Source organism: Demequina sp. NBRC 110056 (assembly GCF_002090155.1).
Lineage (GTDB): Bacteria > Actinomycetota > Actinomycetes > Actinomycetales > Demequinaceae > Demequina.
In genome coordinates this window covers 1-56,801 of sequence record NZ_BBRM01000008.1, presented here as the reverse complement: position 1 = coordinate 56,801, position 56,801 = coordinate 1, and the positions used below count along the sequence as shown (strand labels likewise).

The following is a 56,801-nucleotide window of genomic DNA, read 5'->3' as shown; positions in this document are numbered from 1 at the left end:
TCGGATCCGATGTCGCTGGCGTGGTCGAGGCTCTGGGCCCCGGCACGACGCGGCTCGCCGTGGGCAACCGCGTGTGCGGCTTCGCGGGGTTCGGCGCGGCGGCCGATGCCGTCGCCGTGCCGGAGGACCGGCTCGCCGTGGTGCCGGCGACGGTCGGCGACGAGGAGGCGGCCGCGGTGCCCATCGGCGCGCTCACGGCGTTGCTCGGGCTCGAGCCGCTCGCACCGTCCGGCAAGCGCGTGCTGGTGATCGGCGCGTCAGGCGGCGTGGGCCACATGGCGGTGCAGATCGCGCGCACCCTGGGCGCCGCGCGCGTGGTCGGCGTGTGCTCGGGCCGCAACGCGGCGATGGTGCGCGAGCTGGGCGCGGATCGCGTCATCGACTACACCCGCGAGTCGGTCCTGGACTGCGACGAGACCTTCGACATCGTCTACGACACCGTCGCGACCACGCCGGTCAGGCGCCTGCGACGCATCATGACCGCCGACGCGGTCTACGCGCCGGCCGGCGCGCTCGGCGGCGGACGCCTCCTCGGTCCCGCGTGGGGCATGTACCGCGCCGTGATCGCCGGCCGGACGATCTCGCAGCGCGTCACCGCCGTCGCGGCGCGTGCGGAGGACACCGCCGAAGAAGTGGCCCGGGTGCTCGCGTGGGTCGAGTCCGGCGAGGTGCGCCCCGTCGTCGAGAGGGCCTACCCGCTCGAGGAGCACGCCGCGGCGCTGCTGCGGCTCGAGGGCCAGCACGTCGCTGGCAAGGTCGTGCTGCGCGTCGCCTAGCCTCGGCCGGGAGGGCCGATGCGCTCGGGGGCTTAGGTTGGAACCATGCCCAGCCACTGCATCGGCTCTCCCGCATGAGCCGCACGTTCGCGTCGCTGAGCTTCTTCAACTACCGCCTGTGGTTCGCCGGGGCGCTCGTGTCCAACGTCGGCACGTGGATGCAGCGCATCGCCCAGGACTGGGTGGTGCTCACCGACCTCACCGACGACTCCGGCACCGCCGTCGGCGTGGTCACCGCGCTCCAGTTCTTGCCGTTCCTGTTGCTCGGGCCCGTCGCGGGACTCGCCGCCGATCGCTTCCGCCCCCGGCGCCTGCTCATGGTCACGCAGGGGGCGTCCGCGGTGCTCGGCATCGCGCTCGGCGCGCTCATGCTGCTGGGCCACATCGAGCTGTGGCACATGTACGGCTTCGCGTTCGCCCTCGGGATCGCGAGCGCGTTCGACATGCCCGTCCGTCAGACGTTCGTGTCCTCGCTGGTGCCGCAGGACTCGCTCACCAACGCGGTGAGCCTCAACTCGGCGTCGTTCAACGCGGCCCGGCTCGTGGGCCCCGCGATCGCGGGCTTCGCCGTCGCAGCGATCGGCTCCGGCTGGGTGTTCGTCATCAACGGCTTCACCTTCGTCGCGACCATCGTCGCCCTGTGGCTCATGCGCGCCGACGAGCTGCAGCCCGTCGCCCGCGCGCGCCGAGGCAGAGGCGCCATCCGCGCAGGACTCAGGCACGTGCGCGGCAGACCCGAGGTCGTGGTCATCATGATCTGCGTCTCGGTGGTCGCGATGCTGGGCCTGAACTTCCAGATGACCTCCGCGATGATGTCGCGCGTCGAGTTCGGACGCGGCCCCGCCGACTACGGCGTGGTGGGCTCGGTGCTCGCGATCGGCTCGCTCACGGGCGCTCTGCTCGCAGCGCGGCGCACGCGGGCGCGACTGTCCGTCGTGCTGTCCTCCGCCGCGATGTTCGGCGTCACCAGCTGCGCGATGGCGCTCATGCCGACCTTCGCGCTGTACACGGCGATGGGCGTCTTCGTGGGCTTCAGCGCGCTCACCATGCTGACGAGCGCCAACGCGTTCATCCAGACCACGACCGTGCCGCAGATGCGCGGCCGCGTCATGGCGCTGTACTCCATGGTCCTCATGGGCTCGACTCCCATCGGTAGCCCGATCATCGGCGTGATCGGCGAGCACGCCGGCGCACGCTGGGCGATCATCGTGGGCGGCATCGCCTCGACCCTCGTCGCGGTCGCCGCGGCGCTGTGGTCCCTGCGCCACTGGAACGTCGAGGTGACGTACCACCGCCACCGGCCCCGCCTCGAGTTCACGTTCCCGTCCAACGTCAACGCCCGCGACGACGCCGTGCTGAGGCTGCGGGCGCAGCACATCGAGGACGCCTCGGCCCAGCCCTGACCCAGCATCTGCGCACCCGAGCCCAGCGCGACGAACATCTGCCGACATGCGAGGAGCCGCGCCCCACGACGGGGACGCGGCTCCTGGCGAGCGGCGGCGATGGCCGGTCAGACGGCCGGGCCGGTGTCCTCACGGCGCTCCGTCACCTGGCCGCCCTGCTGCGGCGCGGGAGCCTGCTGCGGGGCGCCGCGGTCGACGCGCTGCTCGGTGACGGTGGTGCGCTTGCGGTTCTGCGCGTTGACCACGAGCGAGATGATGACGGCGAGAACGCCGGCACCCATGAGGATCCACCCGACGAGGTAGAGGTTGATCGCGTCGACGCTCTCGTTGAGCGCGAAGGCGAGGATCGCTCCGACGGCGATGAGAAAGATGCCGGTACCGATGGCCATGACTGGTCTCCTCCCATGAGGCGGCGTTGCCTGGTGCCTGGTGCACCGGGGACTGTCCCCGCGGCGACGCCTGCACCTGTCCCAACCGCCCAGGTGACGCACGCATTCCCAGCCACCGCCCGCATCGGCGCTCTACCAGGGGCGACTCACTCCTCGTCGAACGGCCAGAACTCCCTCAGCTCGATCGCGCCGTGGTAGGCCATGGGATGCTCGGCCGCCACCGCGACCGCCTCCTCCCACGATCCGCACTCGAGCACGTCGAAGCCGCCGATGACCTCGTGCGCCTCCGCGAACGGGCCGTCCGTCACGAGCAGCCCGCCGCGGCGCTGACGCACCACGCGCGCCTGCGGTGCCGGACGCAGCCGCGAGCCCATGAGGTTGACCCCGGAGCCGACGTGCTTGTCGCCCCACTCGTCGATGGGCAGGCCCTCGCCCTCGGGCGCGTCCGTGCCCACGGGCTCCGTGAGCACCAGCATCAGGAACTGCATGATCCCTCCTTCTGGAGCGGCGCACCGTGCGCCCTCCATCGCCTCCACGAACGACGCCCGGCCGTCACGACATCGTGACCGAGCAGCGCCTACTGCCCGCCGATCCCGTCCGAGTCCGAACCCTCCCCGCACGCGTCGAACAGCGCCTGCAGCGCGTCGCGCACCTGGCCCTCCGCGCGGTACTCGACGGAGATCCGCTCGCCGCCCACCTCGTAGGCGGCGAGGAACACGAACGTCTTCTTGGACTCCGCGAAGGCGTGCGCATCGCACCGGGTCGCGGTGACCACGACGGGAACCTCCGCGCTGGCCTGGCCCGCCGAGAGCGTCGCCGGCAGCGCCCCCGCGACCGGGTCGAGCGAGAAGATGACGTTGCCCGTGAGGCCCACGAGCGTCGCCTCCGCCTCCGACGGGCCTCGCGTCAGCACCACGGCCGTCGCGAGCTGCCCATCCGCCGGCTCCGGCCCCACCACGAACGACGGTGCCGCCGCGTCGGTGGCGATGCGCTGACGGCACTCGACGGCGTTGATGTCCGCGAGCACCTCGTCGACCGCCGAGGCGGCACCTGTCTCGGCCAGCGCCGCGAGCTCGTCGCTGTCATGCGCCAGCGGTGGCGCGACCTCGTACTCGACCATCGTGTCCCCCTCGGCGGCCGGGCACACCGCGTCCCCCAGCCCGATCCTCATCCGTGCCGGGAAGCCCGGGGTGACGCGCACCGTGTCCTGCACGCGCATCGGCCCCTCGAAGTACGGCGACGTCACGGACGCTGCCAGGACGAACCCGTCCCCCTGCTCCGAGGCGATCCGCACCTCCACCTTGCGGTCGGCCTGCAGCGTGCGGGGGAAGGCGATCTCCGCGGTGGTCGCGATCGACGGCGCGGGCGCCCCCGGGCCAGCGGAAAGCGACGAGGTGCCGCTGGAGGCGGGCTCGTCGCTGAGCGCAGTGCAGCCCGCGAGCGCCATCGCGACGCCCGCCGCCGTCCCCGCCACCACGCCCCATGCGCGCATGCCACCAGTGTCGGGCACGCGCGTGCGCTCTGGATAGTGCCGGACTGCTCGGCTAGGTTCGAGGCATGAGCGACGCCGCGACCAGCGCCACCGAGCACTACACGATCAAGCAGCGCATCACGATGGGGGTGAACCGCTACGAGATCTCGCGCTCCGGCGCGGACTTCGTGCCCACCGAGCTCATCGCGTTCGCCCAGCAGAAGCGCATGAAGCTCAAGGAGGAGGTCTTCTTCTACGAGGACGACTCCAAGCAGAAGGTGCTGTTCTCCTTCAAGGCGCGCAACGTCATGGACATCAACTCCGTGGTCGACGTCTACGACGAGGCCCACCAGGAGCTCGGCACCTTCCAGAAGGACTTCGGCAAGTCGCTGCTCAACTCCACCTGGTACCTCACGGTCGCGGACCTGCCGAAGCTCACGGCCCGCGAGGCGAGCACGGGCAAGGCGATCGCCCGTCGCTTCGGCGTCCCGCTGGTCTACAACTTCGTGTTCACCAACGAGGAGGGCGTCGAGGTCGCGACCGTGAACCGCAAGTTCGGCGTCCGCGACCTCTACAAGGTCACCGTCGAGGACACCCGGTACGACGAGCGCGTGGTGCTCGCGATGATGGTCGCGCTCGACGCGCTGCAGGACCGGTAGGACCGTACGCAACTGGCCTCGGCACGGCTTTCGTCGAGCCGATGCGCGGGCCGAGTGGACCTAGACCCTCGCCTTGGCTCGGGCGCCGATGCCGAGCCTGTCTACCCCTGCGCCGTTGCCGTGAGCGTCGCTGCGAGGACGTGCTTGCACGGCCCCCGCTCGCCGCGGTGCTTCGCGAACCACGGGCACAGGCAGCGGTCTGCCTCCGGCGCGAGGGTGACGAGATAGCGCGTGCCCGCGGAGTCGACCAACCACTCGCCCTCTCGCGCGCCCGCAGTGACCGCGCCAGTGGCCACCAGGTCCCACGCATCGCGCAGGCGCGGCTGCGCCTCGGACAGCACTGAGCGGTCGTACGGGAGATCGCGATGGAAGTACGCGCCCGTGTGCAGGTCGTAGCCCACCCGGCCGGCCGCGCCAAGCACCGCGAAGGAAGCACGCACCCGCTCCCCCGGCATCCCGATCTCGTCCCCGAGGTCGTCGGCATGCAGTTCCGCTTGGCCCCGAAGAGCCTGCGCGACAAGCACGACATCCGACTCGCCTACGTGTGCCAAGCCCGTCAGCACCGCACCCTCGCCTGAGAAGCCACGCCACTGCTCGGGCGACACGACGAGGGTGTAGCGCGCGCCGTCGAGTTCGAGCACCCACGCCGATCCTTGGCGCGCGAGCGCGCTCTCCGTCGAGCCGGCGTGCGCGAGCCGGTTCCGCGGCGGCGGCGCGTACACCGTGAGCGAGCGAGCCCACCGGGCCAGGCGGCCTAGGGTCGCGAGGCGACGCGGCTCGACAAGACAGGGCGTCGCGTCTCCCGCCATCGAGGTCATGCGCACCGCCCCGGGCCCCAGGCTGACCCAGGGCGTCCTCGCGCCAGAGCGCAGGCGCGGCAGGTCGCGGATCGCGGCGGCCGCTCGCGCACCCCGCAGCTGAGCGACGGGGAGCATCGAAGACTGCGCGATCTGGGCCTCGGCGAACCCGCGCAGCCACCGCTCGGGCAGCGGAACCTTGCGCTCGACCGCGGAACCGCCGAGCGTTGCGACCCCCATGCTGTCCGTTCCCACCGTGAGGCGCAGCGGCTCTCCCGGGCCAACTGTCGCGAGCGCCTCCCTCACACGCTCGTTGAGGTCGACGTTCGTCGTGCCCCAGTCAAGGCGATCCGCATCGAAGCCGTCTGCGTCGATGTCGAGGCGGGCGTAGACGCCGTTGCAGCTCGAGAAGCTCTCGAAGCGCAGCACGGTGAGGTTGGACGTCACCACCGGGTCCTTCATACGCGTCGCCGCTCCCGCGTCGAAGTATCGAGTGCGCGAGACCTCGGCGACGGCGAGCAGGCCGCGGGCCGCCTGGTCCGCCCGCGCGACGAAGCCCTCGAAGAAGTACGGATGAGCCTCACGCCCACCGCTCGTGGCCAGGTCGAGCGAGGCACCATCGAGAGTCGATGGCGCCAAGTACTCAAGCGCGGCTTCCGTCGTCATCGAGTTCCCTCCGTGGCAAGGAGCGCGAGCAGTCGACGCGAGGCGTGGGCGCGTTTGCTCGATCCTGCCGATGCGTCGTCCAGGACCCGGCGCGCCGCCGCGTCGAGGGTGGCCACCGACGAGGCTCCGTCGACATCGCACGCCCGCTCCCAGACCTCGAGGAGCGCGGCCAGTTCGCGGTGACGCGGGTCGGTGGCGCCGATGACGCCGGCGCAGATCGACGCCACCAACGTCGCCCCGGCAGGGCCATCGACGGACGCCTCCAGGACGGCGGCAGCGCGCGCGAGGCCGCCGACCGACGCCGCCAACGCCGCGACCGTCACCCCGAGCCGGTGTCCGTCGACCGATGCCGCGCGTGTCGACAGCACATCGGTGACCGCCGCGCGCGCAGACGAGGATCGACCAACGAGCACCGTCGCGAGGTAGAGCGAGGCGCCGTGGCCGTCGAGGGGTGTGTGGCCGTGTAGCAGGTGAAGCGCCGGCGCGTCGTCGGCGTGCGAGGTGCGATCCGCGAGGCCCAGGCGGACCATCACCGCTGCGGCGGCGGCGAGCACCGCGTCCGCGTCGTGCGGCGCGGCGAGCAGCGCTGACTGCCACGAACGCGCCTCGAAGGGTGAGGCGATCGCGAGCATCGCGCCGTCCCACGATTCGACCCGGCGAATGTCGGACCCGCCCGGTGCGCTCCACCAGGCGATCGACCCGAGCGGGTCCCAGCGCGATGGGCCCGACACGACGGCTCGGTTCCAGTTCACCACGAGCGCCGTCCACTCGTCCTGCGGCCGCCATCCGGAGGTGCGCGAGACGATCTCCGCACCTGTCGGCCGCAGGCCTCGACTGGCGAGCGCGGGACGGAGCCACAGCGGCACCGCGTCGACGGTGCCGGCGCCCCACAGGGCGAGCGCGGCGACCGCGACGGGGTGGCGAGACTCGCGGAGCGCCGCGAGCACGTCGCCATCCGGCGCGCGCGCCGGCAGTCGCAGAATGGCCGCCACCGCGTCATAGCGCCACGGGTCGCCGGCGTTGTGGTGGGCGAGACGACTGACGAGAGACTGGGCGCTGACCGTGCCGTCCGAGGCATCGGGTGTCGCGAGCGCGGGCCGCCTCGGGCCCGACCCGATGACCGTCTCCGCCAGGCGCGCGCACAGCAGGCCCGCCGTGCCCCACCATTCGCAGTCCCGGGCGCCTTCCCAGAGGGGCCGCTCCGGCCCCGTCGTCACCGGCCCCGGGATCGGATGGTCCTCGCGGTAGATCGTGGCAGTGCGCAGCAGGCGTCTGACCTTCCGGACGGGAGCCTCATCGCGCGGGACGACGTCGCCATTCCAGATCCAGACGGCCTCGGCGACGTGAAAGCACGGCAGTGCGAGAGGTTGCATGCTGGTCCGCGCGGCCCGCGCGCGGTGCGCGATCGCCCCGCGTGCATGCTCGCCGATATCGGTCGGCGAGTACCGCGCCATGCCATCGAGGAGCAGTTCAGCGTCGAGCGCGTCGAGGCCTCCGGTGGCAGCGGCCACGGCGAGGCCGCCGAGCTCCTCCGCCGTCACGGGAACCAGGGGCGCCGGCAGTGTGGGGGCCGCGGCGGGAACGAGCTGGGGGGAGGCGGCCTCACCCGTCTTTCGCTCGCCGTCGACGCCGAGCGCGACGGCGCCCACCCCCGCCCAGGCTCGGACCCGGTCGCGCTCCGCTGGCCCAGCCGCTGTCGCAGCATCCAGGATCCGTTCGCTGGCGTCTGCCCTCACGTCGCCGATGGGCACGGTGGCGAGAGCATCCAGCGCGAGGCCGCGCTGCGACGAACGCGCGTGCGTCAGTGCAGCCGCGATGACCTCCAGGCGCAGATCGAGAGACCGTCCCGCGGCGTAGCGCAGGGCCGCTCGGGTCGTGGCAACCGAAGCCGTCGCGACCACGTCCGTGACCACGGTGTCCGCGATCTCTTGGGCTCGCGCGTCCCGCGGCGCGAGCGCCAGGAGATGCGCGAGCGCCCAGGTCCGGTCAGCCGGCGCGCCGTGCGCGGCAGCCGCGCCGAGACTCGGGACCAGGGCGGATCCGTACTCGGACATGTCGACCACCTCGTCGACCAGCCACCGATGCAGGGCGTTGCGGTCGCGGTGGGGTTCACCCGACAGGACGTTGACCGCGACCGCGACGACGTCGTCGACGCGCAGCACACCCGTCGTGACGAGCATCCGGACGCGCTCCTTGAGGTACGTGGTCTCGTTCTGGCGCGCCGCGTGCGACCGGTAGCCGCTGCGCGCGAGCTCCACGATCGCTGGATCGGCAGCGATCCAGTGCGACACGCGGGCGGCGCGCTCGGCACCGTCTTCGGGACCGTTGCCCCACAGGAGGGCCCGATACGCCCCGAGCTCGAAGGGGCCCTCCTTGGGCTCGACCTCGCCCGCCCGCACCAGGTGGCGCCACACGTCCCAGAGCTGGATGGCCCCCTCGTCGCCCTCATGCCACCACCACCGCTCCATGGCAGCGCGCACGCGCGCAGGCCGAGCACGAAACAGCGCGGTGGCCTCCTCGGGCACGGTGTCGGCATCCATCGCGATGAAGCGTGCGAGGGCGTCGTTCCTGGTGCGCGTGGGGGTCTTGGTACCGAGGTCCACGACCCGCATCACGCGAGCCCAGTGCGTCGGGGAGAACCGAGATCGGTCGGTGCGATGCTCGAGCATGACGACCTGGTGCAGCGTCGCGCCGGCGTCCACGCGATCGGCCTCCGCCATGGACAGGAGGGCAGCGGCCAGCGCCGACTCGTCGAGCACGTCGATCGCGTCCAGCGATCGCGCGCGGCGCAGATCGTGACGTCCCGCCGCGAGCTTCTTCCGCGTCCACGCCTCGTGGTCGATGCTCATGCCGATCCCTCCGCGCCGGCGTGCGCGAGCAGCCGCCGCGCGGCCTTGGCGCGCTTGCTGGAGCCGGCCGATGCGTCGGCGAGCACCGTACGCACGTCACCATCGGCCAGCGTTGCGCTCGCGGCGGCGCCGCCACGGTCGAGGGCGATCTCCCACGCTTCGAGCAGCGCACAGAGCTCGCGGTGCGCGGGGCCGGCCGCGACGACGGCACCGGCGCACCACGCTGCCGCGCCCGGTGCAGCCCCCGCCTGCGCGAGCTGCGTGACGACGGCGGCCATGCGCGCGAGCCCGGGCGCGCCGAGCGCGACGAGCCGCCCTGCAAGCTCTCCCACCTCGCGCCCGCCGAGCAGGTCCAGCGCGGCCGCGCCCACGTCGACGAGCGCCGCGCGCGGATCGGGCAGCGCGCTGAGCGCCACGGCCGCGACCAGCAGCCGGGCTCCGTCTCCGGCGGCAGCGTCTGACCAGCCGAGCGAGAGCACCGCCGCCGCCTCGTCGCGCTCGCGACGCGGCGAGTCCGGGTCCGCCACGACGTCGCACGCGACGCCTCCGAGCACAGCGTCCCGCCGGCGGGGTGCGACGGTCAGCGCCCACGATTCGAGGCTGCCGTCCCAGAAGTCGCCTCCGTGCAGGGGGTGGATCGGCGGCCGAAACAGGCCGTGAGCCGCCCGACCCAGCATCGAGCCCACCGCGAGCGAGGCAGGATCCACCACGTCCACCGTCGCGCGGTCCCGCTCAGGGGCCAGGCGCGGTGCGGAAACCTCGAGCACGCGCCCCCAAGGAGTGTCCTTCGAGGTGAGAGACCAGCCCTCGATCCGGTCGTGCTCGGCCGAGAGCTGCGACGCGAGAACGGCATCGTCGACGGCGACGTCCTCGCCGGCCAGCGCGCGGGCACTCCGGGCGACCGGGTGGTCGATCGACGCGAGCCTCGCGAGCGCATCTGCTGTCATCGCCGCGACATCGAGGCGCGCGAGCGCGTGCGCGGCCTCGTGGCGGCCCACCGCCGCGCCAAGCGCCACCACCGTCTCGAGACGCGCGGCGAGCTCACGGGGTGCGAGCCAGCCATGGGTGTCCGTGGGCAACGCAAGCGACGGGCGCGGGTGGGCGGACGCCGCGACGGCCTCCCACCAGCGCGCGAGCACGGCATTGCGTCCGCCGGGGTGCGTCCCCCAGCCGCCGGGCCACGGGTCCGCCACCCGCCACGTCGCCGCGGTGAGAGCGTCGAGCCACCGGCTCGACGCTCTCACCAGACCGTGCTGCTCCGGCGGATCAGCACCCTCGATCCACGCCAGCACCAGCGCGTCCTCGGGGTACTGGTACACGGTGACGACCGCGCCGTCGTCGGCGACCCCGCGGACGCGACGGCGGCTGATCACCGCCACCACAGGGTCGAGCAGCGCCGGCTCGAGGCCGCTCGCGTTGTGGCGCGTCAGCCCGTCGAGCACGCGTTCCAGCAGGATCGGATCCTGACGTGGCTCGGCGAGGCCGACGATGAGCGCGGTCAGCTCGGCCGCGAGCGCGGCTGGATCCGCGACGGGCTCGAGCGGGGACGCCGCTTCACGCGCCGGCACCGCAGCCGCGATCGCGGCGGCCTCGACAGGAGCGGCCCCGTCCGTCCCGATCCCCGGCGGCGACGCGGCTGCGCCGCATTCCGCCGACCCACCCGCCGGTGCAGCCTGCACGCCCCACGCGGCGAGCGCATCGTCCACCAGGCCGCGCACCGCGGGGGTGACGTGGTCACGAGACTCGGCGAGCGCATCGGCGCTCCCTGAGGCGACAGCCCTCGCGACGCCCTTGCGCTGCACGTCGGCATGACCGTGAGCCAGCAGGGCGCGCGCGATGACCACGTCGCCCGCTCCGGGAGCCAACGCGTCGGCCGCGCGCAGCACCGCGAGTGCACTCGACTTCGTGCCGGCCTCGATGGCCGCGGCCGCGGCACCGACGAGGCGATCGGGCTCGAGATCGGCGCCGCCTCCGACCGCGCGAGCGAGCCACGCACACGCCTGCGCGTGCTCGGCGGGCCGGCCCTGCTCGAGCACGGCGAGCAGCTGCGGCACGTGCGCGCCGAGCTCCGCCTCCGTCGGCTCGAGCCTCATCACGAGCCGGCGCAGCCCTCCGGCAGCGCCCGGCCGTTGGTCGAGCGCGAGGCCGCGCAACGCCGCGTCGACGAGCGTGCCACGCTCCAGCGCTCCGGAGCGCACGAGCGGCAGCAGCACCGCCTCGAACTCCTCCTCGGAGAACGCCGCGAGATGATCGGCCACGCCGGGGATCGCGAACGATCGCGCGAGTCCCTCGGCAAGCTCGGCGTCGTCCTCGAGCCGGGATGTCGCGGTCGCGACCGCGCCCTCGTCTCGCCACGACCACCGATCCGCGACGGCCGCCCACGCCGCGCGCCAGTACGCCGCGTCGCGGTCCGGGAGTCCGTCCACTCCGCCCGCGCGCTCCAGGGCGCGGATGACCCACCACCCCGGCGACCACTCGCGGTACCGACCGCTCTCGCGGATCCACGCGGCACGCACGCGTGCGGGCCGCGACGCGAGCACCTCGGCCAGCCGAGCGTGCACCGCAGGGCCGATGCGCGTGGTCGGGAGCCCGATCATCTCGCGGTTCGCCGCGCTCACCGTCCCTGCGCCCAGCAGCGCCAGCTGGCCCACGTGCGCCGCGGCGGGATCGCCGCGGGTGCCCTCGGGGTCGGCGGACCTCAAGGCTTGCGAGGCCTCGAACAGCGGCACCATCGCCGCGGCCCGCTCCTGCTCGGTCAGGGCGAGGATCGCGTCCGCGACGGCATCGGGGTCCCCGACATCCACGTGCGCTCCGAGGGCTGCGCGTGCTGCGCTTGCCAGCGCGGCCCGGTGGGCACGGGGGGGCCGGTCACTGCCAGCCCGACCGTTGAGCACCGTGCTCACGGCCCACTGAAAGAACTCGCTCATGCTCACCCCCTGCGGCCTGGCGCACACGCTAGCGACCAGGGCTGACGCGGACAAGGGAGGTGTGGCGCATCCGCTCGCACGCGCCCCTGCGCAACAATGGCCGCATGACTGAGACGGTGACGATCGAGAACGACCACTGGCGTGTGGGGCTGCTGCCGAGCCTCGGAGGGTCGGTCGGCTTCGGCCAGGTGCAGGTCGACGGCCAGTGGGCCGACGTGCTGCGTCCGGCGCCCGAGGACATCTCCGCGCCTCGCCTCGCGGCCTCGTACCCACTGGTGCCGTGGTCGAACCGCATCCGCGACGGCAAGCTACGGTGGGCCGGCAGGACGTACCAGCTGCGCGCGAACTGGCCCGACGGGGCCGCCATCCACGGCGCCGGCTGGGACTATCCGTGGGCCGTCGTGGAGCACACCGACACCCGCGTGGTGCTCGAGTTCACCTCGCGGGACGTCTACGGCGTGAACTGGCCGTGGACCTTCACGGCGCGCTACGCGTACGAGCTCGACGGCGCCGACTTTCGCTGGACCTACGGCCTCACCAACACCGACCACGAGACCTTCCCGGCGGGCTACGGGCATCACCCGTACTACCGCCGCTCGGTCGCCGGGTCTCCCGATGCCGTGATCCGGGTCGACGTCGACAAGGCCTACGACCTCGTGGGCGGCGTGCCCACGGGCGCGGCGGGCGAGATCCGGCCCGCGGCGGACTTCCGCGAGGCGCGATCGCTGGGCTCCGAGCCGGTCGATGACGTCCTCACGGGCCGGCGCGGCGAGCACCTCGCGACGCTGTCGTGGCCGGGCGCGGTGACGCTCGACGTCTCCGCCGACGCCGAGCTCGAGCACGCCGTGCTGTACATCCCGCAGGGCCGTGACTACTGGGCGTTCGAGCCCGTGTCGAACGTCTCCGACGCATTCAACCTCGACGAGGCTCACGTGCCCGGCACCGGCCTGTTCCTGGTGCAGCCCGGCGAGTCGCGCTCCTCGTCGTTCACGCTGACGGCACGCGCCGCCTGAGCGGGTCGCGGATGGCCCCGTCGCACGCATCGCCCGAGGGCAGCCGCCCGCCGAGCGTCCTCGCGCTCGTCGTCCTCACCGCCCTCGCGGGCGCCGTGGTGCTGGCGTTCGGGGTCCTCGCGATCGTCGCCGCGGCCCTGGCGGAGGGGGTCAGCGACGTCGAGAGGGCCGATGCGCTCGTCGTGGGCATCGTGTTCTCCCTCCTGGGTGCGGCGCAAGTGGGCATCGCCGTCGCGCTCGCGCGCCGCCGCAACGGCGCACGCGTGCTGCTCACGGTCGTGCTCGCCTTCAACGCGCTCTCCGCGATCTATGACGGCCTCAGCGGCGTCGACCCCGACCCCGTGGTCGCGGTGGTGCTGGTCGCCATGTCCCTCGGACTGGTCGCGCTCGCGTGGACGCCCGCCGCCCGCCGGTACTTCCAACCCGAACGCGACCGGCGCATCGGCCGCTCGGTGGCGCGGTCCACGCGCAGTCCATGGCGCCGCGCAGCCGAGATCGCCGCGCAGGTCGCGGTGCTCGCGATCACCATCGGCATCACGCCTGGCATCACCGCCGATGCCTGGTACTCGATCGTGCTCGCCGCGGCGGCGGTCGCCGTGGTGACCTGGGCGCTGCAGCCCCTCACCCTGTCCGTCGCGGGACGGTTCGGGTGGGGCGGCGCGCTGGCCATGGCGCTGTTCGCCCAGGCCATCACGCTCGGCGTCGCGCTCGCGCTGTCGCCCGGCATCGAGGTCGCGTCGGCCTGGTGGGCGCTCGTCGCCTCGTGGGTGTTCGCGATCCTCACCGCCGTGCTGGCGTGGGCGTTCTCCGTGGGCACCGACGACTACCTGCTGGTGCACGCGTCCCGCATGGCGCTCGACCCGGCGTCGCGCCCGGACGACGGCCAGCGCGGCGTCGTGTTCGTGCAGCTCGACGGCGTCCCGGCGCCGCTGCTCGAGGAGCAGATGCGCGCCGGCAACCTGCCCACGATCTCGCGGTGGATCCGCGGCGGCTCGCACGCCTGGGCCGAGTGGACCGCTCGGGTGCCGTCGACCACGCCGGTGTCGCAGGCCGGCATCCTGCACGGCTCCAACGACAACATCCCGGCCTTCCGCTGGTGGGACCGCTCGCTCGGGCGGCTCCTGGTCGCCAACAAGCCGGCCGACGCCGCCGTCATCGAGAAGCGCGTCTCGGACGGCCGCGGTCTGCTCGCCGACGGCGGCGTCGCGATCTCGAACCTGTTCTCCGGCGACGCGCCGACCGCCCACCTGACGATGTCCTCCGAGGGCGGCGCGGGAGCAGCGCTGGGCGACTCCCGCTCCTATGCGACCTTCTTCGCGCACCCCGCCGGGTTCTCCCGGGCACTCGTCCTCACCATCGGCGAGATGGTCAAGGAGCTCGCGCAGGCCCGCCGCCAAGAGCGTCGCGACGTGCAGCCTCGCGTGCACCGGGGCGGGCCGTATGTGCTGCTGCGCGGCGTCACCAACGTCATGCTGCGCGACCTCAATACCTCGCTCGTGGTGGGCGCCATGGCTCAGGGCGCCAAGTCCATCTACGTGGACTACGTCGACTACGACGAGATCGCGCACCACGCGGGCGTGACTCGGCCCGAGTCGCTCGCGTCGCTCTACGGGCTCGACGCCGTCGTCGGCACGCTCGAGCGGTTCGCGGCTTCGGGGATCGCCGCGCGCGAGTACGACATCGTGCTGGTGTCGGATCACGGCCAGAGCCAGGGGTCGACGTTCCTGCAGCGCGCCGGGGTCTCGCTCGAGGACTTCGTGGCCGCGCACACGGGCGGACGGGCCGTCGAGGTGGGCCACGACCGCGAGGGCGCGGGCGCGCCGGCGGAGCTGCTCGTCAAGGAGCTCGCGGGCGCCGGGTCGCGAACCGCGCGCGCCGCGCAGCGAGCGATCGCGCGCGCGGACGAGGGAGAGGGTCGCGTTGAGCCCGGCGCCGACCGCACGCTCGGGGCACCGTCGCTCGCCGTCGTCGGCTCGGGGAACCTGGGCGGCATCTGGTTCACCGACCACGACCACGGTCTGGACCTCGCCGAGCTCGAGGACCTGCACCCGGGCCTGGTCGGGGCGCTCGCGGCGCACCCGGCCGTGGGCTTCGCGGTCGTGCGCACCGCCGAAGGCCCCGTCGCCATCGGCGAGCGCGGCACGCGCGACCTCCACACGGGCGTCATCACCGGCGACGACCCCCTCGCCGGCTACCCCGAGCAGACGGCGCCCGACTTCGCGCGCGCATCGGCCTTCCCCGATGCCCCCGACATCTACGTCAACTCCCTGTACGACGCGAGCCTGGACGAGGTCGCCGCGTTCGAGGAGCTCGTGGGCTGCCACGGTGGCGTGGGCGGTTGGCAGACGCGACCGCTGCTCGTCTACCCGGCCACGTGGCGCATCGGCCGCGATCTCGTCGACGCGACCGGCCGCCTGTACGGCGCGGACGCCGTGCATCGGCAGCTCGTGCGCTGGCTCGAGGAGCTCGGTCACCGTGACGCGCTGAGGGCCGATGCGGGTTCGGGGGGCGCGGTCGAGCCGGGCTAGTATGGTGGCCTGCACCGCTGGTGGGCTCACCACCTCGGGCGGTGCTCGCGGGTGTAGTTCAATGGTAGAACTTCAGCTTCCCAAGCTGATAGCGCGGGTTCGATTCCCGTCACCCGCTCCAACGGAAAGGCCCTCCCGCAGGAGGGCCTTTCGTCGTTCAGGAGCGCTTGCGCGTGAGCGGCTTGCCGCGATCCTTCTCGAGCAGCGGTGCGAACGCCCACCACATGATCGCCACGAAGGACGCGCCCGCGACGAGGCCGGCGATGGTGTCCGACAGGTAGTGCGCGTTGATGAGGGTGCGCTGCCACGCCATCCCGACGGCGAGCAGCACGCCCGCCACCCACCACAGGCGCCGGTGCGCCGCGGGGATGAGGGCGGCGACCGCGACGATGAACGCGCCCATGGTCACCGAGTGACCCGACGGGAAGGACCCGTGGTCCGTGTGGAACAGCGGCCCGAACAGGCCAGCGGCCTCATCAGCGGCGGGGCGCTCGCGGTCGACGGTGTGCTTGACCAGCTGCGACGCGACCAACGCCGAGCCCATGATCGAGGCGAGCCAGAAGAGAGCGGTGCGCCAGCGACGGACGATGAACAGCGCGATGGGCGACAGGAGCATGATGAAGATCGCACCCACGCCCTCTCCGAAGTACTGGAAGAACATCGGCAGCGGGCCGTCGACCTCGTCGACGCTCGAGGCGCCGATCGCCGCGCGCCAGGCGTCGTCCATCGCCTGGGTGAAGGGGGAGTCGCCGCCGGCGATCATGAGTGCGGCCACGGCGAGGAACGCCGTGAGACCCGCGAGCCCGAGCCACAGGGCGAGGCGGGGACGCGGCGAGGCCTGGGTGGCCGATGCGGTCGTGTCGGGAGCAGTCATCGTTGACCTTTCGTGGGGGTGGGTGGGGTGGGGTGGCGACAGCCAGTCACCATCGAGAGACGCGCGCCGCCGGAAAACGACGCTGAGCCACCATCTCCGCGCCAAGGCGGGGAAAGGGGTGGCTGAGTGAGGGGTGGTGGGGGAGGTGCTGGCCGGGGTGCGGGTGGCGCCTCGCGCCACCCGCACCCACGGCTCAGCTCATCGCGTGCGAGCCGGCGACCGTGTAGAGGATGTTGTGGACGCGGTCGCGCAGCGCGGCGCCCATGCCCACGGGGTCCTCGTCCACGGCGGACTTCATCGTGTCGACGGTGCCAGGGAACACCGCGAGCATGAGGTCGTTGCCGTAGCGGGCAGCGAGCTCGGGGTCCATCCAGCCGCCGAGGACGGCGTCGGTCGAGACGAAGCCTTCGAAGCCCCACTCGCCTCGCAGGACCTCCTCGAGCAGGTCCTCGTTGCCGCCAGCCCACGAGCCGCCGAGGTTGATGAACGAGCTCATGGCGCCCGCCGCATCGGCCTCCTTGACCGCGATCTCGAACGGCGAGAGGTACAGCTCGCGGAACGCCTGCTCGGACACGAACACATTGATGCCGGTGCGAGCGTTGACCTCCTGGTCGTTGAGCACGAAGTGCTTGATGGTGGTCGGCACGCCCTGATCCTGCGCGCCCGAGACCATCCCGGCAGCCATCTTGCCGCTGATGAGCGGGTCCTCCGAGAAGTACTCGAAGTCGCGCCCGCCCATCGCCGTGCGGTGGAGGTTCATGCCGGGGGCGTACCAGACGTCCACGCCGTAGGCGATGGCCTCGTGACCCACCGACTCGCCCACCGCGTAAGCGAGCTCGTCGTTCCAGGTGGAGGCGATGACGATCTCGGTCGGGTAGGCCGCGGCGTCGAGCGGCGAGAACAGCGAGTTCAGGCCCGCGGGGCTGTCGAGCATGATCATGGACGGGATGCCCAGGCGCTCGATCTCCGCGGTCTTGTACGCGCCGTACGAGAACAGCTCGATCTGCTCGTCCACCGACAGCTGGTCGATGAACGTCTCCCACTGCGGGTCGTCGTACTCGAGCCCGGTCATGTCAGCCAGCATGAGCCCGTTGTCGGCCTCGTACGTGGGCACGTCGCCCTCGGCCGGCGCGATCTCCGGGTCCATCAGGGCCAGCACGGCGTCCGATGCGGTCTCGGTGCCGTCGGGCGCGGTCGGGTAGGTGCCCTCCCAGTCGGCACGCGACAGGTAGGTGAGGTCGCCCTCGACGTAGTCGAAGCGGTTCTCGTACGCGACCCCGGTGTCCGGGTCCGCGTCGTACACGACGTCGGCGTCCACCGTGAGCGTCGAGGACGCGACCGGCGTGTGGACGTCCGTGCTCACCGCGATCTCGTAGTCGCCGGCGTCGAGCACATAGTGCCCGCCCGCTGCGGTGTCCCACGAGGCCATGTCCTGCATGGCGAACTCGACCGTGACGGTCTCGGACTGGCCCGGCTCGAGCAGCGAGGTCTTCGCGTAGCCGGCGAGCTCGATGCTCGACTTCTCGAGGCCGCCCTCGGTGTACGGGGCGGAGAAGTAGACCTGGACGACGTCCTTGCCAGCGACGTCACCGTCGTTGGTCACCGTGACGTCGACGGAGACGCTGTCCTCCGTCGTGACGGGCTCGGCCGTCTCCCACGTGAAGTCGGTGTAGCTGAGGCCGTAGCCGAACGGGTACTGCACGACCTCCTGGTAGGCGGCCTCGTCACCCTCGTAGCGGGTCTCGTAGTAGCGGTAGCCCACGTAGATGCCCTCCTCATAGTCGAGGAAGGAGCGCCCCACGTTGGCGTAGTCGTAGTCGCCGAAGTTGACCGTCGACGGCGCGCTCAGCACGTCGTACGCGTAGGTGTCGGTGAGGCGACCCGAGGGGTTGACCTCGCCGGACAGGATCTTCGCGAGCGACACGGCGCCCTGCGGGCCGGGGGTGCCGATCCAGATCGCGCCCGTGATCTGCGGGTACTCGTCGAGGAAGCCCAGCTCAAGCTGGTTGCCCGAGTTCACGATGACGATGACGTTGTCCTGGACCGCGGTCACCTCATCGAGGAGGGAGCGCTGCTCGTCGGTCAGGCGCAGCTGGTCGTGCGTGAAGTCGGAGCCCTCGACGCCGGAGTTGCCGACGACCACGATGGCCGTGTCCGAGAACTCCTGGGCCTGAGCAAGGACCTCGTCGGTCAGGTAGTCGGGCGCGGGCTCGCTGTCGCCGCCGCCGAGGAAGGCGCCGGCGATCTGGACGAACGCGTTGCTCGAGCCCTCGGAGTGCTTCGCACCGGCCTCCTCCATGGAGGCGTACAGCTCGGTGTTGTACTCGATGCCCTGCGCCTCGAGCGCCTCGTAGAGCGTGGGGGCACCCGCGGTGTTGGAGCCGCCGGAGCCGCCGCCCGCGAGGCTGAGGTTGAACGAGGCGAACGAGAACACGTTGACGCCACGCGCGAGCGGGAGGACGTCGCCCTCGTTCTTGAGCAGCACCATGCCCTCGTCGGACACGGCCTCGGCGACCACGAGCGCAGAGTCGCGCGCCTCCTGCGCCTCGGGGGTGTCGTCGGTGAAGCTCAGCGACGCGACGCGGGCGATCGCGCTGCCGTACGGCGCGGCGAGCGCGACGACGCCGACGACGGCCGCGGCGGTGATGCCCCAGCCGATCGCGCGGCGACGGCGGTGCGCCACCTTGCGCGTCACGCGTGCCCGGCGCCGGTCCTCGCGCCGCTCGGCGCGCGACATCGAGGCGCGCGCCTCCTTGCGGTCGGCCTTCGCCTGCGCGGCGGATGCCTTCTCGGCGTCGCGGTCGGCGGCCTTCGCCGCCTTGCGCTCGGCCGGCTCCATCGCGGCGAGCTCGGCCTTGCGCGCGCGCTTGGCCTCACGGTCCGCGCGCACGGACGCGACCGCGTCCTGCTTGATCTCCTTGCGAGTTGCCATGGTGCTCTCAGCCCTCCTTTGGTGCTGGGGACAGTGGTGTGGTGGTGATCGGGGTGGCCTCGGCCGGCGAGGCGCCGCCCGTACGCCGGGATCCGCGCGCCGCGCGACGGTGCGCGCGCCAGGCGGTGAAGGTGTGACGCGCTCCGCGCCAGAAGCGACCGTTGACCATGGTCAACAGGCCGTCGAGCATCGCGTCGTCGACGCGGCCCCCGCTCATGCGCGCGATGGACCGGAACGGCAGGTCGAGCGCGAAGCGGACGTTGTTCGAGGCGTGGGGCCGCCCCAGCGCCATCAGCGCGGCGCTCGTGGTCGTGATGAGGCCGTGCAGGAGGCTCGCGAAGCCCCCGCGCCCCTGGGTCTGCGCCACGATGTCGTCGCGGGTCAGCGGAGCGGAACGGTCCCACGTGGACGGCGGCACCTCGCGCCCGAGGAGCTCCTCGAAGTCCGCGGTGACCACCCGCTCGACGTGACCGTCGAGGTAGTGCTGCACGCGCATCGGCTCTCCGCCGACGCCGGTCTCGCCGGCGACGGTGACCGTCGCCCGGTCGCGGATGTCACGCGAGGATGCCCCCACGAGGACGCCGTAGTCGCCCGCGACGGTACGCCAGGCTCCCGCGACCGGGTCGTAGACGCCGAAGGCGTGCTCGGCGTAGGCGATGGCGACCTCGGCGCTCTCGCCCGGCGCGAGGGTCACCTGGGCGAAGCCGCGCAGCTCGCGCGCCGCGCGGAACTCGCCGCGTGCCTCGCCGGGGTTCTCGATGTAGACCTGCACGGTCTCGGTGCCCTCGCGGTCGCCGGTGTTGGTGACGGTCACGCGCACCCCGGCGTCGGTCGCGACGAGGTCGCGGTGCTCGAACGTGGTGTACGACAGGCCGTGACCGAAGGGGTAGCGCACGGGAGCGCCGACCTTGTCGTAGTAGCGATATCCCAGGTAGATCGACTCACGGTGCTCGGACGTGGCCTCGGTGCGCCCGAAGTCCTCGGACGAGGGCACGTCGGCGTACGTCAGCGGGAGCGTCTCTGCCAGGCGGCCCGCCGGGTTCGCGACGCCCGTGAGGAGCTCGGCGATCGCCGCGCCGCCGCCCTGTCCGCCCAGGTAGCCGTGCAGGATCGCGTCGACGTCCTCGGCGAAGGGCAGCTCGACGGGCGCGCCGCCGGCGAGCACCACGACGATGCGGGCGTCGAGCGCGACGAGGTCACGTACGAGCTCGAGCTGGTTGTGCGCGAGGCGCAGGTGCGCGCGGTCCACGGCCTCCGCCTCGGCGGACTCGTCGAGGCCGAGGAAGAGCACCACGGTCTGGGCGCGCCGGGCCAGGTCGACCGCCCGGCGCCGCAGCCGCGCGCTGGGCTTGTCGCGGCGGTGGAACCCCGGCTCGTAGCCGACGACGTCGAGGGCCGATGCGCGCAGGGCGCCGAGCGCATCGTCCACCCGGGTGGGGTTGACGAGCGAGCTGCCCGCACCCTGGTACCGGGGGGTGGCGGCGAAGTCGCCGATGACGGCGACGGGCCCGTGGTCGGGAGTCAGCGGCAGGGTCGCGCCCTCGTTGCGCAGCAGCACCGCGGAGCGGCGCGCGGCGTCAGTGGCGAGCGCGTGGTGCGCGTTGAGGTCGGCGGTGGCTCCCGGCTCGCGGGCGCTTCGCGTGCGCTCGATGAGCGTCAGCAGCTCCCCGACGCGCGCGTCGAGGACCGCCTCGTCGAGCTCGCCCGACTCGACAGCGGCGACGATCTCGGCGTCGGTGACGCCGTCGGTGGACGGCATCTCGAGCGCGTTGCCGGCGCGCAGGCCCGCGACGCGGTCGTTGTTGCCGCCCCAGTCGGTGACGACGAGCCCGTCGAAGCCCCAGTTCTCGAGCAGGATCGTGGTGAGCAGCGCGTGGTTCTCGTTCGCGTAGGTGCCGTTGACCTTGTTGTACGAGGACATGACCGTCCAGGGCTGTCCCTGCGTCACCGCGATGCGAAAGCCCTCGAGGTAGGTCTCGTGGAGGGCGCGCTCGTCGACCACCTCGTCGATCGACATGCGGTGCGTCTCCTGGCTGTTCACCGCGAAGTGCTTGGCGCTGGCGGCCACTCCCTGTGACTGGATGCCGCGGATCATCGCAGCGGCCATCGAGCCCGACAGCAGGGGGTCCTCGGAGAAGTACTCGAAGCTGCGGCCGCCCAGCGGATTGCGCTTGATGTTGAGCCCCGGCCCGAGCAGGACGCTGACGTCCGCTGCCGCGGCCTCGGCGCCGAGCGCGGTGCCGACCCGCTCCACGAGGGCCGGGCTCCAGCTCGACGCAAGCGTCGCGGCGGGCGGGAAGCACGTGGCGGGAAGGCTCGCGTGGAGGCCGAGGTGGTCGGCGGCGCCTCCCTGCTTGCGCAGTCCGTGCGGGCCGTCCGTGAGCATGATCGCGGGGACGCCGAGACGATCGAGCGACTTCGTGTTCCAGAAGTTCTCGCCCGACATGAGCGACGCCTTCTCGGCGAGGGTCATCTCGCTGATCAAGCGTCGTTGATTGTCTGCGTCGTGCATGGATCGGTACCCTGGTCTCAAGTTCCACCACGTGGTGGAGTGAGAAAGACGGTAACAGAAGTCCACCATGTGGTGGAAATCCGGTGACGTACGTCACGGGAAGGAGCCCGCGTGCCAGAGTCGGACGCGACCCCCCGGTCCGAGGGGTACGCCAGCGGCCGCGCCACCAAGGAGTCCATCGTCAGGAGCGCCGCGGAGGCGTTCGCGCAGCGCGGCTTCCACGGCACGTCGGTGCGGTCCATCGCGCGCGAGGCGGGCGTCGACCACTCCACGCTCATCCACCACTTCGGCAACAAGACCGCGCTCCTGCTCGCCGTGATCGAGTGGCACGACGCCCAGGCGATGCCGGCGGAGCTGCCCGAGGAGATCACCGCGCAGTTCATCGCGGACGGCATCGTGAAGACCGCGGAGATCAACCTGTCCTCACCGGGGCTGGTGCAGCTCCTCAACGTGCTCAACGCGGAGGCCGGCGCGGCGGATCACCCCGCCCGCGAGGCGCTCCAGCATCGGCACGACCTGCTCGGAGCGCTCATCGCGTGGACCATTCGACGACAGCGCACCGAGCTCGGCATCGACACGGATCCCCTGTCGCCGGAGGACCGCGCGGCGATGATCATCGCCACCTGGGACGGGATGCAGCTCTACGACGGGCTCCACCCCGGCACGCTCGACATTCCAGGGGCGCTGCGCGCGATGTTGCACGAGGCCTTCGGGCTGCCGCCTGCGTAGTCAGGCCCGCAGCAGCGGGACCATCACCTCGTCCACGAGGGCGGGGATGTCCCCGTCCTGACCGGCGCCCAAGGTGAAGAGCACCTCGTTGCGCACGAGGCCGATGATGGCGCGTACGACCACGGGCGACACCGGCCGGTCGGGGATCTCGCCCGCCACTCGCGCGCGCTCCAGGATCTCGTCGAGCCACCCGGAGAACTGCACGGTCACGAGACCCGCGACCCGGGCGACGGTGCCGTCGTCGACCTCGCCGATGACGCCGCGGAAGATCTGGACCCCCTCGGGCCCGACGCGATTCAGCACGCCGCTCACGAGCGCGATGAGGTCTTCACGCAAGGGTCCGGCGAAGTTCGCCGGAGGAGAGCCGATGCGGGAGGTGAGGAACGCGTCGATGGCCATGTCGGCGCGGCTCGAGTAGCGCCGGTACAGCACCGGCTTGCTCGTGCCGACTCTGCGCGCCACCCCCTCGTAGGTGAGGCCTTGGTACCCGCGCTCGGCCATCTCCTCGAGCACGGCCGCCTTGATCGCATCGTCCAGCTCGTGGGAGCGGCGGCGGCGCTGCTGCGGCTGAGGCGTCATGGTCGCCATCCTTCCTCATGCCGGCGCGCACTTGACAAGGCCCGCCGTGCTGAGCATACGATACGTACCGTATCTTATTAGTCGCCCGCCCCGAGGAACTGCCATGACCGAGACCCCCTCCACCACCGGCCCCGGCGCCGCACAATCCTGGCGCCCCGTCTTCGGGCTCGCGCTCGGGCTGGCGCTGCTCGTGTCCACGATGCTCGTCGCGTTCGGGCTCCCGGCCGTGAGCTCCAGCCCACATGACATCCCGCTCGCCGTGGTCGCCCCCGAGGAGGTCGCTGGCCAGATCGGCGGCGCGCTCGATGAGGCGCAGCCGGGCGCCTTCGAGGTCACCGCCGCACCCTCCGAAGAGGACGCCGTGGCCATGATCGAGGGCCGCGAGGTCTACGGCGCCTTCGTCGTCGGGCCCATGGGCCTGACGGTCGACGTCGCCTCGGCAGCCAGCCCGACGGTCGCTCAGCTCATCACCCAGGTGGGTCAGGCCGCCGGCGCGCAGCTCGGCGTGGACGTGACGGTCAACGATGTCGTGCCGACCTCTGAGGACGACCCGCGCGGCATCGGCCTGTCCGCGGGCGCGCTTCCGATCGCGCTCGGCGGCTTCATCGCCGGTGTCGCGACGACGCTCCTCATCCGCGGGACGGGACGACGCCTCGCCGCGATGGGCACATTCGCCGTCGTGGCCGGCCTGCTCATGGTGTCGATCCTCGAGTTCTGGTTCGGCACGCTGACGGGCAACTTCTGGGCCGCCTCGGCCGCCGCGATCCTGGGCATCCTCGCCACCGGCATGACAGTGCTCGGCGTCGAGAGCCTGCTCGGCAGGCCTGGCATCGCGATCGCGGCGATCCTCATCGTGTTCCTCGGCAACCCGCTGTCGGGCCTGACGTCCGCGCCGGAGATGCTCCCGGAGCCGTGGGGCGCCATCGGCCAGCTGCTGCCGCCCGGCGCGACCGGCACCCTGCTGCGCAACGTCGGCTTCTTCGACGGCGCGGCGATCGGTCAGCCGCTCCTCGTGCTCGGCGCGTGGCTCGCGCTCGGCGTGGCCCTGCTGGTGGTCGCCGGCGCCCGCTCCCGGCACGCCGTGGCGCGCGCGACCATCGCGTCGGCGTAGCGACAGCCAGCCACCATCGTGTGACACCCGACGCGGCAGACTGACGCTCACGCACCATCAGGACGCTAAGGCGGCGGAGGGGGTCGGGCGGAGAGGGTCCGGCGCGGAGGGAGTCCAGCGCGGAGGCAATCGAACCGGCGCGGGGGTCTGGCGCGGTACGGCGGGCGGGTCGGCGCCTTGGCGGACACCTGAAGTTCACGCCTGTGACCGGTCACAGTCCCGGGTCGAGCCCCCTACAGTAGAGACATGAGCGCAGAAGGACTTGCCCAGGCACAGCAGAAGATGCGCGACGGCGGAGTCTCGCCGGCCGCGATCGACGTGTTCAGCCACTACTACGCGGCCCTCGAGGCCGGCGCGACGGGGCTGATCCCCGAGGAGACCATCGAGCCGCTGCTCGACCCGGACCGCCTCGAGGACGTCGAGATCGACGACGCCGCGGCCGCTGAGGCGCTGTCGAAGACCGTCATCATCAAGCTCAACGGCGGGCTCGGCACCTCGATGGGCATGGACCGCGCGAAGTCGCTGCTGCCGGTGCGCGACGGCCAGAGCTTCCTCGACCTCATCGCAGGCCAGGTGCGCAAGGCGCGCGAGGCGACCGGCGCTCGCCTGCCGCTGGTGCTCATGAACTCGTTCCGCACGCAGGATGACTCGCTGGCGGCACTCGCGCAGCACCCCGACATCGAGGTCGACGGGCTGCCGCTGGACTTCCTCCAGAACCGCGAGCCGAAGATCCGCATCGACGACATGACGCCCGTGGACTGGCCCGCGGACCCCACGCTCGAGTGGTGCCCCCCTGGACACGGCGACATCTACACGGCGCTGCTGTCGTCGGGAGTCCTGGAGCGGCTCCTCGAAGCCGGCTTCAAGTACGCGAGCGCCTCGAACTCGGACAACCTGGGCGCAGTCCCGAACGCACGCATCGCCGGCTGGTTCGCGGCCTCAGGCGCGCCCTATGCGGCCGAGCTGTGCCGCCGCACGGCAGCCGACCGCAAGGGCGGTCACCTGGCGATCCGATCGTCCGACGGCCAGCTGATCCTGCGCGACACCGCCCAGACGCCGCCGGACCAGATGGACTACTTCACGGACGAGCACCGCCACCCGTACTTCCACACCAACAACCTGTGGTGGGACCTCGAGAAGCTGCACGCGGCGCTCACCGAGCGCGGCGCCGTCCTGGGCCTTCCCCTCATCCGCAACGAGAAGACGGTCGACCCCACCGACTCGAGCTCGCCCAAGGTGTTCCAGATCGAGACGGCTATGGGCGCCGCGATCGAGGTCTTCGAGGGTGCGACGTCCATCGTCGTGGGCCGCGACCGGTTCCTGCCCGTCAAGACCACCAACGACCTGCTGCTGCTGCGCTCGGACGCCTACCGCCTCGACGCGGACGGCGCTCTGCGCCTGGACGTCGAGTCCGCGCCTCTCGTGGACCTCGACTCGCGCTTCTACAAGACGGTGGGCGACTTCGACGCGCGGTTCCCCGCAGGGGCGCCGTCGTTGCGCGGCGCCACCTCGCTGACCGTGTCCGGCGACTGGACCTTTGGCGCCGATGTGGTGGTCACGGGCGACGCAGTGCTCAAGGACGGCGACGCCCCGGGCACCGTCGCGGACGGCGTGGCGCTCGAGGGCTGAGTCACCAACCGAGGAAGCGGCCGAGCGCGACGAAGGCTGCCAGCGCTCCGAGGACCACGTTGACCGGCAGCGACTGTCGCTCACCATGGCGGGCGTGGTCGACGAACGCGCCGACCATGATGACGACGAGCCCTGTGGCGGCGATCGGCGTGAGGACCGGTGCGATGTCGAGCGCCCACGGCAAGACCAGGCCGAGGGCAGCGGCCACCTCGGCGGCGCCGACTGCCTTGTACAGCCACACGGGCATGCGCGTCGCGTAGCTCGTCATGGGAGGACGTTGCGCCGCGTAGACCTCGCGACTGTCCTTGAGCTTGGTGAAACCGGCGCCGAAGAACGCGAGCGCCAGCAGCCCTTGCGCCACCCACAGGACGATGTCCATGGTCACTGCTCCTTGTCTCTCGCGCCGCTTGCCGCGTCCGCGAACTCGTCGAGGTCGTGTGCGAATCGGTGGATCCGTTCCGGCGTCCAGTCCGCAAGCATGGCGGCCAGCCGGTCGACGCGGAATCGCAGCGCGCGCAGATCGAGCTCGGCTCCCGCGTCCGTGACGCGGATCTTGACGCCACGGCCGTCCGTGGTCGACCGCTCGCGCTCCACCATCCCCGCGGCCACGGCACGATCCACCAGTCGCGTGGTGGTGGACGCCGTGATCCCCAGCTCTGCAGCGATCGCGCCGATGCTCACCGCGTCCTCGCCTGAGCGAACGACGACGTCGACCACACGCACGGTGGACATGTCGACGGACTCACCCGGCAGAGCACCGGACGGGGCCGGGCTGCCGATGACGAGCGCGCGCAGACGCAGCAGGCCAGCGTCGATCCGTTCGAGGTTCGGCGCGACGTCACGCGCGGCGCCGGAGCCCGTCGACGTGCCCGCGAGCACCGCCGCGCGCTCGCCAGCCTCTGGAGAGGACAGGGGGGGTCGCTCGTCGCGCGCACTCATATTTGTATGCTACAACTAAATGAACAGGCTGTCGAGAACTGCCACCCCCGCGCGCCCGGAGAGCGCCGACCTGAAGGAGATGCGCGATCGTGGACACCCCCATCCTGGTCACCGGAGCAACCGGAAACATCGGCCGCGCGATCGTAGGCTTCTTGCGAGCCGAGGGCGCGCCCGTGCGAGCGGCAGCGCGGTCCCCTCGCGATGTGACGACCGCGCTCGGCGACGAGGTCGAAGCCGTCGCGCTCGACTTCACCGACCCCACGACGTGGGACGGTGCCTTCCGAGGCGTCGAGCGCATGTTCCTCATGCGGCCGCCCCAGCTGTCGAACATCGCGCGCGACATGGTGCCCGCCCTCGAGGCAGCCAAGAGCGCGGGAGTGCGCCACATGGTGCTGCTGTCGCTGCAAGGCGCGGAGAGCAACACCGTGGTTCCGCACGCAAGGATCGAAGCCTGGCTGCGCGACTCGGGCCTCGAGTGGACCTTCGTGCGCCCAAGCTTCTTCATGGAGAACCTCACCACGACCCACCTCACCGACATCCGCGATCGGGACAGCCTCATGGTTCCGGCGGGCACAGGCGCGACGAGCTTCGTCGCGGCGAGCGACGTCGCCGCGGTGGCGTCTGCCGCACTGCTCGACCCGAGCGCACACCGGAACACTGCATGGACCCCAACGGGTACATCGGCCCTTACCTATGCCGAGGTGGCCGACACGCTGTCCCACCTGCTGGGCCGCCCGATCCGCTACGCCAAGCCGGGAGTCATCGCGTACGCGCGCCACGCACGCCGCACCCTGGGGATGCCCTGGGGCATGGTGGCCGTGACGACGGCGATCTACTCGGTGGCGCGCGCCGGCAAGGCGGACGGGATCACCGACGACGTGCTGGCCGTGACCGGACAGCCGCCGCAGTCCTTCGAGCAATGGGCCACGCAGCATGCGGGCGAGTGGTCTCGCCCGTGACGCCCGATCACTCGAGGGTCAGGCACGCCCCCTCGGCCATGCCCTCGGTCGCGGTGTAGCTGAACGCGCCGACGGTCCCGCCGTCGAAGGAGACGTCGAGGCACCAGTCGGAGGCCGTCGACCCGGTGAAGCTGAGCGTGTGCTCGGTGGTGAGCTCGGAGGCGATGGCCTCCCCTGACACGGTGTACCCGTCGCCAGCTTGCGCGACCTCCGGCACCATGCCGGTCTCGACGGCGGCCGTCGCCGCGGCGGCTCCCAGGGCGCTCACGTCCTGCTGCGCTTGGATGTCGATCTCCTCGGGCGAGGTGCGCTCGGCCAGCAGGAAGTAGGCGGAGACGCCCAGCGCGATGAGGCCGATCCAGCCGAGGATCACGCCCGCTAGCGCGAACGAGCGATGGCGCGCGCGTCCCTTCTTGGCAGCCGAGAGTCCCAGGTGGCCGAAGATGATGGCGATCGGGCTGATCAGCAGGGCTCCGGTGACGAACGCGAGGACGCCCATCCAGTCGCGGTCAGCCTCGACGGGCGCGGACGGCTCGTCGACGCTGTCCTCCGCCCCCTGGTCCCCCAGGAGAACGACAGGCGGGAGGACCTGGGTGGCCTGCTCGTCCTCGCCAGCCTCGGGCTCGGGCTCGGGCTCGGGCTCGGGCTCGGGCTCGGGCTCGGGCTCGGAGTCACCCTCCGCCCCGGTGCGCTCATCGTCGCCGCGCATGGGATCCGTCGCAGCGGTGCCGGCGAGCACCGCGGCTCCGCCGGTGACCGGGTCGAGCACGGGCGCCGGGTCGCCACCGGGCTCATCGGCGGACTGCGGCTCCTCCGAGGCGAGCGGCTCGTCGACATCCGCCGCGTCACGAGGCGTTCCCTCGGCGCTGGCCGTCTCCTGGGCACTGCTCGACTCAGGCGCCGAGGTCTCCTCGCGCACGGCGTCGGGCGTCCACGGCCGGAGGCCCGCGGCGGGCGCCGGCTCGGGCGCAGAGGCGGGGCTGACCGGAGACTCGCCCGAGAGGATCGAGGCCCAGGGCGAGTCGGCCGACGCATCCGCGGCCGGGCCGTCGGGCGCCGCGTCAGCGGTCTCGTCCTCGACGGCCGATGGCGCGGAGGCTGGCTCCTCCGGGGTGCGCGCGGAGGCAGCGCTCGCGCCGCTCACCACCCCCGCCCACGGGACGCCTCGCGGGGCGCTGTCGGGCGCGCCCTCGGGTCGGTCCTCGGTGGGCTCCTGCGGCTCGGTCATCGCACCTCCTGTCGAGGGCCTCGCCCTCGGTACTCAACGTACAGCGCGCAGCGTCGGCGCCCCTGGAGGCCGAGGGGAGTGGCCCGAAAGGGGTGTTCCCGGCCGACGGCGCGTGTCGGTGCGGCGTCGCGCTGTCCCCAGATCGTAGGTTGGGGACAACGGCCCCCCAGCGGTGGCCGGGCAAGGCGAAGGCCCCCCGCAATAGGAGTGCGGGGGGCCTTGCCATGACCGAGAAGTTCTCGCGATCTGGGGATAACTCCCTCGACCGCGACGGCCGCGATTGACGATGCGGCTACACCCCCCGAAGGGTGGTGTCCTCCTGGTCGACGCTCCGGGCCGCCAAGCCCCTGTGCCGTCACCCACAGTTCGCCGCAACCCACCCGTGAGCGGATTCCGACGACGTGGACCGACGTTGTCCGAAGCGTCCGGTTCTCCTTCCCCACCAGCCGATGTACCAGGCATGTCGGCTCGGATGACCCGAGTCGCGCAGCTGGCCCGCCGGCCCCCGATCGAGGTCTTGCGACCCCTCCGGAGCGGTGGAACCGAAGTTCCGATGGGACTAGTCGTACTCGGGTCCAGGGGGGCGCGCAACCCCGGCGAGGGACTTTTTTTCATCCACTTTTTCCCCACAGCGTTTTCCACCGGAATTGCTCCTGGTTTACCCAAACTTCACAACCCTGTGGATGAAATCTGTGGAGAGAGCGCCGCTGTGGAAAGGGCTGGGGATCACGGCTCGCGGTCGCGCTCGGCGACCTGCGCGAGCATCGCGTTGTACGCGCGCAGCTCCGCGTCGTCATCGCGCTCGGCCTGGCGGTCCTTGCGCCGAGACTCCTTCTCGTCGGCGCGCCGCCACGCGATGATGACGCCGATCGCGAGCAGCACCACAGGCAGCTCGCCGATGCCCCATGCGAGAGAACCGCCGTACTGCTGATCGGTGATGGCGTCGGGCCCCCAGTCGCGACCCATGAGGCCGAACCACCGCGGGGCGAGCAGCACCTCGGAGGACATGAGCGAGACGCCGAAGAACGCGTGGAAGGCCATGGTCGCGAAGATCATGACGATCCGCAGCGCGTAGCGCGGCCGGTTGGGCCCGGGGTCGATGCCCACGAGGGCATTGGCGAAGAAGTACCCGGCAAGCGTGAAGTGGACCAGCATCCACAGGTGGCCGACGTGGTTGGTCAGCGCGAACTCGAACAGCGGCGAGTAGTAGAACACCACCAGGGAGCCGGCGAAGTTCACGGCGGCGACGATCGGGTTCGACAGGAAGCGCAACAGGCGCGAGTCGATGACGCCGCGGAGGTACTCGCGGGGCCCACGCGACCCGTCCGTGCGCGCCGGCAGCGCGCGCAGCGCGAGCGTCACCGGAGCACCGAGCGCGAGCGGCAAGGGAGCGACCATCACGAGCAGCATGTGCTCGACCATGTGACCGGAGAAGGTCACCATGCCGTAGATCATGGGCGCGCCCTGGGTGATCCACAGCATCGTCGCGATGCCCAGCAGGAACCACGCGGTGCGGTACCAGGGCCACCGGTCGCCGCGGCGGTGCAGGCGCGCGGCCCACACCACGTACATCAGGCCACCGGAGATGATCGCGAACGCGGACAGGATCTCGAGCCTCCAGAGCGCGACCCAGTTCAGCAGAGAGGGCTCGGGTGGGAGCTCGTAGCCCGTGAGGAAGTAGGCGGGCGACGGGGCGTCCACCGCCTCGATCGGCACCGGCGGCGCGGTGCCCGACAGCACGACGGCGACGAGGACCACGGCGACCAGCGCACCGACGTCGACCATCATCACGCGCCAGAACCGGTCGCGCACCTGGGCATCGGACAGGCGCGGCAGCGACACCCGCCGGTGCCACGCCGCGAGCGCGATGGCGAGGGACATGAGCAGCACCTTGAGGACGAGGAGGCGCCCGTAGGAGGTGGTCCATAGGTCGGAGACGTGCGCGAGGCGGATCCACGCGTTCGCGATGCCGGACACGACGATGCCGGCGGCTGCCCACAGCGCGATGCGCGACCCGCGCCGGACGACGGCCTTCGCGTCGGTGCCGAGCGGGCCTCGCATGAGCAGCAGGGCCGCGATGACGCCCAGCCACAGGGCCGACGCGGCGATGTGGATGAACATCGCCGATGTCGCGAGGTGGTGGTCGGCGGCGCCTGCGGCGTGTCCCGTCTGGGCCTGCCAGCCGAGCGCCCATACGACGGGCACGAGCGACCACGCGGCGGCTACCGGGGTCCTCACCAGGGCGGCGAGGACGGAGACCACGATCGCGCCGAGGGCCATCTGTGCGTAGGCCTGCCCCAGGTCGATGGTCGTGACGAACGACCAGACCTCCTCCACGAACCGCTCGGGCGCGACCGGAGAGTTGCGGATGTAGGCGTAGGACACGAAGACGTACGCGACCGCCGACACGGCCCACGCGACCGAGGACCAGCGCGCGACAGCCGCGGCGCGCGCGACGGCGCGGTGTCCAGGGGGAAGCAGGGTCGCGATGGCGATCAGACCCCCGACCGTGAGCGCCAGCGCGACGTCGCGGACCCCGCCCGCCATCGTGACGAGGGTCTCGGCTGGCATGGGGTCAAGCGTACGCGCGAGCCGAGCACGCCCCTGCCGCTCGCCAGGGCGACGACGGCGCCTCTCCCGGCCCCCGCATCGGCGCTCCCGCTGTGCCAGAGTGGGCACATGAGAACTGCTCCGCGCCTTGCCGCGCTCACGCTCGTGTGCGCCGCCGTCCTGACCGGCTGCCTGAAGGTCGAGATGTCGGTCACCCTCAACGAGGACGACACCGCCAGCGGCGAGTACGTCATGGCCGTCAGCAGGGAGGTCGCGGACCTCATGGGCGAGGACGAGCTCGAGTCCGCGTTCGAGACCGACGACATCGAGGGCGCGACCTCGGAGCCCTACGAGGACGAGGAGTTCGTCGGCACCCGCACCACGTTCGACAGCGTCGACATCGCGGAGTTCGGCGACGAGACGATGAGCATCACCCGCGACGGCGACGACTACGTCGTCACCGGCACGCCCGCGAGCCTCGACGACCAGCTGGGAGGCACGGAGATCCCCGACGGCGCGACCGCGACGCTCGCGGTCTCCTTCCCCGGCGAGGTCAGCGAGCACAACGGCACGCTCGACGGCACCACCGTCACGTGGGACCTGCTCGACCCGCCGGCCGAGATCTCCGCTCGTGGCGCCGCGAGCGAGGGCGGCGGCGGCATCCCCCTGGTGATCATCCTGATCGTCCTGGGCGTGATGGGCATCGGCATCGGCATCGCGATCGTCCTGATCACCTCGACCAAGCGCAAGGACCCGCCCTCGGAGACCTCGCTCGAGGCCGAGCGGGAGGCCGGCATCCTCACCCACGCGGACGCGGCTGAGTCGACCGACGCCCTCGGGGACGAGTCTGACCCCTCCAGCGAGAGCGCCGATGCGGTCGTCGAGTCCGACGACTCCGTCGCCGAGGCCGCGGTCGACACGGACGTCGCACCCGAGGTGGAAGCCGATGCGGTCACCGAGCCCGAGCCCGACGCCACGGAGGACGACGCGGTCGCCACGCCGGAGGCGTCCGTCGACGACGTCGCCCCGTCCGAGGACCCGCTCCCGGACGGCGTCGCGGTCGAGGCCGAGGCCGAGTTCGCGGGCGACGCCCCCACCGACTCGCCTGTCACCGAGGCGCAGGCGGCAGACGCCGCCGAGCACGCCCACAGCCCCGCCGAGGGCGTCTCCCCCGAGTCCGAGGACGTCGCCGGCGAGCCAGCCGCTGACGAGGACCCGGCAGACGACGGGGACACCAAGAGCCCGTGAGACGGCCGCTGCGCTGGGTCGCGGCGGCCGCCTTCGCCGCCGCCGCGCTGACGGGGTGCGTGCGCGTCACGTCGGACACGGCGTTCAGCTCCGACCTGACGTTCTCGCAGCACGCCGTCATCGCCTTCGACGAGTCCGCCGCCTCCCAGTTCGCCCAGCAACAAGGTCTCGACGTCGACCTTGACGGGCTCGTGAGTCAGGCGCAGGAGTCCGGCGAGCTCGCCGACCTGCAGGACCGCTACCCCGGACAGATCGAGGTCGCCGACTACGACGACGGCGAGCTCACCGGCGTCGAGATCACCATCTCCGACCTCCCCGTCGACGAGCTGGCGACGGCCGCGCAGGAGGCCGCTGGCTTGGGGGCCGAGGCCAGCGTCGAGGTGGTCGACGGCTCCTACGTCCTGGCGCTGAGCCGGCCCGACGAGCTCGACCTGTCGGGCATGGGTGTCAGCGCCTCGAGCCTCGAGCTCGCGGCCACGGCCGTCGACGTCGAGGTGACGTACACCTTCCCCGGGCGCGTGTCCGAGGCGACCGCCGGAGAGGTGCCGGGCAACACCGTCACGCTGTCGCTGGTCGACCTGGCGACCGCAGCGGAGATCCGCATCGTCGCGGCCGCGGACGACCAGATCGACTGGGGCCCGTGGCTGACGTGGGGCGGGTTCGGGCTCGGTGCCGCTCTCGTCATCGGCGGCGCCGCCGCGCTCGTGATCCAGGACCGGCGCAAGCGCCGCGAGACTCCGCTTCCGCCGCCCGTCGTCGGCACCGACGCCACCGGCCCTGGAGTGCTGTCGCCCGAGGCGAACCCCCAGGAAGCGACCCCACCCGAGGGCGACGAGGACTCGGAGCCCGAGCCACCGCATCGGCTCTCCTGACCGGTTGGAAAGTGAGAGCATGAGGGGGTGCTCGCCCCCTACCGCTCGATCCTGACCCACCCCGGCGCGAAGGCCTTCGCCTTCGCCGGGCTGCTGTCGCGCCTGCCCATGTCGATGTTCAACATCTCCTTCATCCTCATGGTGCAGATCCAGTACGACAGCTACGAGATGGCCGGCCGCGTCGCGGCGATCGGCATCGTGGTGTGGGCGCTGCAGACCGTCCCCACCTCGCGGCTCGTCGACCGCATCGGCCAGCGACGCGCCATGCTCCCGCTGCTCGCTCTCCACGTCACCGGCGCGACCGTCGGCATCCTCGTCGCCGTGAACCAGGGCGCGGAGTGGCTGCTGTGGATCGCCGTGGCGGTGGCGTCCCTGTCGGGACCGCTCGGGTCCCTCACCCGTGCCCGGTGGTCGAACATCCTGGACTCCGACGAGGACATCCACACCGCGTTCGCCCTCGAGGGCGTGCTCGACGAGGTGCTGTTCATCGGCGGACCCGCGCTCGCGACGATCCTCGCGACCGCGGTGTGGGCTCCGGCGGGCCTCGTCGTGTCGACGGTCGGCACGGTGATCGGCCTGCTGATCCTGCTCTCGCTCACCGCGACCGAGCCGCCCGCACGCGGCAGCGCCGGCGGTGCCGGGCTGGGCCTCAAGATCCCTCCCGCGGTCATCGGCGCGACGTTCATCGCGCTGGGCCTGGGCACCATGTTCGGCGCCTTCGACATCTCCGTCGTGGGCTTCGCCGAGGAGCAGGGGCACAAGACCCTCTCCGGCGTGCTGCTCGGCATCGTCTCCGCAGGCTCGTTCGCGGGCGGTCTCCTGTACGGCGCACGCCACTGGCGGATGGAGCTGTGGAAGCGCACGGTGATCGGCACCGTCGTGCTCGCCTTGGGCTTCGGCATCCTCACGCTCGCCGAAGGGATGATCGTGTTCGCGATCATCGGGTTCTTCGCCGGCGCCGCGATCGCCCCGACCCTCACGAACGCCGACACGATCGTCCAGCGCGTGGTCAAGCGCGACCAGATCACTGAGGGCATGTCGTGGCTGCGCATCGGCATGGGCGTGGGCGTGGCGCTCGGCGCGTGGATCGCGGGCTACCTCGTCGACAACGTGGGCGCGCACGCGGGGCTCTACACCTCGGCGGGCGCCGCCGTCGCGATGGTGGGCATGGCGCTCATCGCCGCGCCCGTGATCCGGCGCGGCACGTCACGCCCCGACGCCGCGGAGGCGGACGACGTCCACCCGCCGTCGCAGCGTGATGCCGACGAGTGGGTCGAGCAGCCGTACACCCCGCCGAACGTCTGAGCGCAGCCCGCTCACCAGTCGTGCATGGTCCCGTCGGCGAGGCGGTTGACCGGGAGGTAGGCCGGGTCGTAGGAGAAGCGCCGCACCGCCTCGCGGTCGAGCTCGACGCCCAGGCCGATGCGCTCGCCGGGGTGGAGGAGCCCGTCCTCGAACCGGTACGAGGTGCGGAAGACCTCGAGCGTGTCGTCCGAGTGGCGCATGAACTCCTGGATGCCGAAGTTGTGCAGCGCGAGGTCGAGGTGCAGGTGCGCGGCCTGGCCCACCGGCGACACGTCCGTGGGCCCGTGGAAGCCGGTGCGGATCCCGTAGATCGAGGCGAAGTCGGCGAGCTTCTTGAGGTGCGTGATGCCGCCCGTGTGCGTCACCGCCGAGCGCACGTAGTCCACCAGCCGCTCGGTGATGAGCGTCTGGTAGTCGTGCACCGAGTTGAACACCTCGCCGATCGCGAGCGGCGTCGTGGTGTGCTCGCGCACGTACCGCAGCGCCGCCTGGTCCTCGGCGGGCGTGCAGTCCTCGAGCCAGAACAGGTCGTAGGGCTCGAGCGAGCGGCCCAGCTGCGCGGCCTCGCGCGGCGTCATGCGGTGGTGGCCGTCGTGGAGCAGGGGCAGCTCGACGCCGAACTCGTGGCGGACCTCCTCGAAGACGGTGGGCACGTGGCGCAGGTAGGCGCGGGTGTCCCAGGTCTCCTCGACCGGCAGCGCGCGGGCGCCGGCGCCTCGCCGGGCGGGCTCGTAGTCGTAGCGGTCGCCGTCGCCGCCGGCGGACGCCGCGACGCCGTACACGGAGTCGAGTCCGGGGATGCCGGTCTGGACTCGGATCGCCTTGTAGCCCAGCTCCAGGTGCGCGCGGATCGAGTCCTTGAGCTCCTCGACGTCGCGGCCGCTCGCGTGGCCGTAGGCGAGGGCGCCCGTGCGGGACTGGCCGCCCAGGAGCTGGTAGAGCGGCAGCTCGGCGACCTTGGCCTTGATGTCCCACAGCGCCATGTCGACCGCGGCGATCGCGGCCATCGTGACGGGCCCGCGCCGCCAGTACGCGCCGCGGTAGAGGTACTGCCACGTGTCCTCGACGTTCATCGCGTCGCGTCCCTTGAGCAGCGGGATGACGTGGTCCGCGAGGTAGACCGCGACCGCGAGCTCGCGGCCGTTGAGCGTCGCATCGCCCAGCCCGATCGTGCCGTCCTCCGTCGTGATCTGAAGCGTGACGAAGTTGCGGCCCGGCGAGGTGACGATGACCTCAGCGCTCTTGATGGTGGTCATGGACGGAACTCTAGGCCGCGAGCGCGGCCCGCTCCCAGCGCTCGGGCGCCGGATGCGAGCAACGCCACACGACGGGCCGATGCGCGCGCTGGGTTGGGTGCGTCCGCGTCAGCAGCCGCACATCTCGAAGCCAGCCGAGCGGTCGGTCGCCTCGCCGAAGTACACCGGCAGGCCGAGCTCGAGCCAGTCGGGTACGAACACGTCCGCGTCAGCGAGTTCAGTGACCGCACCCGAGCCGTCGAGCGCGAACAGCGCCGGGTAGCTGGTGTACACGTTGTCGTCCGAGTCCGGGTTCTCAGGGAACTCGACCCACGCCTGTACCAGTGACCGTTCGAGCAGGTACGGGTCCGTCAGCCGCGCCTCCTCGGGCAGCCCCAAGAAGGGGTACTGCGCCACGGAATCGGAGCTGAGGTCGTACGTCACGAGGGTCAGCATCGTCGTGGCCGGTTCGCTCGACAGCGGACGGCGCAGCAGGACGCGGTCGCCATCGTCGGTGACGGTCGGCCCGTCGATGCCGATGCTGTAGCCCGCGGCGTCCGCATCAGGCACCTCGTCGACAAGCGCTGAGCCGACCCAGCCGTCCTCGTCCGCTCCCTCGCTCCACCGGTAGTACTTGAAGCCCGCCTCGGACTGAGCTCGCCAGAGCTCGTCGCCCGCGGCATTCGCCATGATGAACCGGTAGTCCGTGGCCGTCTCGCCGTACACCGCCATCCTGAGGTCGCTCACCTCGCCGGTCCGGAGGTTGACCGCGGCGGCTTGGCCGTCGTCGCGGTCCTCCGAGTGGTCGGCCCACCAGATGGTCGCGATGCCCTGGTCCTCGCGCCAGCTGGTGACGCGCGTGCTCGCCCAGGCGCGCTCGGGCAGCTCGTAGAGCTCGAAGCGCACGTCCTCGGGACTCACCAGGTAGAGCACCGCCGCGGGGAGCACCGCATTGTCGATGTAGTTGATCGTCCACTGCACCGACGCGATGTCGAGCGCCCAGCCCGCGCCTACGGCGTCCCAGACCCAGTCCTCCATCACGTGCGCCTGCGGATACGGCGTTCCGTCGGAGAAGTCGTCAGCGGGATCGAGGAAGCCGCGATCGGCCGCGAGCGCCGGCAGTGAGTCCTCGGCGATGCCGTCGAGGCTGTCGTCGAATCGAGGGTCCGCGGGATCCGCCGTCGGCTCCGCAGTAGGCGTCGGCTCCGGCGACGGATCGCCGCTCGCGGTCGGGCTGCCATCGGGCAGCGCAGGCTCCTGGGCGCGGGTGTCGCCCATGAGGCCCCACGCCCCTACGCCGACCACTCCCACCGCGACGACGGCGACCGACGCGGTGAGCATCGCCCTCACCGTGCGCCGGCGCTTGGCCCCGGCGCGGACCGCTCCGTAGACCGCGGGCCCCGACCGCGGGGCCGCGTCACGCATCGCCTCGTGCTCGCCGCGCAGACGGCGCTCGAGCTCATCCATCAGTGCCTCCCCGCATCCACGGCGACGCCTTCGACGTCATCCGTCACCGCCTCGGTCCCCAACGCGGCGTTGAGCTTGCCGATCCCGTCGTGCACGTAGCGCTTGACCGAGCCTTCCTTGAGCCCGAGCCGGTCCGCGGTCTCCGCGACGCTCAGGTGCTCGAGGTACCGCAGCACCACGCACGCGCGCTCGCGGGCCGACAGCAGGTCCAGGGCACGCGACACGTCGGTGCGGTGCTCGACGAGGACGGCCGGGCCGGCCGCAGGATCGGCATCGGTGGCGCCCACCTTGGCCAGGGCCCTGCGCTCGGCCGATCGCCGGCGCGTGCCGTCGATGAACCGCGAGCTGATGACCCGGCGCGTGTACGCCTCGGCCGCCGCCACGTGGCCGAAGCGGCGCCGCCCGCCGAACGTCTCGATGAGCGCGTCCTGGACCAGGTCCTCCGCCTGGGCGGAGTCTCCCGTCAGCATCCGCGCGTACGCCACGAGGTCCCGGTGACGTGTCGCCACCAGCTCCTCCAGCATCGGCTCCCAAGCCGCCATGTCCACCCCTCACATCACGTGCGCTGACCCTATAGCGAGCGAGCGTCCCAGAAAGTTGGGGCGGCGCCGGGACCAACGTCCCGTCGGCGCGCTCTCGGCGCCCCATACCTTGGAGGAGTCGTCAGGTGACAGAGCGGTCGCCGCCAAAGACGTGGCGCAGGCGGCCATCCGGGGACTAGGTCGCCTGCGCCGCTACCTCTTCCGGCATCGGCGCCTCATCCCTCCCCCCTCCCCCCGAGGCGCCGAGGCCGGACACTCGTGCGACGGGGCCCGCCCGCCTCTCTCCTCCCCCTGAGCGGGGGCCCCGTCGCATCATCTTCGTAGGCTGGCCCCATGGGCGTGTACCAGCTCGACGCGGTCCTCGCGGTGGCGTTCACCGTGATGCTTCTCCCTGTCGCGCTCACGCCCACCCTCGGCATCCTGGTGCGCCGTCACGGCCGGGTGCGGGCGGTGCCGCTGCTGGTCGTCGCCGGCCTCCTGGGTTCCGCGTGCTCGCTGGCCGCGTTCACCGTGTTCCCGCTGCCCGAGCCCGAGACCCTTGAGTGCTCGGGTCGCGCGCTCGAGGACTACTGGCAGCTGGATCCCAGCGCCTCGCTCGTGGACGCGGGCCGGGCCCTCGCGTCGTCTGGTCCCCTTGCCGGGCCGGTGCTGCAGGTGGTCCTCAACGTTGCGCTGTTCATGCCCTTCGGGTTCTTCGCGCTGCTGGCGAGCCAGTGGAGCTGGGCTCGTGTCACGCTCGCGTCGGCGGCCATGTCGCTGCTCATCGAGGTGACGCAGGGCACCGGGGTCTACGGGCTGTACCCGTGTCCGTACCGGCTCTTCGACACCTCCGACCTGATCGTGAACACGGCCGGCGGCGCACTGGGCGCGGCGCTGGCGGCGCTCGCGATGCGCCGGTGGCCGCGGGCGATCGACCCGCCGCGGGACGTCGAGGAGCGGCCGGGTACGCTCCGCCGCACGCTCGCGGTGGCGTTCGACCTGCTGTTCGTGCTCGTCGCGACGACGGCGGTACAGCTGGTCGTCACCCTTGCCCGAGCTGGCGCGGTGGGCATCGAGACCGCGGTCGACGAGCTCGGCTCCGGCTGGTTCCCTGCGGTCGTGGCGCTCGCGACGGCCACGATGCTGACCCTAGGAATTCCGCTGCTCCGCGGGGATCGCGCGACGCTCGGCCAATGGCTCCTCGCCGTCGCGCCGGCCCGCACGGGCATGCCGGCGTCGCGAGCCCGCCTCACCGTCCGCTTCCTCGTGCGCTGGGCGGCGTTCGCCGCCTCCCTGCCTGCGCTCGGCTTCCTCGTGATGGCCGCCGATGCGGTCGTCGCGATGATCCGGCGCGACCGGGGGACGCTGACCGGGCTGGCGTCGGGCACAACGACGGCGACCACGCTCGCGCCCGGCGAGCCCGCTGACTCCGCTTCGTAGGCTGTCCCCATGCCACAGGAGACGCCGCTGGCAGGCGGCAACATGGGGGCCGTCGTGCGCATCGGCGACCGGGTCCACCGCGCTGCCGGGCCCCAGGCCGCCACCGTGCACCGCCTCCTCGCGCACGTCCGGTCGCAGGGCGTCACGTGGGTGCCGCGGGTCCACGGCTTCGACGTTCAAGGACGCGAGGTGCTCGACTACATCCCCGGGGACGTGCACCACGACACCCCCGAGTGGATGCGGGCGGACGCGAACCTCCGCGAGGTGGGTGCGCGCCTGCGGGAGTGGCACGACGCGACCACCACCTTCGAGCGCAGCGCGGACGACGTGTGGTGGTGGCAGCCGGGGAAGCAGCCGCAGGAGGTCATCTGCCATGTCGACTTCGCGCCTTACAACCACGTCTACGACGGCCATCGCTGGGTGGGGGCGATCGACTTCGACCTCGCCTACCCGGGGCCGCGGGTGTGGGACCTCGCGTACACGGCCTACCGGTACGTGCCGCTCACCCCGCACAGGGCCGATGCGGTCGCGGACGGGGACGGCGTCGACGGCTACGTCGCGGACCGGTCCGACGCGCCCCACGAGGAGCAGCGGCGCCGCCTCGCGGTGCTGCTCGACGGCTACGGACAGCTGACGATCGGCGGCGAGGAGCGGGTCTACTCGCCTGCCGAGGTCCTCGCCCGCCTGCCCGAGCGCCTCGTCGCGATGGCCGACTGGTGCGACGACCACATCCGCACCGACCTGCGCCGGCACGGCGTCATGTACCGCGCCCACGCCGCGTGGATCGCGGGCGGCGGACTGCTCGATACGCTCGAGCCATGACCGCTCGCATCGCCATCGTCACCACCGTCGAGATGCCCGTCCCTGACGCGGACGAGGAGCTCCTCCTGCCCCACCTGCCCGAGGCCGAGCTGGTCTCGTGGGACGACCCGGCCGTGGAGTGGTCCGCCTACGAGGTGGTGATCCTGCGCAGCACCTGGAACTACACCGAGCACCTCGCGGACTTCCTCGCGTGGGCCGAGCGCGTGAGCGCCGTGACGCGCCTCGTGAACCCCCTCGAGACCGTGCGCTGGAACACGGACAAGCGCTACCTCCTCGACCTGGCCGGCCGCGGCGTGCCCACGGTGCCGACGACGTTCGTGGCTCCGGGCGAGACCGCACCGCCGGAGTCCCTCGAGGGGCACATCGTCGTCAAGCCCTCCGTCGGCGCCGGCTCCTGGGGGGCCAAGATGCTCAAGGACGACCCGGCGGGCGCATCGGCGCACGTGGCCGAGCTCCACGCCGGCGGGCGCACAGCCATGATCCAGCCGTACCTCTCGGCCGTCGACACGGCCGGCGAGACGGCGCTCATCTACCTCAATGGCGAGTTCTCGCACGCCGCGCGCAAGGCCGCGATCCTGTCCCAGGGCATGTCCTGGTCGACCGGGCTGTACGCGGACGAGAAGGTCATGGGCACCGAGGCCACACCCGCCGAGCGAGAGCTCGCGGACTTCGTCGTCGCCGGCCTCGAGGGCCTGGCCTACATCCGGGTCGACCTCCTGCCGAGCGACGACGGCCCGGTCCTCCTCGAGCTCGAGCTGACGGAGCCGAGTCTGTTCCTCGGCGTCTCCGACGGCGCTCCCGAGCGCGCCGCGGCGGCGTTCCGCGCGCTGCTGGACTGATCGCCCGGAATAGCGGTCCACGCGGACGGGTTGAGCGAGCATGCCTCGACTGACGGAGCTCGCCGGCGTCTACGACGCGGACGGCGGCGTGCGCGGCGAGGTCGCCTACGTCATCGGCCACATGCTGGGACGGGCCCACTGCGCGCTGTGCGACATCACGCACTCGCCCGTGCGCCGCAAGCCGGAGTGGGACCGGATGGCGTCCACGTTGCCGGCGCCCATGCGACTGCTGCACCGCAACGAGATCGACAGCGAGCTCGCGGCGGCGATCGCCGGGGAAGACCTCGCGCTGGTCGCGGCGCGCATCGACGGCTCGTGGGACATCGTCGTGGGGCCCGACGCGCTCGACGCGGTCGCGGGCGACGTCGAGCGGTTCCGCGCCACGCTGCTCGAGGCTCTCGCCGAGCGCGGCGCCGTCGACTAGCGCTCGACGGCCGCGCCCCCTGCGTAGGGATCGAGCAGGTACTCGGTGCCGCCGCACACGGCGACGATGCGGTCGCCGTCGAACTCGCCGCCGTGCCCACCGCCCAGCGGGTTGCAGTTCGCACCCGGCACGTCGACGACCGCCTCGGTGACCGTGTCCGTCAGCAGGTCGTGCACGAGCCACACGTGCTCCGTCACGGTGCCCAGATCCGGGTCGACGTACTGCCCGTGGTACACCGCTCGACCCGTCGACGCGTCGATCCACGCCGGCATGCCGCGATCCTCCGAGAAGCCCTGGCGCACCTGCCGGCCGATCTCGCTGTCGACGAGGCTGCCGATCCACTCCTCGCCGTCGCGCCACAGCACCCCGGTCGCGTCGCCGTTCGCGTCGAACGACACCCACAGCTCGTAGTCGTCCGGCTGGACGCCCACGACGTCGAGGTTCGCGATGCCGTTCTCCACGCGGTTCGCGGTGCTGAGCGCCGAGGCCGCGAAGTCGTACGTGTTCTTCTGGTCGCGCAGGTCGAACTCGATGACCTGCTCATAGGCTGCGCCATCGCTGCGCTTGATCCACGACGTCAGCAGCTCGGGATCCCAGTGCACGACGTCACGGTTGATGGTGGTGTCGAACTCCGCGACCTTGAAGAGATCCTCCGACGGGGACACCAGGTACAGCTCCTGGACGTCGGAGAACCACGTGTACTGGTCTCCCTCGCCCACGCGGATGACGGTCAGGCCCCAGTCCTCGTCGACCTCGTCCCACACCCACGGCTCGAGGTTGCGCGACTGCGGCATGCGGTCGTCCTCCGGAACGACGATGGCCGGCACCTGATGGTCGGTGTCCTGCAGCCACTCCGGCCGGGGGTCCTCCTCGTCCTGGCCCGCGGCTTCGACGTCCTGGGATGCCTCGGCCTCCGGCTCGCCGAGGAAGCCGTTCTCGCCCAGGAACCAGTACGCGCCGTAGCCGACGGCCGCGACGACGAGCACGGCGAGCAGCGCTCCCACCGGGAAGCGACCCTCGTCGGAGCGCCAGTCGACGCCGCTCCAGACCCCTCGTGACCGCCGCATGTCCGCCAGGCTATGCCAGCGCATCGGCCCCGCGCTCGCTCCGCGCCGATGCGCGCTCAGGGGGCCGCACTTGCGTCGCCGGGGCGCGGTTGCCACAGTGTGACGATGGCCCTTCCTGCCCCCGAACCGCTGCACCCCAATCCTCTGACCCAGCTGACGCTCGCGGACCTGCGCCGCCGCACCAGCGCGAAGTGGCGCAAGTACGACCCCGACGTGCTGCCGCTGTGGGTCGCCGAGATGGACGTGCCGCTCGCAGCGCCGATCCGCGCCGAGCTCGAGCGCGCGGTCACGGACGGGGACATGGGGTACGCCGCAGGCGACGCGTACACCGACGCGCTCGCCGAGTTCGCCGACCGCCGCTGGGGATGGTCCGTGTCCCCGGGTCAGATGACCACGGTGGCGGACGTCATCACCGGCTACACCGACGTGCTGTGCCTGCTCACCGAGCCGGGCGACCAGGTGATCGTCAACTCGCCCGTGTACCCGCCCTTCTACTCGTACCTGCGCGCGGCCGGCCGCGAGATCACCGAGGCGCCGCTCGGGGAGGACCTGCGCCTCGACTTCGCGTCGCTGGAGGAGGCGTTCGCGTCAGCCACGGCGGGCGGGCGCTCCGCTGGCTACCTGCTGTGCAGCCCCCACAACCCGACGGGAATCGCACACACCCGCGCCGAGCTGGAACGCGTCGCGGCGCTGGCCGACCAGTACGGCGTGCGCGTCGTGGTCGACGAGATCCACGCGCCGCTCGTGTACGCCGATCACGGGTTCGTCCCCTACCTCAGCGTCGACGGCGGCGAGCGTGGGTTCGCGCTGCACGCCGCGTCGAAGACCTGGAACCTCGCGGGCATCCCGGCGGCGATCGTGGTGGGCGGCGCCGCGGTGCAGACCGAGCTGGCGCGCTACGCGGGCTCGCCTCACCACGGTCCCACGCACTTCGGGGTGCTCGCGCAGACGGTCGCCTACCGGGACGGCGAGCCATGGCTCGATGCCCTGCTCGCGGGCCTCGACGAGAACCGCCGCCTGCTCGCGACGCTGGTCGACGAGCACCTCGCCGGCGCCGTCTACCGGATGCCCGAGGCGACATACCTCACGTGGCTCGACTGCCGCGGGCTCGACATCGAGGGTGACCCGTCCTCACACTTCCTGCAGCACGCGAGGGTCGCGCTCAACTCGGGGCCGACCTTCGGGACCGGCGGTGCGGGCCACGTGCGGCTCAACATCGCGACCCATCCGGACGTCATCACGGAGGCCGTGCGGCGGATGGGGGCGTCGACGCACCAGGGTTGAGCCGGCGGACGCGTCAGATGGCGCGTGGGAGAATCGCCGCGTGTCCCGGAGCCTCCGCATCGCGCGTGCAGCGCTCGCTGCCGCCGTCGCGACGTTCATCGCTCTGGGCTCCCACGTGCTCGGCGGTGGGCAGGCGCCCGCAGGCGCCGGTGTGCTGGTGCCGCTGGGGCTGTCCTTCGCGGTGTGCCTGCAGCTCGCGGGCCAGGCGCTGTCGCTCTGGCGGCTCGGCACCGCGGTCGCGGTGAGCCAGGCGCTGTTCCACACCCTCTTCGTGCTCGGCTCGGGCGGCGCGACCATGACGGTCTCCGGGCACGCGCACCACGCCGGAGCCATCACCGTCGCCGAGGGTACCGTCTCCCACGGCGCGCACGGTGGCGGAGTCATGACCTTCGCGCACGTGCTCGCCGCGATCCTCACCACCGCCGCGCTCCACCGGGCCGAGTGGCTCCTCGAGCGCGCGCGTCGCGGCCTTGCCTGGCTCGGCGGCCGACTCCTGCCTCTCGCCCCCGGACCCGTCGTCGCCCGCGAGGCGACGCCGGTACGGCACCCTGCCCGCGCATCGGCCCCGCGTCACCTCCGCGACGTCGTTCGTGGTGTCCGCCCGCTGCGCGGCCCACCCGCGCTGTCTGCCTGACCTCGAGCCCGGCCGTCCCCCTGGACGGTGGCGGGCGCATCGGCGCGTGCCGATGCCTTCCCCGGTTCGGGGCGCCTCGCGCCCCAGCAGACAGAGAGAGACACCCATGCTTCGCACCACCCTGCACTCACGCACCACGCTGCACTCACGCACCAACCTCACCTCGCGCGCGTCCGTGCGCGCCGCCGCCCTCGCCGCGCTGACCGTCGCCGCCCTCGCCGGCTGCGCCTCGGGCTCCGACGACGCGTCGGGCGAGATCACCATCACCGACCCGTGGGTCAAGTCTGTCGACGCGGGCATGACCGCCGCGTTCGGCGAGCTCACCAACGGCACGGACGAGGCCATCGTGCTGGTCTCCGCGTCGACGGCGGCGTCGCCGATGATCGAGCTGCACGAGACCGTGACCGGCAACGACGGCGCGGCCATGATGCAGCAGAAGGAGGCCGGCTTCACCATCGAGCCCGGTGAGTCGCTGGTCATGGAGCCCGGCGGCAACCACATCATGCTCATGGGCGTCGAGTCGCCCATCGAGGTGGGCGCGGACGTCGACTTCACGCTCACGTTCGAGGACGGCTCGACCTTCGAGTTCACGGCCACGGCCAAGGAGTTCTCGGGCGCGAACGAAGACTACGGCGCCGATGACGAACACGGCGATCACCAGGGCATGGATCACGACTCGATGGACATGGAGTCCGAGGACGCCGAGGGTCACGACCACGGCGACGAGGACCACGACCACTGAACCCCATGACAGACGATCAGCCCCAGGCTGGCCACTCCGGCTTCAGCCGGCGGTCGCTCCTCTTCGGAGGGGTGGCCGCCGGCGCCGGCGCGGCGGTCGCGCTCGCCGCGGACCGGACGGGCGTGCTCCCCGCGGCCCGCCAAGCTGAGCTCGACGCCGCCGGACTGAACGGCGCCCGCACCGTGCCGTTCCACGGCGCGCACCAGGCAGGCATCGACACCCCGATCACGGCGCAGGCCTCGTTCGTGGCGCTCGACCTGCTGCCGGACACCGATGCCGATGCGCTCGGACGGATGATGCGCCTGCTCACGGACGACGCGGCGCGGCTCTCGGCGGGTCACGGCGCGCTCGCGGACACGGAGCCGGAGCTCGCGGTCGCCCCCGCGGCGCTGACGGTGACGTTCGGGTTCGGCCCAGAGCTCGTGCGCCGGGCGGGCGGCGCCGCCGCGGTGCCCGCGTGGCTCGCGCCGCTGCCGGAGTTCACGATCGACGGGCTCGAGGAGCGTTGGAACGGCGGCGACCTGCTGCTCGTGGTGTCCTCGGACGATGCCGTGACGGTGGCGCATGCCGTGCGCATGCTGCTCAAGGACGCCCGTGCGTTCGCGACCGTGCGCTGGCGCCAGGACGGCTTCCGCCGCGCGTACGGCTCGGAGGCCTCCGGCACCACGATGCGCAACCTCTTCGGCCAGGTCGACGGCACCACCAACCCCGAGCCCGGCACCGCCGAGTTCGACCGGGTGGTGTGGAGCAGCGACCGCTGGCTCGCGGGCGGCACCTCGCTGGTGATCCGGCGCACGCGCCTCGACCTCGACACGTGGGACGAGGTGGATCCCGTGGCCCGCGGCTTCTCCGTGGGCCGTCGCTTCCACGACGGTGCGCCGCTGACAGGGTCCCGGGAGGCCGACGAGCCCGACTTCGAGGCGGTCAACGCCGCGGGTCTGTCGGTGATCTCGCCCGTGTCGCACATCGCTAGGGCGCGTCCGGTCGAGGACCACGAGGTCATCTTCCGTCGCTCCTACAACTACGACGCGGCTCCCACCGGGGATTCCGTGTCCGAGTCGGGCCTGGTGTTCGCGTCCTATCAGGCGGACGTCACGCGGCAGTTCGTGCCCATCCAGACCCGGCTCGCGGAGGCGGACCTGCTCAACACGTGGACGACGCCCATCGGCTCCGCGGTGTTCGCGATCCCGCCGGGGTGCGAGCCCGGGGGGTTCATCGGGGACACGCTGCTCGCGTGACCTCGGGTCTGCGCTCCAGCAGGCACTGAGTGCCGGAAAACGGCTCGATTCCGGCACTCAGTGCCTCCCAGCGCGCTGAGGTTGCTCAGCCCGCGCGGTCGTAGGCGGCCGCGAGCCAGCCAGCGACCGCATCGTCCACATCCTCGACCCCGCCGAGGTCGGCCGCGTGCGAGCACATGCCGCCCACCTTGCGCACCCGGTCGCCCGGCGGCGTGTACTCGAGGTTGAGCCCGAGCTCGACGCGCTTCGCCGATGCCGCCTTGATGACGGCGAACTGCTTCGCGCGGCGCAGGCTCACGGCGGTCTTCTGCGTCACGACGGTGACGTCCTCACCGAGCGCCGTCGCCTGCGCGACGAGCGCGTCGTGCACCGCGCGCAGATGAGCCTTGCCGCCCGCGTACTGAGCCTCGAGCAGCGCGTCTCCCGACGCGGGCCCACCCTCGAGGTGCTCCCGGATCGCATGCGCGAGCGCGTTCGCATTGCCGTGCGTGAGGCCGTGGGCCTCCTTGAGGTGCGCGAGGATCTGGCCGTGCTTGGCCAGACCCGTGGCCTGGATCTCCTGCGCGAACTGAGCGACCGTCCGGCCGGTCGCCGCCTCGATGTTGGCCAGCTGGGTGGCCTTCTGTGCCTCGGGATCCGTGATGGTGACCTCCTCGTCGATGCCCTCGCTCCACTGTCGCGCGCCACCGCCCACCGCGTCTTGCACGGATTCAACGTCGCCGGGCGTCAGCGCGGCTGCGTGAGGTCCGGCGAGAAGCCCGGCCCGGGGTTGCCGGCCTCGGCGAAGGCGCGCTGCGTCTCGAGGTAGCGGCTTGGGCTCAGCCCGGTGTGGCGCTTGAAGTCGCGCGAGAGGTGAGCCTGGTCGGACCATCCCCCCGCCGCGGCGACATCGGCCCAGGACACTTGCCCGAGCGGATCGAGACACTCGATGAGCTCCCTCAGGTGCAGGAGGCGGGCGAGCTCACGGGGCCGCAGGCCGACCACGCGCGCGAACTCGCGGTCGAGGTGCGCGTGGCTCACGCCCAGCTCGCCGGCGACGTCGCTGATGGGCCGGCGCGGCTCGGCGACCAGGGCCGCCACGGCGCGCTCGACGCGGGCGAGGCCCGGCACTCCGAGGTCCACCGACGCGGTGACGAAGCGATCGACGACATCGAGGAGCTCGCCCGCGGACGCGCCGCGGTGGGCCAACCCGCCCACCTCGTCGCGCAGCGCCGCGAGCGCGGTCCCGGCGGCCTCGAGCGGCTCGACGCGCCCTCGCAGCCCCGCTGGCCGGCACCCGAGCACGGCCTCGCATCCCACCGCGGTGGTCACGATGCCCACCGCGTACGTCTCACCCTCCGGGGCGTTCTCCACGGGCGCCGTGTGCGGGCCGATGACGAATCCCCGGTCCGTCGTCAGCGACGCTCCCGTCGACGCCGTCTCGGTGATCGGGTCCCCGAGCACGAGCACCACGACCGTCGAGCCCGTCGGCGCGATCCGCTCGCTGCGGTACGGCACGGTGCCGCGCGCGCACCACACCTGCTCGACCGCGCGCGCTGCCTCGCCGCGCATCGGCCTGCTGACGTAGTCGAAGTCGAACCCCAGCTCCACACGGCCAGGCTAGCCACCGCGGGCCCGTCGAGGCCTAGCCTGAGAGCGTGACGACGATGCGCACGCCGGAGGCGGAGGTCCACCTGGACGCCGCGCTCGTGGCCGCGCTCATCGCCGAGCAGCACCCCGACCTCGCCGAGCACGCCGTCGGCGCGCGCGTGGACGGCTGGGACAACGCAACCTTCCGGTTGGGCGAGCAGTTCGCGGTGCGACTCCCGCGCCGGGCCATCGGCGCGGACATCTCCGCGGTCGAGCTCGACTGGCTTCCCCAGATGCGCCGCGACTGGACGTTCCCGGCGCCGGTGCCGGTGCGCATCGGCCAGCCGGGCTGCGGCTACCCGTGGCGGTGGTCGGTGGTGCCGTGGCTGAACGGCGCCCGGGCCTTCGACGAGCGACTCACCGACGCCGGGGCCCGCGATCTGGGCGCGGCGCTCGCGCAGGTGCACCGGCTCGCCCCCACCGGCGCGCCGCTCAACGTCTACCGCAGCGGGACTCTCCCCGAGGTCGCCGAGGTCTTCGATGCCCGCGTGACGGCGCTCGTCGACGCCGGCACCTTCGCGGCCCGGGACGCCGATGCGCTGCGCGGCCTGTTCGAGGCCGGTGCGGCCACCGAAGACACACCACTCACCTGGACGCACCTCGACCTGCACGGCGGCAACGTCCTCACCATCAACGGCCGCCTCGCGGGCATCCTCGACTGGGGCGACGCTGCGGCGGGAGACCCGGCGACCGACCTCGGCCAGGCCTGGACCCTCGTGGGCGCCGATCACGCCGACGCGCTGCTCGAGGCCTATGGCACCGCCGAGGGAACGCTGCGGGTCGGGGCGGGCAGCCCGGGCCGGATGCGCGTCCTCGCGCGCGCGGCCGCCTACGCCGTCACGCTCGCGTCCATCGAGGACGAGCCGTACCGCACCGAGGGGCTGCGCGCGGTGGGCGAGCTGGTGGTCGCGGCCCAGGCCTGAGCGGGGGCGCTTGGTAGAGCGCCGTCCCCAAGAGGCACGTGGCCAGCCGCTCCGGCACGCGAGTGACACCGACGAGCGACGCCCCGGAGGATCTACGCGGCCGCGGCGATGCGCTTGGCTCGCCTCGCCTCGCGCCTCAGCTGGGCGTCGAGCGCCACGGGCGAGGTGGTGAGCAGCTCGATGACGGCGGTCTCGATCGCGGCCTGGATCGCGGCGTCGCGGGCTCCTGGGGCGAGGTCCTCGCCGTGCTCGCCGAGCGCGTCGATGACCGGCGCGATCGAGTAGCCGTCCTCCCACAGGTCGATGACCCTTGGGTCCACGTAGGACGCCCGGGCGACGGCCGGCGTGTTGCCCAGCTGCGCCGCGACGTCGCGCATCGCACCCGCCACGGCTCGGCGCCGGGCGGTCACGCTCATCTCCGAGGCGTCGCCCACGGTCGCGAGCGCGTGGGCGGCGATGACGGTGCCGTGCCACGTGCGGAAGTCCTTGGCGGTGGCGTCGGGCTGGACCACCATCTGGATGTACTCGTTGATGTCGTCGCTGGCGATGTCGTGCCACACCGCGGGGGTGCCCTTCTCTCGCCAGGCGAGCAGCTCCGGGTGATCGCCCGAGCGGCGCTTGAGGGTCGTGACCGCCGCCTCCACGGCGTCCTCGCGCACGACGACGTGCTGCTCCTTGCCCGACTTGCCCACGTAGTCGAACACCACGCCCTCGGCGGTGACACGCGCATGGTCGCGTCGCAGGGTCGCCAGACCGTACGAGCCGTTCTCGGCCGCGTAGGAGTCGCCCCCCACGCGGAACAGCCCGCGGTCCAGCAGCCGGAAGGCGATCCCGAGGACGTGCTCGCGGGACATGTCGTCGCGTGCCGCGTCCGCGTCGGCGACGATCCTGGCCGCCTGGAGACCGGACGCGACCTCGAGCACCCGTTCGTGCTTGGCACGGTCGCGGCGCTCCCGCCACGCCGGGTGGTAGAGGTACTGACGCCGCCCCGCCTCGTCGGTGCCGAGCGCCTGCAGGTGCCCGGAGGGCCACGGGCAGATCCACACGTCGGTCCACGCGGGAGGGATCGCGAGCGACCGGATGCGCTCGATCACCTCGGGATCGCCGATGCGCTCGCCGGCCTGGTCTCGATAGGTCCAGCCCTTGCCGGCGCGGCGGCGGGTGAGGCCAGGCTCGGAGGGGCGCGATCGGCGCAGACGCGGCATAGCGCGAGCGTACGTCGGCGCGGCCAGCGGCGACACCCGGCGCGGCCGCCATGGCCGGGCTAGGGTCGAGACATGGAGACGTCGTTCGAGCCGCTGGTCACCGAGCGCCTGGTGCTCCGGGCGATGACCGTGGATGACGCCGAGGACCTCGCGGAGCGCCGCTCCGACACCACGACCGCCCAGTACCAGGCATGGCGCGCGCCGTACCCCGTGGAACGGGCGCGCGAGCTGATCGAGGACATCACGAGCCGCCCGGGTCCGCAGGCGGGCCACTGGTACCAGATGGCGGTGGTGCGGCGCCGCGACGAGAAGGTGCTGGGCGACGTCGCGCTGTGGCTGTCCGAGAACGGCCGCACCGCCGAGGTGGGCTTCACGCTCCACCCGTGGGCGCGCGGTCACTACTACGCGACCGAGGCCACCGCCCGGCTCGTCGACTACGCCGTGTTCGACCTCGAGGTGCACCGCGTCGAGGCCTCGACGCACCCCCACAACGTGAGCTCGATCAAGGTGCTCGAGCGCATCGGCTTCATCCCCGAGGGGATCCGCCGCGAGCGCTACTGGGTCGAGGACGAGGTCTCCGACGACGCGATGTACGGCCTGCTCGCGCGCGAGTGGAGGGCGCGGCGCGCACAGGACTGAGCCTGCGTCCGCCGCGCCCGCGCCCTCCCACGGGGGCGGCGCTCACGTCAGCGCGATCATGACCCCGCCGACCACCGCGTACGCCGCGCTTGCGAGCACGATCGCGGTCAGTGGCCGCCACCCTTCGCGGCCCGCGCGGGCCAGCCACGCGCCGAGGGCCAGGAGGCCGCCGAGGTAGACCAGGCTGAAGACATCGTCCTCGAGAGGGCTCTCGAAGACGCCTCCGCTGGCGCGCCAGAGAGCCGCCGCGAGCGCCGCGGCGGCGGCGCAGCCCACCGTGACCGCGAGCGCGGTGCGGACCCATCCGCCAGGGCGGGTGCCCGCCGCATCGGGAGCCCCGCCCCGTGCGATCGCTCGCCCTTCGGGGTGCAGCACGAGGAAGACGAGGGCGATGATCGCGACCCACGCCGCGGAGAACACCGCCTGGCCGCCCACGCCGTCGTGACCCTGGATGAGGGCTGACAGCCACGAGAATCCGCCCGAGACCGCGAGCGCCGCTCCGGTCCACGCGGCGAGCGCTGACCGTCCGCGCGGACGCACCGCGAGGATCAGCGCCCCTGCGGACAGGGCCACCATGAAGGTGCCTGCCGCACCATCGGCGAGGCGGTGGAGCTCCGCGGTGCGCTCCCATCCGTGGTCGATGTCGTCGGGGAAGGTGACCCACGGGGCGAGCAGGCCCTTCCACGCACCGAACGCGACGAGGTACATGAGCGCGACGAGGACCATCACGACGCGAAAGGTCGCCGCGCGGGTGCGCGGCGCCCGTGGCGCACGGCGGCCACGGGCTGCGGGCTCGGCGACGGTGACTGCGGGAGCGGGTGCGCTTGCACTTTCGGGAGCGGGAGTGGTGTCGGTCATGGCAACTGCCCTTCTGATCTCACGTAGCACCTGCGGTGGTGCACACGACCGAGCCTTCGCCGCCCGGCGCGCCCGCCGCCAGGGGCGGCGGGCCCCCGTCGCGGGCTGTGGCGCCCAGCGGCTCGGGCGATCCGCCCGACGACCCGGGCCACGAGACTCTGGCGCGCCGTGAGTGCCGGCGAGCATGATGGGCCCATGACCATCCGCGTGTGGGGGGTGGCGCTCAGTGGCGCCGTGGTCCTGGCTCTGGCAGCCGTCGCCGTTGCCGGCGAGGTCGTGGTGCACACGCGCGATGGCGCGGGCATCGTCGCCACGGGTGTCGCCGTCGTGCTTGGGGTCGTCGCCACCTCCTGGTTCGCCGTGGGCGCCTACCTCGCGATCCAGCGCCCACACCATCCCCTCGGATGGCTCTTCATCGCGGTTGGCGGCACCACCCAGGTCGGCGTCACAGGCGAGGTCGCCGAGCGCGCAGGGTGGCTCTCGTGGACCTCGTCGCCAGCAGGCGTCGCCGTCGACGGCATCGCAGCGACCGGTATGTTCCTGCTGTTCGGTCTGCTGCCGCTGCTCTACCCGCATGGCACCCTCGCGTCCCGCGCATCGCGCATCGTCGCCGCCGTGACCGTCGCCGGGGCGCTCGCATCTCAGGCACAGGTCGTCCGCGCGATGATCGATCCCGCTCACACCTGGCCTTTCGGACCGCCGCCCGCGGACGGCGAGGCCACCTGGACGCTCTGGCTCCCGTGGGCCGTGTACCTCACGGGCGCCGTCGCGGGATGGGTGCTGTGCGTCGCGCGCCTCACGGGCGCGACACACCCTTTGCGCCAGCAGCTCGCCTGGCTGCTTCTCGCCGTGATCGCGGTGATGGTCACCGCGGCGCTCGGCGACTCTCTCGTGGCCATGGCGCTCCAGGCGGTGGCGCTGCTGAGCCTGCCCGCGGCGATAGCCGTCGGGATCGTCCAGTACCGCCTTCTCGACATCGACACCGCTGTCCCGCGCGCTGTGACAGCGGGGATCATGGCCACGGCGATCGCCGGCGTGTACGTCGCTGTTGCTGCCGCGACCGGCGCACGCCTCACAGGCACGACGCTGCCGTCGGTGCTCGCCGCAGCTGGAGTCGCGGTGCTGCTGCTGCCACTGCACACACGGGTGAGCCGGATCGTCGATCGCGCCATCTACGGCAAGCGCGCCGACCCGCTGCGCACTGTCGCGGACCTCAGTTCGACCGTCGAGACCGACGGCGAGGACCTCTTGGAAGCACTGTTGCGCGAGATCACGACGACATTCGGAGCGGGGCGCGCGGTGATCCGCGACCCCGACGGCGGCGTCGTCGCGAGCGCCGGGCAGCGGCCGGGACGCACGCCGGAGGACGCCCCGCGCTCCACTCCCGACGCCGGCGCACCGGGTCCTGCTCCCGTCACCGTCGACCTCACGCTCGCCGGCGTGCGCATCGGCGAACTCGAGCTCATCGGCGGCGCTGCCACCCGCCGATACACCGCGAGCGAACGAGCGCTTCTCGAGGCGATCGCCGGGATCGTCGCGCTCACCGTCCGAGCGACGGGCCTCGCCGACGAGCTCGAGGCTCAGCGCGACGCCGTCGTGGCGGCCGCCGAAGGCGAGCGCCACCGCCTGCGCCGCGACCTCCACGACGGGCTCGGCCCTTCGCTGACGGGCCTGCGACTCGGGCTCCAGGCGCTGGGCGACAGCCTCGATGACGGCGACGGCCAGCGTGCACGCCGCATCGCCGATGTGTTGCACGACGAGTCCGAGCGCGCCGTGACCGAGGTGCGACGCATCGTCGACGCGCTGCGGCCCACCGAGCTGGAGCGTGCCGACCTGGCCACTGCGCTACGAGATCGGTTCGACGCGGGCGTGCTGCCCGTGACCGTCATCGCGGCCGACGTGCCAGCCCTCGCGCCAAGCGTCGAGGTGGCTGCGTTCCGCGTCGTGGAGGAGGCGGTCGCGAACGCGCGCCGCCATGCCAACGCCACGACGGTGACGGTGGGCCTCGCGGTCACCGGCGACGCGCTCGTCGCGAGCGTGAGCGATGACGGCACCGGCATCGCGGACGGGGCTGCGCCCGGAGTGGGGCTCGCGTCGATGCGCGCCCGCGCCGAGCAGCTCGGCGGCACGCTCGAGGTCCAGTCGTCGTCCGCTGGCACCGTGGTGATCGCGGCGCTCCCACTCGCACCCACCGCCGCACCGACCGAGGTTGCCCCGTGACCGTCCGCGTCGTCCTCGCCGATGACCATCCCCTCTACCGCTACGGCCTCACCGCGGCGCTGACCGGGGTTCCCGACCTCGACCTCATCGCGGAGGCGGCCGACGGAGCCGAACTGGTCCGTCTCGTCGAGCAGCATCAGCCGGACGTCGCCCTCACGGATCTGGCGATGCCAGGGACCGATGGCATGAGCGCCATCGGCGAGATCGCGCGGCGGTCTCCGGACACGCGGGTCATCGTGCTCACGATGAACGCGAGCGACTCCAGCGTCCTGGGGGCGCTCCGCGCCGGTGCGTCCGGCTACCTGCTCAAGGACGCCGGCCGCGAGGAGATCGCCCGCGCGATCCACACGGTCGCCCAGGGCGGCACCGTGTACTCCGGCGACGTCGGCCGCCGGATCGTCGAACGCCTCGCCTCGCCGCATGAACCCCCCGCGCGCCCGTTCCCCGAGCTGACCGAGCGGGAGGACCAAATCCTCGAACGGATCGCGAGCGGCTGCTCGAACCACGAGATCGCACAGGCCCTCTTTCTCTCCGAGAAGACCGTCCGCAACAACGTCGCGGTGATCCTCGCGAAGCTGCACCTGCGCGACCGCGCCGCAGCCGTCGCCGCAGCGCGCGACCGGGGGATGGGCACTTCGGGCGCGGAGCGGGCCCTGGATTGAGCCGGAGCCGGAGGCCTAGAAGTCCCCGGGTGCCACCTGCAGGCACGTCAGGCCCAGCTCGTCGCGCCACATGTCGACCACGTGGTTGCGGTCGTCGAGCACGCACAGCACGCGGAAGTACGGCGCGATCTCGCGCTCGTAGATCTCCCGCTTCACGATCCCGTCGGGGCGGTCGTCCTCGTTGGGGCGCAGGTGCAGGCCCTCGAAGGGCACCGGCAGGTGGGTGCCGAGCCACCATTCGGTCTCGGTCCGCGAGACCTCCTTGCGGCCCGACACGATGACGATGGTGTGGCCGGCCAGGTGCAGCGCCCGCACGACCTCGATGACCGGGTTGTTGGGGGTGTCGAGGTCGTAGCCCGTGGTCGCGAAGGGGTGGCGGTCGCCCATGTGGGCGAGCGTGCCGTCGAGGTCGACGATCACGGCCGTTGCGCTCGTGTTCATGGCGACCATCCTTGCGTACGCGTGCGGGAGGGGCCGGGCAGCCGCGCCCGTGCGCGCGGCGCGCGCGCTGGCACCCGCGGGACACACCGCCATGAACGGGGCGAATCCCCCGCTACAGTGACGTCCATGCTCGCGACCGATGGCGACCGGCCGTTCTACATCTCGGATGAGATGGCACGCTCCCTCATCGACGAGCAGTTCCCCCAGCTGGCCGGGGTCGAGCTGGGCCGGCGGTACACGCTCGAGGACCAGTTCGCGATCCGCATCGGCGACGACTACGGCGCGATCTTCCCGCGCACGGCGGACAAGGACGGCGAGTACGCGCGCGTCACGGAGCTGGTCGCGGCGCAGTCGCCGCACTGGACGTTCCCGGCGAGCCTGCCGATCTCGCGCGGGGTCCCCGGCCACGGCTTCCCGTACCACTGGACGCTCGTGCGGTGGATCTCCGCGTCGTCGAGCGCCTTCGTGCCACTGCACGGCTCGTCGGTCGAGCGCCTGGGCGCCGCGATCCGCGAGATCCATCGGCCCGCCCCGCGGCGTGCGCCCGTCAACCCCGTGACCGGCGTGGGCCTCGAGGCCATGCGCCCGGAGTTCGAGCTGATGCTCGACTTCGCCGTGCGCAAGGGCGCCCCCGAGAACCGGGTGATCGACGAGGACCTGGTCCAGGCGGCATTCGCGACCGGAGCCGCGGAGCCCATCGACGCCGCCCCCACGTGGACGCACGGACGGCTCGAGCCGCGCGCTGTAATGTCGGACCGCGGCGACTTCGCGGGCATCCTGCTGTGGCACAACTTCGGCGCCGGCGATCCCGCGGGCGATCTGGGGTTCGCGGCGACCATGGTGCCCATCGACGCCCGCGACGAGTTCTGGCGCGGCTACGGCACCATCACCCCGTCGACCGCGACCCGTGCCCTCGCCTACGAGCTGTGGGCGGCCCTCAAGTACATCCACGTGGACGACCCGTTCCTGCTGCGCATCGCGTGGGAGCGGCTCATCGAGCTCGAGCTCGCCCACGAGGCCTGACCACCACCCCGAGCCGCACGCGAAGGGTGCCAGCGAGCGCATCGGCCCGCGCACACCCTCCGCGAAATGGATCCAACTCGTTGCTCTTAGGCCTTAGATGTTCTTCCCCGTGAGGTTGTGAACGCGGTCGGCGGGCGTTGATCCGTCGAGTGCGGTGTGGGCGCGATGGTGATTGTAGTGATGGAGCCAGTCGTCGTAGGTGGCTGCGCGGGCGGCGTCTGAGCGGTAGGTCTGGGCGTAGGCCCATTCGGCGGCAAGGGTCCGGTTGAACCGTTCGACCTTGCCGTTGGTTTGCGGCCGGTAGGGCCGGATACGGACATGGGTGATGTTGTCACCGAGGGCTTGAGCAAACACTCTCGAGCGGTAGCACGAGCCGTTGTCTGTCATCACGGCGGTGACGGTGATGCCATGGTCGGCGAAGAACGCGTTCGCTCGATGCCAGAACGCGGCCGCGGTCTCCTTGCGTTCGTCGGCGAGCTGTTCGGAGTAGACCAACCGGCTGCAGTCATCAACGGCGTGGTGGAGGTAGGCGTAGCCGATGCC

General features: G+C 72.1%; 49 protein-coding genes and 1 tRNA gene (1 of these 50 running past the window's edge). 26 read left to right on the top strand and 24 right to left on the bottom strand.

The features are described 5' to 3' along the window. Positions 1 to 776, top strand: partial view of an NAD(P)-dependent alcohol dehydrogenase gene (locus B7K25_RS12595; protein ID WP_084106471.1) — the 3' portion only. It extends 205 nt beyond the left edge of the window; the window shows 776 of its 981 coding nt (coding positions 206–981); its start codon lies beyond the left edge, outside the window; its stop codon occupies positions 774 to 776. Positions 777 to 850: 74 nt separating this feature from the next. After that, a complete protein-coding gene (locus B7K25_RS12590) occupies positions 851 to 2,179 on the top strand; it encodes an MFS transporter (protein WP_084106469.1) in 1,329 nt (442 codons plus the stop codon). A gap of 107 nt (positions 2,180 to 2,286) precedes the next feature. Here the strand turns inward: B7K25_RS12590 and B7K25_RS12585 are convergent, their stop codons facing one another. The 3 genes from B7K25_RS12585 to B7K25_RS12575 form a co-directional block, all read right to left on the bottom strand. Further along, positions 2,287 to 2,568, bottom strand: coding sequence for a DUF6458 family protein (locus B7K25_RS12585; protein WP_084106467.1), 282 nt, complete (start codon positions 2,566 to 2,568; stop codon positions 2,287 to 2,289). Positions 2,569 to 2,714: 146 nt separating this feature from the next. Beyond that, positions 2,715 to 3,056, bottom strand: a complete 342-nt coding sequence (locus B7K25_RS12580; RefSeq protein ID WP_084106465.1) for a YciI family protein — start codon at positions 3,054 to 3,056, stop codon at positions 2,715 to 2,717. Between the two features lie 89 nt (positions 3,057 to 3,145). Further along, the gene (locus B7K25_RS12575) at positions 3,146 to 4,060 is read right to left on the bottom strand and encodes a hypothetical protein (protein ID WP_084106463.1); all 915 of its coding nucleotides are present in this window, start codon (positions 4,058 to 4,060) and stop codon (positions 3,146 to 3,148) included. 65 nt (positions 4,061 to 4,125) lie between these two features. Here B7K25_RS12575 and B7K25_RS12570 point away from each other — a divergent pair, with 65 nt between their 5' ends. Continuing rightward, positions 4,126 to 4,698, top strand: a complete 573-nt coding sequence (locus B7K25_RS12570; RefSeq protein WP_084106461.1) for a hypothetical protein — start codon at positions 4,126 to 4,128, stop codon at positions 4,696 to 4,698. Positions 4,699 to 4,799: 101 nt separating this feature from the next. Here B7K25_RS12570 and B7K25_RS12565 read toward each other — a convergent pair whose 3' ends face one another. The 3 genes from B7K25_RS12565 to B7K25_RS12555 are packed head-to-tail and all read right to left on the bottom strand — an operon-like array spanning position 4,800 to position 11,814. Next, the gene (locus B7K25_RS12565; protein ID WP_084106459.1) at positions 4,800 to 6,161 is read right to left on the bottom strand and encodes an SWIM zinc finger family protein; all 1,362 of its coding nucleotides are present in this window, start codon (positions 6,159 to 6,161) and stop codon (positions 4,800 to 4,802) included. Then, positions 6,158 to 9,010: a hypothetical protein gene (locus tag B7K25_RS12560; protein WP_084106457.1), complete on the bottom strand. Its 2,853-nt coding sequence runs from the start codon at positions 9,008 to 9,010 to the stop codon at positions 6,158 to 6,160. The genes B7K25_RS12565 and B7K25_RS12560 overlap by 4 nt, the downstream gene beginning before the upstream one ends. Continuing rightward, positions 9,007 to 11,814 (bottom strand): hypothetical protein, encoded by a 2,808-nt coding sequence (locus B7K25_RS12555; protein WP_084106455.1) that lies wholly within the window; start codon positions 11,812 to 11,814, stop codon positions 9,007 to 9,009. The genes B7K25_RS12560 and B7K25_RS12555 overlap by 4 nt, the downstream gene beginning before the upstream one ends. Positions 11,815 to 12,041: 227 nt before the next feature. Between B7K25_RS12555 and B7K25_RS12550 the strand changes: the two genes are divergently transcribed. The 3 genes from B7K25_RS12550 to B7K25_RS12540 all read left to right on the top strand — a co-directional run bounded on the left by B7K25_RS12550 (position 12,042) and on the right by B7K25_RS12540 (position 15,599). Then, entirely contained in the window at positions 12,042 to 12,950 is a 909-nt protein-coding gene (locus B7K25_RS12550) for an aldose epimerase (protein WP_144019007.1), read from the top strand. Positions 12,951 to 12,961: 11 nt separating this feature from the next. Beyond that, positions 12,962 to 15,478 carry a phage holin family protein gene (locus tag B7K25_RS12545; RefSeq protein ID WP_084106451.1) on the top strand — a complete coding sequence of 839 codons (2,517 nt, stop codon included), beginning with the start codon at positions 12,962 to 12,964 and terminating at the stop codon, positions 15,476 to 15,478. Between the two features lie 47 nt (positions 15,479 to 15,525). Then, positions 15,526 to 15,599 (top strand) — tRNA-Gly (locus tag B7K25_RS12540). A gap of 36 nt (positions 15,600 to 15,635) precedes the next feature. Here B7K25_RS12540 and B7K25_RS12535 read toward each other — a convergent pair. The 3 genes from B7K25_RS12535 to B7K25_RS12525 form a co-directional block, all read right to left on the bottom strand. Further along, on the bottom strand, positions 15,636 to 16,352 hold the full coding sequence (locus tag B7K25_RS12535; protein ID WP_084106449.1) for a phosphatase PAP2 family protein: 717 nt from the start codon (positions 16,350 to 16,352) through the stop codon (positions 15,636 to 15,638). A 193-nt stretch (positions 16,353 to 16,545) separates the two neighbouring features. After that, positions 16,546 to 19,284 (bottom strand): glycoside hydrolase family 3 protein, encoded by a 2,739-nt coding sequence (locus B7K25_RS12530; protein WP_084106447.1) that lies wholly within the window; start codon positions 19,282 to 19,284, stop codon positions 16,546 to 16,548. Between the two features lie 7 nt (positions 19,285 to 19,291). Next, positions 19,292 to 21,769 carry a glycoside hydrolase family 3 C-terminal domain-containing protein gene (locus B7K25_RS12525; RefSeq protein ID WP_084106445.1) on the bottom strand — a complete coding sequence of 826 codons (2,478 nt, stop codon included), beginning with the start codon at positions 21,767 to 21,769 and terminating at the stop codon, positions 19,292 to 19,294. 138 nt (positions 21,770 to 21,907) lie between these two features. Here B7K25_RS12525 and B7K25_RS12520 point away from each other — a divergent pair, with 138 nt between their 5' ends. Beyond that, positions 21,908 to 22,525 carry a TetR/AcrR family transcriptional regulator gene (locus B7K25_RS12520; protein WP_084106444.1) on the top strand — a complete coding sequence of 206 codons (618 nt, stop codon included), beginning with the start codon at positions 21,908 to 21,910 and terminating at the stop codon, positions 22,523 to 22,525. Here B7K25_RS12520 and B7K25_RS12515 read toward each other — a convergent pair whose 3' ends face one another. After that, positions 22,526 to 23,104, bottom strand: coding sequence for a TetR/AcrR family transcriptional regulator (locus B7K25_RS12515; RefSeq protein ID WP_159450210.1), 579 nt, complete (start codon positions 23,102 to 23,104; stop codon positions 22,526 to 22,528). A 103-nt stretch (positions 23,105 to 23,207) separates the two neighbouring features. Between B7K25_RS12515 and B7K25_RS12510 the strand changes: the two genes are divergently transcribed. Beyond that, positions 23,208 to 24,215: a hypothetical protein gene (locus B7K25_RS12510; protein ID WP_084106440.1), complete on the top strand. Its 1,008-nt coding sequence runs from the start codon at positions 23,208 to 23,210 to the stop codon at positions 24,213 to 24,215. Between the two features lie 246 nt (positions 24,216 to 24,461). Continuing rightward, positions 24,462 to 25,844 carry a UTP--glucose-1-phosphate uridylyltransferase gene (locus B7K25_RS12505; protein ID WP_084106438.1) on the top strand — a complete coding sequence of 461 codons (1,383 nt, stop codon included), beginning with the start codon at positions 24,462 to 24,464 and terminating at the stop codon, positions 25,842 to 25,844. Between the two features lies 1 nt (position 25,845). On the opposite strand, the gene B7K25_RS12500 is transcribed toward B7K25_RS12505, so the two are convergent. Then, positions 25,846 to 26,223: a DoxX family protein gene (locus B7K25_RS12500; RefSeq protein ID WP_084106436.1), complete on the bottom strand. Its 378-nt coding sequence runs from the start codon at positions 26,221 to 26,223 to the stop codon at positions 25,846 to 25,848. A 2-nt stretch (positions 26,224 to 26,225) separates the two neighbouring features. Beyond that, on the bottom strand, positions 26,226 to 26,783 hold the full coding sequence (locus B7K25_RS12495; RefSeq protein WP_084106434.1) for a MarR family winged helix-turn-helix transcriptional regulator: 558 nt from the start codon (positions 26,781 to 26,783) through the stop codon (positions 26,226 to 26,228). 89 nt (positions 26,784 to 26,872) lie between these two features. Here B7K25_RS12495 and B7K25_RS12490 point away from each other — a divergent pair, with 89 nt between their 5' ends. Next, positions 26,873 to 27,742 (top strand): NmrA family NAD(P)-binding protein, encoded by an 870-nt coding sequence (locus B7K25_RS12490; RefSeq protein WP_159450209.1) that lies wholly within the window; start codon positions 26,873 to 26,875, stop codon positions 27,740 to 27,742. Positions 27,743 to 27,749: 7 nt separating this feature from the next. On the opposite strand, the gene B7K25_RS12485 is transcribed toward B7K25_RS12490, so the two are convergent. Further along, the gene (locus B7K25_RS12485; RefSeq protein WP_084106430.1) at positions 27,750 to 28,970 is read right to left on the bottom strand and encodes a DUF4190 domain-containing protein; all 1,221 of its coding nucleotides are present in this window, start codon (positions 28,968 to 28,970) and stop codon (positions 27,750 to 27,752) included. 726 nt (positions 28,971 to 29,696) lie between these two features. Beyond that, a complete protein-coding gene (locus B7K25_RS12480) occupies positions 29,697 to 31,541 on the bottom strand; it encodes a cytochrome c oxidase assembly protein (RefSeq protein WP_084106428.1) in 1,845 nt (614 codons plus the stop codon). A gap of 108 nt (positions 31,542 to 31,649) precedes the next feature. On the opposite strand from B7K25_RS12480, the gene B7K25_RS12475 reads away from it, so the two are divergent. From B7K25_RS12475 to B7K25_RS12465, 3 genes are read left to right on the top strand one after another with little or no spacing between them, the layout of a single operon-like run. Beyond that, positions 31,650 to 32,768, top strand: a complete 1,119-nt coding sequence (locus tag B7K25_RS12475) for a hypothetical protein (protein WP_144019005.1) — start codon at positions 31,650 to 31,652, stop codon at positions 32,766 to 32,768. Next, complete coding sequence (locus tag B7K25_RS12470; RefSeq protein WP_084106425.1) at positions 32,765 to 33,640, top strand: hypothetical protein; 876 nt, start codon at positions 32,765 to 32,767, stop codon at positions 33,638 to 33,640. Before B7K25_RS12475 ends, B7K25_RS12470 begins: the two co-directional genes overlap by 4 nt. Positions 33,641 to 33,667: 27 nt before the next feature. Next, entirely contained in the window at positions 33,668 to 34,945 is a 1,278-nt protein-coding gene (locus B7K25_RS12465) for an MFS transporter (RefSeq protein ID WP_084106423.1), read from the top strand. 11 nt (positions 34,946 to 34,956) lie between these two features. Here B7K25_RS12465 and manD read toward each other — a convergent pair whose 3' ends face one another. The 3 genes from manD to B7K25_RS12450 all read right to left on the bottom strand — a co-directional run bounded on the left by manD (position 34,957) and on the right by B7K25_RS12450 (position 38,189). After that, the gene (gene manD / locus B7K25_RS12460) at positions 34,957 to 36,201 is read right to left on the bottom strand and encodes a D-mannonate dehydratase ManD (RefSeq protein ID WP_084106421.1); all 1,245 of its coding nucleotides are present in this window, start codon (positions 36,199 to 36,201) and stop codon (positions 34,957 to 34,959) included. 108 nt (positions 36,202 to 36,309) lie between these two features. Then, the gene (locus B7K25_RS12455; RefSeq protein WP_084106419.1) at positions 36,310 to 37,647 is read right to left on the bottom strand and encodes a hypothetical protein; all 1,338 of its coding nucleotides are present in this window, start codon (positions 37,645 to 37,647) and stop codon (positions 36,310 to 36,312) included. After that, positions 37,647 to 38,189, bottom strand: a complete 543-nt coding sequence (locus tag B7K25_RS12450; RefSeq protein ID WP_084106629.1) for an RNA polymerase sigma factor — start codon at positions 38,187 to 38,189, stop codon at positions 37,647 to 37,649. Before B7K25_RS12450 ends, B7K25_RS12455 begins: the two co-directional genes overlap by 1 nt. A gap of 333 nt (positions 38,190 to 38,522) precedes the next feature. On the opposite strand from B7K25_RS12450, the gene B7K25_RS12445 reads away from it, so the two are divergent. The 4 genes from B7K25_RS12445 to B7K25_RS12430 are packed head-to-tail and all read left to right on the top strand — an operon-like array spanning position 38,523 to position 41,693. Then, entirely contained in the window at positions 38,523 to 39,608 is a 1,086-nt protein-coding gene (locus B7K25_RS12445) for a VanZ family protein (RefSeq protein WP_084106417.1), read from the top strand. Between the two features lie 9 nt (positions 39,609 to 39,617). Beyond that, positions 39,618 to 40,430 carry a phosphotransferase gene (locus tag B7K25_RS12440; protein WP_084106415.1) on the top strand — a complete coding sequence of 271 codons (813 nt, stop codon included), beginning with the start codon at positions 39,618 to 39,620 and terminating at the stop codon, positions 40,428 to 40,430. Continuing rightward, positions 40,427 to 41,269 (top strand): RimK family alpha-L-glutamate ligase, encoded by an 843-nt coding sequence (locus B7K25_RS12435; protein WP_084106413.1) that lies wholly within the window; start codon positions 40,427 to 40,429, stop codon positions 41,267 to 41,269. Before B7K25_RS12440 ends, B7K25_RS12435 begins: the two co-directional genes overlap by 4 nt. Before the next feature lie 40 nt (positions 41,270 to 41,309). Further along, entirely contained in the window at positions 41,310 to 41,693 is a 384-nt protein-coding gene (locus B7K25_RS12430; RefSeq protein WP_084106412.1) for a hypothetical protein, read from the top strand. On the opposite strand, the gene B7K25_RS13780 is transcribed toward B7K25_RS12430, so the two are convergent. Then, positions 41,690 to 42,760, bottom strand: a complete 1,071-nt coding sequence (locus B7K25_RS13780) for a hypothetical protein (RefSeq protein WP_084106410.1) — start codon at positions 42,758 to 42,760, stop codon at positions 41,690 to 41,692. The two genes, B7K25_RS12430 and B7K25_RS13780, sit on opposite strands and share 4 nt — an antisense overlap. A gap of 105 nt (positions 42,761 to 42,865) precedes the next feature. Between B7K25_RS13780 and B7K25_RS12420 the strand changes: the two genes are divergently transcribed. From B7K25_RS12420 to B7K25_RS12405, 4 genes are all read left to right on the top strand, one after another. Next, entirely contained in the window at positions 42,866 to 44,044 is a 1,179-nt protein-coding gene (locus tag B7K25_RS12420; protein ID WP_084106408.1) for a MalY/PatB family protein, read from the top strand. A 40-nt stretch (positions 44,045 to 44,084) separates the two neighbouring features. After that, the gene (locus B7K25_RS12415; protein WP_084106406.1) at positions 44,085 to 44,678 is read left to right on the top strand and encodes a hypothetical protein; all 594 of its coding nucleotides are present in this window, start codon (positions 44,085 to 44,087) and stop codon (positions 44,676 to 44,678) included. 106 nt (positions 44,679 to 44,784) lie between these two features. Beyond that, positions 44,785 to 45,420 carry a copper chaperone PCu(A)C gene (locus tag B7K25_RS12410; protein ID WP_084106404.1) on the top strand — a complete coding sequence of 212 codons (636 nt, stop codon included), beginning with the start codon at positions 44,785 to 44,787 and terminating at the stop codon, positions 45,418 to 45,420. A 5-nt stretch (positions 45,421 to 45,425) separates the two neighbouring features. Next, positions 45,426 to 46,658, top strand: coding sequence for a Dyp-type peroxidase (locus tag B7K25_RS12405; RefSeq protein ID WP_084106403.1), 1,233 nt, complete (start codon positions 45,426 to 45,428; stop codon positions 46,656 to 46,658). An 85-nt stretch (positions 46,659 to 46,743) separates the two neighbouring features. Here B7K25_RS12405 and B7K25_RS12400 read toward each other — a convergent pair whose 3' ends face one another. Both B7K25_RS12400 and B7K25_RS12395 read right to left on the bottom strand, forming a co-directional pair. Beyond that, entirely contained in the window at positions 46,744 to 47,364 is a 621-nt protein-coding gene (locus tag B7K25_RS12400) for a DUF4287 domain-containing protein (protein ID WP_159450208.1), read from the bottom strand. A 20-nt stretch (positions 47,365 to 47,384) separates the two neighbouring features. Next, positions 47,385 to 48,248, bottom strand: a complete 864-nt coding sequence (locus B7K25_RS12395) for an AraC family transcriptional regulator (RefSeq protein WP_084106400.1) — start codon at positions 48,246 to 48,248, stop codon at positions 47,385 to 47,387. Between the two features lie 56 nt (positions 48,249 to 48,304). On the opposite strand from B7K25_RS12395, the gene B7K25_RS12390 reads away from it, so the two are divergent. Further along, positions 48,305 to 49,210, top strand: coding sequence for a phosphotransferase (locus B7K25_RS12390; protein ID WP_234988276.1), 906 nt, complete (start codon positions 48,305 to 48,307; stop codon positions 49,208 to 49,210). A gap of 92 nt (positions 49,211 to 49,302) precedes the next feature. Here B7K25_RS12390 and B7K25_RS12385 read toward each other — a convergent pair whose 3' ends face one another. Continuing rightward, positions 49,303 to 50,415 carry a DNA topoisomerase IB gene (locus tag B7K25_RS12385; protein ID WP_084106396.1) on the bottom strand — a complete coding sequence of 371 codons (1,113 nt, stop codon included), beginning with the start codon at positions 50,413 to 50,415 and terminating at the stop codon, positions 49,303 to 49,305. Positions 50,416 to 50,487: 72 nt separating this feature from the next. Between B7K25_RS12385 and B7K25_RS12380 the strand changes: the two genes are divergently transcribed. After that, on the top strand, positions 50,488 to 51,054 hold the full coding sequence (locus tag B7K25_RS12380) for a GNAT family N-acetyltransferase (RefSeq protein ID WP_084106394.1): 567 nt from the start codon (positions 50,488 to 50,490) through the stop codon (positions 51,052 to 51,054). Positions 51,055 to 51,096: 42 nt separating this feature from the next. Here the strand turns inward: B7K25_RS12380 and B7K25_RS12375 are convergent, their stop codons facing one another. Next, the gene (locus B7K25_RS12375; protein ID WP_159450207.1) at positions 51,097 to 51,783 is read right to left on the bottom strand and encodes a hypothetical protein; all 687 of its coding nucleotides are present in this window, start codon (positions 51,781 to 51,783) and stop codon (positions 51,097 to 51,099) included. Positions 51,784 to 52,107: 324 nt separating this feature from the next. Between B7K25_RS12375 and B7K25_RS12370 the strand changes: the two genes are divergently transcribed. Together B7K25_RS12370 and B7K25_RS12365 are read left to right on the top strand one after the other, a co-directional pair. Next, entirely contained in the window at positions 52,108 to 54,132 is a 2,025-nt protein-coding gene (locus B7K25_RS12370; protein WP_084106390.1) for a sensor histidine kinase, read from the top strand. Then, complete coding sequence (locus B7K25_RS12365) at positions 54,129 to 54,794, top strand: response regulator transcription factor (RefSeq protein ID WP_084106388.1); 666 nt, start codon at positions 54,129 to 54,131, stop codon at positions 54,792 to 54,794. Before B7K25_RS12370 ends, B7K25_RS12365 begins: the two co-directional genes overlap by 4 nt. Positions 54,795 to 54,809: 15 nt before the next feature. On the opposite strand, the gene B7K25_RS12360 is transcribed toward B7K25_RS12365, so the two are convergent. Then, positions 54,810 to 55,235, bottom strand: a complete 426-nt coding sequence (locus tag B7K25_RS12360) for a hypothetical protein (RefSeq protein ID WP_084106386.1) — start codon at positions 55,233 to 55,235, stop codon at positions 54,810 to 54,812. 126 nt (positions 55,236 to 55,361) lie between these two features. Here B7K25_RS12360 and B7K25_RS12355 point away from each other — a divergent pair, with 126 nt between their 5' ends. Next, on the top strand, positions 55,362 to 56,258 hold the full coding sequence (locus tag B7K25_RS12355) for a phosphotransferase (protein ID WP_084106384.1): 897 nt from the start codon (positions 55,362 to 55,364) through the stop codon (positions 56,256 to 56,258). Between the two features lie 93 nt (positions 56,259 to 56,351). Here B7K25_RS12355 and B7K25_RS12350 read toward each other — a convergent pair. Beyond that, positions 56,352 to 56,801: integrase core domain-containing protein (locus B7K25_RS12350; RefSeq protein ID WP_144019002.1), on the bottom strand; the 450-nt coding region annotated here is incomplete at its 5' end.

Excerpts from the sequence above, each read along its gene's own strand:
- B7K25_RS12385 (WP_084106396.1), bottom strand. The coding sequence starts at position 50,415 with ATGCCGCGTCTGCGCCGATCGCGCCCCTCCGAGCCTGGCCTCACCCGC.
- B7K25_RS12530 (WP_084106447.1), bottom strand. The coding sequence starts at position 19,284 with ATGGCAACTCGCAAGGAGATCAAGCAGGACGCGGTCGCGTCCGTGCGC.
- B7K25_RS12505 (WP_084106438.1), top strand. The coding sequence starts at position 24,462 with ATGAGCGCAGAAGGACTTGCCCAGGCACAGCAGAAGATGCGCGACGGC.
- B7K25_RS12430 (WP_084106412.1), top strand. The coding sequence starts at position 41,310 with ATGCCTCGACTGACGGAGCTCGCCGGCGTCTACGACGCGGACGGCGGC.
- B7K25_RS12550 (WP_144019007.1), top strand. The coding sequence starts at position 12,042 with ATGACTGAGACGGTGACGATCGAGAACGACCACTGGCGTGTGGGGCTG.
- B7K25_RS12440 (WP_084106415.1), top strand. The coding sequence starts at position 39,618 with ATGCCACAGGAGACGCCGCTGGCAGGCGGCAACATGGGGGCCGTCGTG.
- B7K25_RS12480 (WP_084106428.1), bottom strand. The coding sequence starts at position 31,541 with ATGCCAGCCGAGACCCTCGTCACGATGGCGGGCGGGGTCCGCGACGTC.
- B7K25_RS12495 (WP_084106434.1), bottom strand. The coding sequence starts at position 26,783 with ATGAGTGCGCGCGACGAGCGACCCCCCCTGTCCTCTCCAGAGGCTGGC.
- B7K25_RS12360 (WP_084106386.1), bottom strand. The coding sequence starts at position 55,235 with ATGAACACGAGCGCAACGGCCGTGATCGTCGACCTCGACGGCACGCTC.
- B7K25_RS12580 (WP_084106465.1), bottom strand. The coding sequence starts at position 3,056 with ATGCAGTTCCTGATGCTGGTGCTCACGGAGCCCGTGGGCACGGACGCG.
- B7K25_RS12450 (WP_084106629.1), bottom strand. The coding sequence starts at position 38,189 with ATGGCGGCTTGGGAGCCGATGCTGGAGGAGCTGGTGGCGACACGTCAC.
- B7K25_RS12545 (WP_084106451.1), top strand. The coding sequence starts at position 12,962 with ATGGCCCCGTCGCACGCATCGCCCGAGGGCAGCCGCCCGCCGAGCGTC.
- B7K25_RS12410 (WP_084106404.1), top strand. The coding sequence starts at position 44,785 with ATGCTTCGCACCACCCTGCACTCACGCACCACGCTGCACTCACGCACC.
- B7K25_RS12560 (WP_084106457.1), bottom strand. The coding sequence starts at position 9,010 with ATGAGCATCGACCACGAGGCGTGGACGCGGAAGAAGCTCGCGGCGGGA.
- B7K25_RS12455 (WP_084106419.1), bottom strand. The coding sequence starts at position 37,647 with ATGGATGAGCTCGAGCGCCGTCTGCGCGGCGAGCACGAGGCGATGCGT.
- B7K25_RS12355 (WP_084106384.1), top strand. The coding sequence starts at position 55,362 with ATGCTCGCGACCGATGGCGACCGGCCGTTCTACATCTCGGATGAGATG.
- B7K25_RS12475 (WP_144019005.1), top strand. The coding sequence starts at position 31,650 with ATGAGAACTGCTCCGCGCCTTGCCGCGCTCACGCTCGTGTGCGCCGCC.
- B7K25_RS12445 (WP_084106417.1), top strand. The coding sequence starts at position 38,523 with ATGGGCGTGTACCAGCTCGACGCGGTCCTCGCGGTGGCGTTCACCGTG.
- B7K25_RS12590 (WP_084106469.1), top strand. The coding sequence starts at position 851 with ATGAGCCGCACGTTCGCGTCGCTGAGCTTCTTCAACTACCGCCTGTGG.
- B7K25_RS12535 (WP_084106449.1), bottom strand. The coding sequence starts at position 16,352 with ATGACTGCTCCCGACACGACCGCATCGGCCACCCAGGCCTCGCCGCGT.
- B7K25_RS12485 (WP_084106430.1), bottom strand. The coding sequence starts at position 28,970 with ATGACCGAGCCGCAGGAGCCCACCGAGGACCGACCCGAGGGCGCGCCC.
- B7K25_RS12515 (WP_159450210.1), bottom strand. The coding sequence starts at position 23,104 with ATGACGCCTCAGCCGCAGCAGCGCCGCCGCCGCTCCCACGAGCTGGAC.
- B7K25_RS12500 (WP_084106436.1), bottom strand. The coding sequence starts at position 26,223 with ATGGACATCGTCCTGTGGGTGGCGCAAGGGCTGCTGGCGCTCGCGTTC.
- B7K25_RS12420 (WP_084106408.1), top strand. The coding sequence starts at position 42,866 with ATGGCCCTTCCTGCCCCCGAACCGCTGCACCCCAATCCTCTGACCCAG.
- B7K25_RS12370 (WP_084106390.1), top strand. The coding sequence starts at position 52,108 with ATGACCATCCGCGTGTGGGGGGTGGCGCTCAGTGGCGCCGTGGTCCTG.
- B7K25_RS12510 (WP_084106440.1), top strand. The coding sequence starts at position 23,208 with ATGACCGAGACCCCCTCCACCACCGGCCCCGGCGCCGCACAATCCTGG.
- B7K25_RS12435 (WP_084106413.1), top strand. The coding sequence starts at position 40,427 with ATGACCGCTCGCATCGCCATCGTCACCACCGTCGAGATGCCCGTCCCT.
- B7K25_RS12405 (WP_084106403.1), top strand. The coding sequence starts at position 45,426 with ATGACAGACGATCAGCCCCAGGCTGGCCACTCCGGCTTCAGCCGGCGG.
- B7K25_RS12570 (WP_084106461.1), top strand. The coding sequence starts at position 4,126 with ATGAGCGACGCCGCGACCAGCGCCACCGAGCACTACACGATCAAGCAG.
- manD (WP_084106421.1), bottom strand. The coding sequence starts at position 36,201 with ATGACCACCATCAAGAGCGCTGAGGTCATCGTCACCTCGCCGGGCCGC.
- B7K25_RS12380 (WP_084106394.1), top strand. The coding sequence starts at position 50,488 with ATGGAGACGTCGTTCGAGCCGCTGGTCACCGAGCGCCTGGTGCTCCGG.
- B7K25_RS13780 (WP_084106410.1), bottom strand. The coding sequence starts at position 42,760 with ATGCGGCGGTCACGAGGGGTCTGGAGCGGCGTCGACTGGCGCTCCGAC.
- B7K25_RS12390 (WP_234988276.1), top strand. The coding sequence starts at position 48,305 with ATGCGCACGCCGGAGGCGGAGGTCCACCTGGACGCCGCGCTCGTGGCC.
- B7K25_RS12565 (WP_084106459.1), bottom strand. The coding sequence starts at position 6,161 with ATGACGACGGAAGCCGCGCTTGAGTACTTGGCGCCATCGACTCTCGAT.
- B7K25_RS12585 (WP_084106467.1), bottom strand. The coding sequence starts at position 2,568 with ATGGCCATCGGTACCGGCATCTTTCTCATCGCCGTCGGAGCGATCCTC.
- B7K25_RS12575 (WP_084106463.1), bottom strand. The coding sequence starts at position 4,060 with ATGCGCGCATGGGGCGTGGTGGCGGGGACGGCGGCGGGCGTCGCGATG.